This window comes from Clostridium sp. C105KSO13 (genome assembly GCF_001517425.1).
GTDB lineage: Bacteria > Bacillota > Clostridia > Lachnospirales > Lachnospiraceae > Muricomes.
The window spans coordinates 1-57,671 of record NZ_FBWL01000153.1 but is presented as its reverse complement, the minus strand read 5'-3'; the positions used below and the strand labels follow the sequence as shown (position 1 = coordinate 57,671).

54 protein-coding genes and 1 pseudogene (1 of these 55 running past the window's edge) are annotated in these 57,671 nt (G+C 43.8%); 31 read left to right on the top strand and 24 right to left on the bottom strand.

Features of this window, described 5'->3' with window-relative positions:
* From BN3456_RS04445 to BN3456_RS04410, 8 genes are all read left to right on the top strand, one after another.
* Positions 1–2,992, top strand: partial view of a VaFE repeat-containing surface-anchored protein gene (locus BN3456_RS04445; RefSeq protein WP_089982933.1) — the 3' portion only. 668 nt of this gene lie to the left of the window's left edge; only the last 2,992 of its 3,660 coding nucleotides appear in the window; its start codon lies off the left edge, out of view; it ends in the stop codon at positions 2,990–2,992.
* A 53-nt stretch (positions 2,993–3,045) separates the two neighbouring features.
* Positions 3,046–3,408, top strand: coding sequence for a hypothetical protein (locus BN3456_RS04440; RefSeq protein WP_089982932.1), 363 nt, complete (start codon positions 3,046–3,048; stop codon positions 3,406–3,408).
* Positions 3,409–3,462: 54 nt separating this feature from the next.
* Complete coding sequence (locus BN3456_RS04435; RefSeq protein ID WP_089982931.1) at positions 3,463–3,741, top strand: hypothetical protein; 279 nt, start codon at positions 3,463–3,465, stop codon at positions 3,739–3,741.
* Between the two features lie 156 nt (positions 3,742–3,897).
* The gene (locus BN3456_RS04430; RefSeq protein WP_089982930.1) at positions 3,898–4,308 is read left to right on the top strand and encodes a zinc-finger-containing protein; all 411 of its coding nucleotides are present in this window, start codon (positions 3,898–3,900) and stop codon (positions 4,306–4,308) included.
* Positions 4,309–4,322: 14 nt separating this feature from the next.
* Positions 4,323–4,895: a sigma-70 family RNA polymerase sigma factor gene (locus BN3456_RS04425; RefSeq protein ID WP_089982929.1), complete on the top strand. Its 573-nt coding sequence runs from the start codon at positions 4,323–4,325 to the stop codon at positions 4,893–4,895.
* Between the two features lie 17 nt (positions 4,896–4,912).
* Positions 4,913–5,599 carry a cell division protein gene (locus BN3456_RS04420; protein ID WP_089982928.1) on the top strand — a complete coding sequence of 229 codons (687 nt, stop codon included), beginning with the start codon at positions 4,913–4,915 and terminating at the stop codon, positions 5,597–5,599.
* A 12-nt stretch (positions 5,600–5,611) separates the two neighbouring features.
* Positions 5,612–6,070 (top strand): hypothetical protein, encoded by a 459-nt coding sequence (locus BN3456_RS04415; RefSeq protein WP_089982927.1) that lies wholly within the window; start codon positions 5,612–5,614, stop codon positions 6,068–6,070.
* Positions 6,071–6,242: 172 nt separating this feature from the next.
* On the top strand, positions 6,243–7,034 hold the full coding sequence (locus BN3456_RS04410) for a hypothetical protein (RefSeq protein WP_089982926.1): 792 nt from the start codon (positions 6,243–6,245) through the stop codon (positions 7,032–7,034).
* 161 nt (positions 7,035–7,195) lie between these two features.
* Here the strand turns inward: BN3456_RS04410 and BN3456_RS04405 are convergent, their stop codons facing one another.
* Entirely contained in the window at positions 7,196–8,236 is a 1,041-nt protein-coding gene (locus tag BN3456_RS04405; RefSeq protein WP_089982925.1) for a nucleotidyl transferase AbiEii/AbiGii toxin family protein, read from the bottom strand.
* Between the two features lie 33 nt (positions 8,237–8,269).
* Positions 8,270–9,004, bottom strand: coding sequence for a DUF6577 family protein (locus BN3456_RS04400; protein WP_089982924.1), 735 nt, complete (start codon positions 9,002–9,004; stop codon positions 8,270–8,272).
* A gap of 448 nt (positions 9,005–9,452) precedes the next feature.
* Between BN3456_RS04400 and BN3456_RS04395 the strand changes: the two genes are divergently transcribed.
* The 11 genes from BN3456_RS04395 (at position 9,453) to BN3456_RS04345 (ending at position 18,933) form a co-directional block, all read left to right on the top strand.
* Positions 9,453–10,103 carry a single-stranded DNA-binding protein gene (locus BN3456_RS04395; RefSeq protein WP_089982923.1) on the top strand — a complete coding sequence of 217 codons (651 nt, stop codon included), beginning with the start codon at positions 9,453–9,455 and terminating at the stop codon, positions 10,101–10,103.
* Positions 10,104–10,212: 109 nt separating this feature from the next.
* Entirely contained in the window at positions 10,213–10,989 is a 777-nt protein-coding gene (locus BN3456_RS04390; protein WP_089982922.1) for a hypothetical protein, read from the top strand.
* Between the two features lie 13 nt (positions 10,990–11,002).
* Positions 11,003–12,817 (top strand): AAA family ATPase, encoded by a 1,815-nt coding sequence (locus tag BN3456_RS04385; RefSeq protein WP_089982921.1) that lies wholly within the window; start codon positions 11,003–11,005, stop codon positions 12,815–12,817.
* A gap of 13 nt (positions 12,818–12,830) precedes the next feature.
* On the top strand, positions 12,831–13,094 hold the full coding sequence (locus BN3456_RS04380) for a helix-turn-helix domain-containing protein (RefSeq protein WP_089982920.1): 264 nt from the start codon (positions 12,831–12,833) through the stop codon (positions 13,092–13,094).
* On the top strand, positions 13,091–15,205 hold the full coding sequence (locus tag BN3456_RS04375; RefSeq protein ID WP_089982919.1) for a vWA domain-containing protein: 2,115 nt from the start codon (positions 13,091–13,093) through the stop codon (positions 15,203–15,205). The genes BN3456_RS04380 and BN3456_RS04375 overlap by 4 nt, the downstream gene beginning before the upstream one ends.
* 85 nt (positions 15,206–15,290) lie before the next feature.
* Positions 15,291–15,815 carry an AbrB/MazE/SpoVT family DNA-binding domain-containing protein gene (locus BN3456_RS04370; RefSeq protein ID WP_089982918.1) on the top strand — a complete coding sequence of 175 codons (525 nt, stop codon included), beginning with the start codon at positions 15,291–15,293 and terminating at the stop codon, positions 15,813–15,815.
* Positions 15,816–15,854: 39 nt separating this feature from the next.
* Positions 15,855–16,391, top strand: coding sequence for a sigma-70 family RNA polymerase sigma factor (locus BN3456_RS04365; protein ID WP_089982917.1), 537 nt, complete (start codon positions 15,855–15,857; stop codon positions 16,389–16,391).
* 13 nt (positions 16,392–16,404) lie between these two features.
* Positions 16,405–17,460, top strand: a complete 1,056-nt coding sequence (locus tag BN3456_RS04360) for an SAM-dependent methyltransferase (RefSeq protein ID WP_089982916.1) — start codon at positions 16,405–16,407, stop codon at positions 17,458–17,460.
* A 10-nt stretch (positions 17,461–17,470) separates the two neighbouring features.
* Positions 17,471–17,722: a hypothetical protein gene (locus BN3456_RS04355; RefSeq protein ID WP_089982915.1), complete on the top strand. Its 252-nt coding sequence runs from the start codon at positions 17,471–17,473 to the stop codon at positions 17,720–17,722.
* Entirely contained in the window at positions 17,719–18,309 is a 591-nt protein-coding gene (locus BN3456_RS04350; RefSeq protein WP_176699096.1) for a hypothetical protein, read from the top strand. Before BN3456_RS04355 ends, BN3456_RS04350 begins: the two co-directional genes overlap by 4 nt.
* 21 nt (positions 18,310–18,330) lie before the next feature.
* Positions 18,331–18,933 carry a hypothetical protein gene (locus tag BN3456_RS04345; protein ID WP_089982914.1) on the top strand — a complete coding sequence of 201 codons (603 nt, stop codon included), beginning with the start codon at positions 18,331–18,333 and terminating at the stop codon, positions 18,931–18,933.
* 76 nt (positions 18,934–19,009) lie between these two features.
* Here the strand turns inward: BN3456_RS04345 and BN3456_RS04340 are convergent, their stop codons facing one another.
* On the bottom strand, positions 19,010–19,249 hold the full coding sequence (locus tag BN3456_RS04340) for a hypothetical protein (RefSeq protein ID WP_089982913.1): 240 nt from the start codon (positions 19,247–19,249) through the stop codon (positions 19,010–19,012).
* Between the two features lie 119 nt (positions 19,250–19,368).
* Between BN3456_RS04340 and BN3456_RS04335 the strand changes: the two genes are divergently transcribed.
* From BN3456_RS04335 to BN3456_RS04320, 5 genes and pseudogenes are all read left to right on the top strand, one after another.
* Positions 19,369–19,617: a helix-turn-helix domain-containing protein gene (locus BN3456_RS04335; RefSeq protein WP_089982912.1), complete on the top strand. Its 249-nt coding sequence runs from the start codon at positions 19,369–19,371 to the stop codon at positions 19,615–19,617.
* Between the two features lie 336 nt (positions 19,618–19,953).
* A pseudogene (locus BN3456_RS16560) lies at positions 19,954–21,120 on the top strand (NAD-dependent DNA ligase LigA); the annotation flags it as partial.
* A complete protein-coding gene (locus tag BN3456_RS16555; protein ID WP_347457791.1) occupies positions 21,103–21,987 on the top strand; it encodes a BRCT domain-containing protein in 885 nt (294 codons plus the stop codon). The pseudogene BN3456_RS16560 and the gene BN3456_RS16555, both read left to right, overlap by 18 nt.
* Positions 21,988–22,074: 87 nt before the next feature.
* The gene (locus BN3456_RS04325) at positions 22,075–22,548 is read left to right on the top strand and encodes an NADAR family protein (protein ID WP_089982911.1); all 474 of its coding nucleotides are present in this window, start codon (positions 22,075–22,077) and stop codon (positions 22,546–22,548) included.
* A gap of 73 nt (positions 22,549–22,621) precedes the next feature.
* On the top strand, positions 22,622–23,356 hold the full coding sequence (locus tag BN3456_RS04320) for a YkgJ family cysteine cluster protein (protein WP_176699095.1): 735 nt from the start codon (positions 22,622–22,624) through the stop codon (positions 23,354–23,356).
* A 62-nt stretch (positions 23,357–23,418) separates the two neighbouring features.
* On the opposite strand, the gene BN3456_RS04315 is transcribed toward BN3456_RS04320, so the two are convergent.
* The 13 genes from BN3456_RS04315 to BN3456_RS04255 all read right to left on the bottom strand — a co-directional run bounded on the left by BN3456_RS04315 (position 23,419) and on the right by BN3456_RS04255 (position 40,127).
* Complete coding sequence (locus BN3456_RS04315) at positions 23,419–23,646, bottom strand: DUF5348 domain-containing protein (protein ID WP_089982909.1); 228 nt, start codon at positions 23,644–23,646, stop codon at positions 23,419–23,421.
* 53 nt (positions 23,647–23,699) lie between these two features.
* Complete coding sequence (locus BN3456_RS04310; protein ID WP_089982908.1) at positions 23,700–24,356, bottom strand: recombinase family protein; 657 nt, start codon at positions 24,354–24,356, stop codon at positions 23,700–23,702.
* 194 nt (positions 24,357–24,550) lie between these two features.
* Complete coding sequence (locus tag BN3456_RS04305; protein ID WP_176699094.1) at positions 24,551–24,802, bottom strand: winged helix-turn-helix domain-containing protein; 252 nt, start codon at positions 24,800–24,802, stop codon at positions 24,551–24,553.
* A gap of 255 nt (positions 24,803–25,057) precedes the next feature.
* Complete coding sequence (gene uxaC, locus BN3456_RS04300; RefSeq protein WP_089982906.1) at positions 25,058–26,452, bottom strand: glucuronate isomerase; 1,395 nt, start codon at positions 26,450–26,452, stop codon at positions 25,058–25,060.
* 42 nt (positions 26,453–26,494) lie between these two features.
* Positions 26,495–27,592 (bottom strand): sugar kinase, encoded by a 1,098-nt coding sequence (locus BN3456_RS04295; protein ID WP_089982905.1) that lies wholly within the window; start codon positions 27,590–27,592, stop codon positions 26,495–26,497.
* A gap of 44 nt (positions 27,593–27,636) precedes the next feature.
* The gene (locus BN3456_RS04290; RefSeq protein ID WP_089982904.1) at positions 27,637–28,275 is read right to left on the bottom strand and encodes a bifunctional 4-hydroxy-2-oxoglutarate aldolase/2-dehydro-3-deoxy-phosphogluconate aldolase; all 639 of its coding nucleotides are present in this window, start codon (positions 28,273–28,275) and stop codon (positions 27,637–27,639) included.
* Between the two features lie 18 nt (positions 28,276–28,293).
* Entirely contained in the window at positions 28,294–29,904 is a 1,611-nt protein-coding gene (locus tag BN3456_RS04285; RefSeq protein WP_089982903.1) for a mannitol dehydrogenase family protein, read from the bottom strand.
* A gap of 1 nt (position 29,905) precedes the next feature.
* Positions 29,906–30,994, bottom strand: coding sequence for a mannonate dehydratase (gene uxuA / locus BN3456_RS04280; RefSeq protein WP_089982902.1), 1,089 nt, complete (start codon positions 30,992–30,994; stop codon positions 29,906–29,908).
* Positions 30,995–31,027: 33 nt separating this feature from the next.
* The gene (locus tag BN3456_RS04275) at positions 31,028–33,568 is read right to left on the bottom strand and encodes a family 78 glycoside hydrolase catalytic domain (RefSeq protein WP_089982901.1); all 2,541 of its coding nucleotides are present in this window, start codon (positions 33,566–33,568) and stop codon (positions 31,028–31,030) included.
* Positions 33,565–35,403, bottom strand: coding sequence for a family 43 glycosylhydrolase (locus BN3456_RS04270; protein ID WP_089982900.1), 1,839 nt, complete (start codon positions 35,401–35,403; stop codon positions 33,565–33,567). The genes BN3456_RS04275 and BN3456_RS04270 overlap by 4 nt, the downstream gene beginning before the upstream one ends.
* Positions 35,404–35,441: 38 nt before the next feature.
* Positions 35,442–36,755 carry a glycoside hydrolase family 1 protein gene (locus BN3456_RS04265; RefSeq protein ID WP_089982899.1) on the bottom strand — a complete coding sequence of 438 codons (1,314 nt, stop codon included), beginning with the start codon at positions 36,753–36,755 and terminating at the stop codon, positions 35,442–35,444.
* A 49-nt stretch (positions 36,756–36,804) separates the two neighbouring features.
* Positions 36,805–37,653: a sugar phosphate isomerase/epimerase family protein gene (locus BN3456_RS04260; RefSeq protein ID WP_089982937.1), complete on the bottom strand. Its 849-nt coding sequence runs from the start codon at positions 37,651–37,653 to the stop codon at positions 36,805–36,807.
* A gap of 35 nt (positions 37,654–37,688) precedes the next feature.
* On the bottom strand, positions 37,689–40,127 hold the full coding sequence (locus BN3456_RS04255; protein ID WP_089982898.1) for a glycoside hydrolase family 2 TIM barrel-domain containing protein: 2,439 nt from the start codon (positions 40,125–40,127) through the stop codon (positions 37,689–37,691).
* 214 nt (positions 40,128–40,341) lie between these two features.
* On the opposite strand from BN3456_RS04255, the gene BN3456_RS04250 reads away from it, so the two are divergent.
* On the top strand, positions 40,342–40,569 hold the full coding sequence (locus BN3456_RS04250) for a hypothetical protein (RefSeq protein ID WP_089982897.1): 228 nt from the start codon (positions 40,342–40,344) through the stop codon (positions 40,567–40,569).
* Here the strand turns inward: BN3456_RS04250 and BN3456_RS04245 are convergent.
* Both BN3456_RS04245 and BN3456_RS04240 read right to left on the bottom strand, forming a co-directional pair.
* Entirely contained in the window at positions 40,566–43,106 is a 2,541-nt protein-coding gene (locus BN3456_RS04245; protein WP_176699093.1) for a glycoside hydrolase family 3 protein, read from the bottom strand. The genes BN3456_RS04250 and BN3456_RS04245 overlap by 4 nt on opposite strands.
* A complete protein-coding gene (locus BN3456_RS04240; RefSeq protein ID WP_089982896.1) occupies positions 43,069–44,478 on the bottom strand; it encodes an MATE family efflux transporter in 1,410 nt (469 codons plus the stop codon). Before BN3456_RS04240 ends, BN3456_RS04245 begins: the two co-directional genes overlap by 38 nt.
* 186 nt (positions 44,479–44,664) lie before the next feature.
* On the opposite strand from BN3456_RS04240, the gene BN3456_RS04235 reads away from it, so the two are divergent.
* The 4 genes from BN3456_RS04235 to BN3456_RS04220 all read left to right on the top strand — a co-directional run bounded on the left by BN3456_RS04235 (position 44,665) and on the right by BN3456_RS04220 (position 50,378).
* The gene (locus BN3456_RS04235; protein WP_089982895.1) at positions 44,665–45,876 is read left to right on the top strand and encodes a helix-turn-helix transcriptional regulator; all 1,212 of its coding nucleotides are present in this window, start codon (positions 44,665–44,667) and stop codon (positions 45,874–45,876) included.
* Positions 45,877–46,048: 172 nt separating this feature from the next.
* Positions 46,049–47,530, top strand: coding sequence for an MFS transporter (locus tag BN3456_RS04230; protein ID WP_089982894.1), 1,482 nt, complete (start codon positions 46,049–46,051; stop codon positions 47,528–47,530).
* A gap of 2 nt (positions 47,531–47,532) precedes the next feature.
* Positions 47,533–49,734 (top strand): glycoside hydrolase family 2 protein, encoded by a 2,202-nt coding sequence (locus BN3456_RS04225; RefSeq protein WP_089982893.1) that lies wholly within the window; start codon positions 47,533–47,535, stop codon positions 49,732–49,734.
* A gap of 86 nt (positions 49,735–49,820) precedes the next feature.
* A complete protein-coding gene (locus BN3456_RS04220) occupies positions 49,821–50,378 on the top strand; it encodes a TetR/AcrR family transcriptional regulator (RefSeq protein WP_089982892.1) in 558 nt (185 codons plus the stop codon).
* Between the two features lie 3 nt (positions 50,379–50,381).
* Here BN3456_RS04220 and BN3456_RS04215 read toward each other — a convergent pair whose 3' ends face one another.
* The 4 genes from BN3456_RS04215 to rhaB form a co-directional block, all read right to left on the bottom strand.
* The gene (locus BN3456_RS04215) at positions 50,382–51,200 is read right to left on the bottom strand and encodes an SDR family NAD(P)-dependent oxidoreductase (protein ID WP_242862797.1); all 819 of its coding nucleotides are present in this window, start codon (positions 51,198–51,200) and stop codon (positions 50,382–50,384) included.
* A gap of 189 nt (positions 51,201–51,389) precedes the next feature.
* Positions 51,390–52,214 carry a rhamnulose-1-phosphate aldolase gene (gene rhaD, locus BN3456_RS04210; RefSeq protein ID WP_089982891.1) on the bottom strand — a complete coding sequence of 275 codons (825 nt, stop codon included), beginning with the start codon at positions 52,212–52,214 and terminating at the stop codon, positions 51,390–51,392.
* A gap of 19 nt (positions 52,215–52,233) precedes the next feature.
* Positions 52,234–53,499: an L-rhamnose isomerase gene (locus BN3456_RS04205; RefSeq protein ID WP_089982890.1), complete on the bottom strand. Its 1,266-nt coding sequence runs from the start codon at positions 53,497–53,499 to the stop codon at positions 52,234–52,236.
* Entirely contained in the window at positions 53,477–54,922 is a 1,446-nt protein-coding gene (rhaB, locus tag BN3456_RS04200) for a rhamnulokinase (RefSeq protein WP_089982889.1), read from the bottom strand. Before rhaB ends, BN3456_RS04205 begins: the two co-directional genes overlap by 23 nt.
* 141 nt (positions 54,923–55,063) lie before the next feature.
* Here rhaB and BN3456_RS04195 point away from each other — a divergent pair, with 141 nt between their 5' ends.
* Positions 55,064–56,041 (top strand): AraC family transcriptional regulator, encoded by a 978-nt coding sequence (locus BN3456_RS04195; protein ID WP_089982888.1) that lies wholly within the window; start codon positions 55,064–55,066, stop codon positions 56,039–56,041.
* Positions 56,042–56,189: 148 nt separating this feature from the next.
* On the opposite strand, the gene BN3456_RS04190 is transcribed toward BN3456_RS04195, so the two are convergent.
* Positions 56,190–56,378 (bottom strand): helix-turn-helix domain-containing protein, encoded by a 189-nt coding sequence (locus tag BN3456_RS04190; RefSeq protein ID WP_089982887.1) that lies wholly within the window; start codon positions 56,376–56,378, stop codon positions 56,190–56,192.
* A complete protein-coding gene (locus BN3456_RS04185; RefSeq protein WP_089982886.1) occupies positions 56,368–56,820 on the bottom strand; it encodes a sigma-70 family RNA polymerase sigma factor in 453 nt (150 codons plus the stop codon). Before BN3456_RS04185 ends, BN3456_RS04190 begins: the two co-directional genes overlap by 11 nt.
* A gap of 407 nt (positions 56,821–57,227) precedes the next feature.
* Here BN3456_RS04185 and BN3456_RS04180 point away from each other — a divergent pair, with 407 nt between their 5' ends.
* Positions 57,228–57,557 carry a helix-turn-helix transcriptional regulator gene (locus tag BN3456_RS04180; RefSeq protein ID WP_176699092.1) on the top strand — a complete coding sequence of 110 codons (330 nt, stop codon included), beginning with the start codon at positions 57,228–57,230 and terminating at the stop codon, positions 57,555–57,557.
* Positions 57,558–57,671 lie beyond the last annotated feature (114 nt).

Here is a 57,671-nt window from a genome sequence, read left to right as displayed (position 1 = left end):
CATCTATCATGGCAACAAGCTGATTGAAACTCTGACCACCAATCAGAAGGGACATGCAAAATCCGGTGACCTGGAAGCTGATATTCCATATACGATCCGGGAGATAAAAGCAAGCCCCGGGTTTATTTTGGATGTGAATAGTTACGACATCACTGTTAAAAGCGATGTTACCAATACCTTGAAGGTAAAAGAACTCCCGCAGAACAACCCGTTGGATCTTGTACTGCAAAAGCTCGATAAAGAAACCGGAACGAATGCACCCCAAGGCAGTGCTGCTTTAAAGGACGCAGAATTTACGGTCAAGTTCTATGCAAGCCAGTCAGATACTGACCCCGGCGCTTCCGGCGAGAAGCCTCTTCGTACCTGGATATTTAAGACAGATACTGCCGGAGAAATCCATTTTACAAACAATTATCTTGTGTCCGGTGATGCGCTCTATTTTACCTCGGGCGGCAAGACCCCATGTCTTCCGTTAGGAACCGTGACCCTTCAGGAAAGTAAAGCACCGGTCGGCTATTTTCCATCGGAAACTGTCTTTATCCAGAAAATCACAGGTGACGGCAAGAATGAAACCGTATCCGTTTACAATGCCCCCAATGTGGAAGAACAGATTTACCGGGGCGGTGTCAAAGTCCAGAAACGTGATTTGGAAACAGGGGAAGCGAAACCACAAGGCGACGCTTCTTTAAAGGACGCAGAGTTTACCATTACTACACTGAATGAGAACCCAGTGCTTGTAGATGGAACCTCCTATTCCAAAGACCAGGTTGTCATGACTCTGAAGACAGATGCTTCCGGAATCGCTTCTACCGCAAAGGATGCCCTGCCCTATGGCCGCTATCGCATTGATGAGATTACCCCGCCGGAAGGCTACCTGCATTCCGGAAAACTTTCCGTTGAATTTGATATTGTGGAGGACGGGAAAATTGTTGATTTAACCGCAAAGGAAGATTCCATCCTGAATCAGGTTATCCGCGGTGACCTGGAATTTGTTAAAGTCTCCGACGGTGACTTAAACCGTCTGGCCAATGTTCCTTTTGCCATCACATCAAAGACAACCGGTGAGAGCCATGTCCTTGTAACGGATAAAAACGGCTATGCCAGCACCTCTGCCGCGTGGAATAAGCATACCGCAAATACTAACCGCGGGGAAACATCAAAAGACGGCATCTGGTTTGGCAGTTCTGAGCCGGATGACAGCAAAGGAGCCCTCATCTACGACACCTATACGATTGAAGAACAGCGCTGTGAAACCAACGAAGGCATGAATCTGCTGAAGTTTGATGCTACCGTATACAAGGATTCTGTAACCATTGATCTGGGCACCCTGACCAATGACCGGATTGTTCTCGCAACTACCGCTCTTGACAAAGACACCGATTCTCATTTCAGCCAGCCAAAGGAAAAAGTGACCCTGGTGGACACGGTAGAATACGAAGGGCTGAAAAAAGGGCAGGAATACCGGCTCATAGGCACGCTCATGGACAAGGAAACCGGAAAGGCCATTGAGATAGATGGCAAGCCGGTAACTGCGGAAACTACTTTTACACCGAAAAAATCCACAGGAAAAACGGAGGTGATTTTTACATTTGATGCTACTTCCTTCGCAGGAAAGACCGTTGTTGTCTTTGAAGAACTCTATCAGGAGGGCGTAAAGCTTGCAGTTCATACGGATATCAACGACGAAGACCAGACCATCTTCTTCCCGGTGATTAAAACCATGGCCAAGGATTTTGATACAGGCATGAACCTTTCCAATGCAGATAAAGAAGTCACACTGATTGACACGGTTTCCTTTACGAATTTAATGCCAGACAAGGAATATCAGTTATCCGGAAGCCTCATGGATCAAGAATCAGGTGAACCAATTACACTTGATGACAAACCGGTTACTGCACAGACTACCTTCACCCCGGAAGAATCTTCCGGTACGGTCGATGTGACATTTACGTTTGACGCAGCTTCCCTGAAGGGGAAAACAACGGTAATATTTGAGTCCCTGTCCTATGAAGGAAAAGAAATCGCAGTACATGCGGACCTTGCAGATGAGGGGCAGACAATCCAATTCCCTAAGATAAAGACCACAGCTTCCGATTCCGCAACCGGCAGCCATACATCCGCACCGGATAAGGAAGTGACACTGATTGATACGGTTACTTATGAAAATCTGATTCCGGGAAAGGAATACCGTCTGTCTGGAACCCTGATGGATAAGGAAACAAAGAAGGCCCTTGAAATTGATGGTAAACCGATAACTTCCGAAATCACCTTCACTCCTGAAGAACCTTCTGGCACCGTGGAGCTGTCTTTTACATTCGATGGCAGTAATCTGCTGGGAAAGACTATCGTTGTTTTTGAATCTGTGTCACTGGAAGGAAAAGAGGTCGCTATTCACGCTGACCTTGAGGATAAAGAACAGAGCATTTATTTCCCGGAAATCAGCACCTCCGCTAAGGATGGCAAAGATGGAGATCAGGAAATTCTGGCTGAAACTAACGTCACCATCATCGATACCGTAACATACAAGAACCTGACGCCGGATAGCAAGTACAAAGTCTCAGGTACGCTGATGGATAAAGAAACTGGCAAGGAACTGATTATCAATGGAACGCCGGTAACCGCTGAGACAGAATTTACTGCTAAGGAATCCAATGGCACAGTCGAAGTCAAATTCACCTTTGACGGAAGCACTCTGGACGGCCATGCAGTCGTCGTATTTGAAAAGCTTTATGATGTCACCGGAGAAAAAGAAGTACTCATCGCAGTTCACGAGGATATCACAGATGAAGGACAGACCGTCAAATTCACAAAGATCCCTGAAAAGGAGACCCCGCCGGAGAAACCTTCTACCTCCGCCCCTGTAAAAACCGGAGATGAGACCAATCTCCTTCTGTATGCCGGGTTAGCGGTAGCGGCTTTGCTCCTTGCTTCTGGTCTTGGTCTTTTCATCCGGAAAAAACACCGTGCAGCGAAGAAACATGATAACCCGTAAACCATAATTTTTTGCAGGCAGCGCTCATGCTGCCTGCTATTTAGGTGATGAATATGGAAACAACACACTGCAGCGCGGATGCCAAACACATCCGCCGCTTTCTAAATACCTGTGACGGCAACTGGCATTCCTGTATCTATGTCAGTTGTACGTTCTGCCAAACCCCAGGGCTTTGTAAGGAGCGTGATTTCCTGTTCCTTCCAGATGAAGAGGGAATTCCAAGCATCCTCCCCATATCCGATGCGAAGTTCCTATTCTCCCGGATTCCTGAACCCATGGAATGCTTAAGCGTCCTCACCGTTGCTCAGTTTCTCTCCATGTATCAGCAGTTTTTTAAGCAGCGGCAATTTTCCTCAAATGGTTGCCCTTGTATGTCTCTGCTGCATGCTCAGGAAGAGGCCTGCTATGACTGGTAAGGTTGCACTTTCCTTCTCCTTTACGTACAGAATAGAAAAAGGAGGTGTCAGACCATGAAGTATGCAGCTACAATCCTTCAGATGCTTGACGGAATTTTCACCAATTTAATATGCATCCCCATACTCTTTATTCTGTACTGCAAGTTTTCTCCGTTCAAGAAGCGAGGAAAAAAGTGGAAACTCGTTTACCGGATCTGTCTCGGATTAGTGATGCTTTATCTCATCCGCTGCTTCTTTGCCGGTTTTATCTTTACGGAGATAAATTATCCTCGCTTTACAGACAGCCCGTTCCTGCCGGTTTACGAAGCCCTGTTCTATCCGAACCATGGGTAATCTGGCAAATTCTGGTATTTGGTCCGAATCTGGGAGCAGTTTCGGCACCGGTTGTATAGGAATTCATCACCCGCTTCTCTAAAATATAAGTATACGATACGTATGTTTGTAAGCAAAAGGCAATACGCATTGCATACCAAAAGCGAGGTGACACATATGAAAAAGCAAACTATATACTGTCCGTATTGTGGCAGCAAAGCTGTGTTAAGGGACGCCTCCTTCATCTATGGGTCTAAATCCAGTGGCGGACTGGTCTATGTATGCAGCCATTACCCCACATGTGATTCATATGTGGGTGTCCATCCCGGAACGACTACTCCGAAGGGTACTTTGGCCAACAAAGAACTGCGCCGGAAACGGATTGAGGCCCATCGGATGTTTGACCAAATCTGGAAACTGGGAATACGGTCAAGGTCCGGCGCTTACCGCTGGATGGCACACGTCTTCCGTCTGGAAAGCCAGCAGGCTCACATCGGGCAACTGGATGACTCCGGATGCAGCCAACTGATTTTGGAAGCCGCCAAGATGCTGCACAAGCATCAGGCACACCAACAGGCAGTGGGGTGAAAGGAGGGTGCCTTATGATGACGGATGAACAGCGCCACCTTGTGGAACAATACCTGTATCTGGCTCCCCGGATGGTGTCCGCCCTTACCAGAACCTGCCCCGGTCGGGCTTATCAGGAGCTGGATGACTTAGAACAAATCGGATATCTTGCACTATGCAGGGCCGCAATGTCCTATGACGGGACACGCTCATTTAAAACCTATGCCCAGGTGGTAATCAAACATGCCATTTTTGATCACTGGCGGCACATGAGCTACCAAAAGGAACGGTTCTGCTCTCTGGATGCCATGTCCAGTTCAGACCGGCTCACATATGAGCAGTTGTCCGCTGAGGAATCCGCTGATACGGCCACACCCGAGCAGGATACCATGCACCGCATGGCTGAGGACTATTTAAAACTACTGGAGACCCAGAGCTGCGATATGATTCAGAAAGGAATCGCATCCCTGTGCCTGCAAGGAAAGGGATATACAAGCTCTGACCTTGCCAAGCTCTATGGCGTTCCATCAAACCGGGTCCGTGCCTGGCAGAGCAAAGCCAGGAAACTGCTTCGGCAAGACAAGGAACTTTATGCCCTGCTAACATAATTTGAGGAGGAACCACTATGTTGACGCTATATACTGCAATCGGATATTTGAAATTCAAAAAAGGTGCAAACGGAAACTCCGTTCCTATGGTGATAAATCGCGAACAGGAATATGGGTTATCTGAACATGAGCTGCTTCTGTGGAGCTGCCTGGCTTTCCAGATCCACCAGTTCCACGAACTGGAGACTGAATATGAAACCAGGAGAAAACGTGCCGGATTAACGGAAGCACTGCCGCTTTCCCACTACTTAAACCGTCTGCTCCTTCGCAGGCTTATCGCCAAAGGCGACGGCTTGACCGGAGTAGATGCGCTGTACCGGCTTTTAGGTGAATTGTACATCACTCCCGTACACAATCCTTTTTCGGCACGACTTTTCACCTGTATCCAACTATATACAGAGGGAAAAATCACGCGGAAGGATTTCGGCAAGTATCTGAAGAAAGAAAGGCAGAATGCGATTGAAAAAACAATCCTGAAGCTGGCACAGGCGGTTCCTCTTTCCACAGCTGAACTAGTTACCTGCGTGGATCAGGGAAAGGAAGTCCATTCATCAAAAGATGTCATGGACACCCTATATCATACCCCGGATGTCACCTGCCAGACACTGGCTGATGATGCGCAGCTCCATCATGTGCAGTATCCGGTCTTGCAGGCCATCGGGAACCTATATCTGAATAAACAAATCTCATTCCAGAGACTCTAAGAAAGGAGACTTATGCCAAAACCGTTATTTACAAAGCTGGTTGCCCAAGGGGCAATCGGCTTTTTTTGTGTACTGATTGGGTGCATCTATAGTATCCACACGCACGACAGAATCTTCCTGATGTTAAGCCTGCTTATCGGCCTGTGCAGCATCATCCGGTTCTTCAGCCTATATCGAATGATTCGCCGTGGGCATTTCATCACCATAGAAGGAAAGTGCCAGAAGCGGGAACCCTCCATGTTCAAGAAGAATCAGCAGATTCTATTGCTGACGGAGGATGGACAGGAATTCCGTTTTTCACTGGATAAAAGTGTTAAGATTCTGCAAGGGCATCATTACCGACTGTATTTTCAATCCGATAAATCGAATGGTAAAGACCAAGCTGAGAATCTCTCAAATGCACTTCAGGATTTTCTGGGGTTTGAGGAGCTTACTTCCGTTGACTCAAAGAAACCTACCAGGATTCCATAATTGAGTACAGTCATTCTTACATATATATCTTGATGTGCTCCATGATTCTTATTTATTTTGCAAAGACTATTTCGATTGAACATCCTGTCAAATTGAATTATACTATGAATAAGTGAAAGCGGAAAATCGAAATTTATTTTTGAATAAGAAATAATACGAAGGAGATACAGATATGGATTCAAATACTATTTTAAGTAATATATTACAAGAAGAAGTGCAATACTTTTATAATTGTATACGAGATTATGATAAAAAACGAATTATAGACATTGCTATGGTTGACGATGTTTATGCAAAAGTATTTGAATATGATATGTGTGATGTGCAGAAAGAAGCGGTAATGAAGGCTGGTACTGCACTCAATAATTCAAACGGAACAGTGATTTTTGCGCCATCAAGAGATAAAACAACACTAGTAGTTTTATCTAAGAAGGTATTGCCTCAAAAAGATCCTGACGAAGTACATGGAACTGTATTACATGAGCTGACTCATGCACATGATTATTACGATTATGCAGATTATTTGCAAATCAGTGATTATAATGCACTTTTTGATTCGCAATACTATAACGCATTTTTCTTTTGGACAGAGTTTCATGCTCGGCGAATCGGTTACAAGAGATTTATAGAATATAAATTTAGAAAAGGGTGGAAACAGTTTAAAAAACACAGATATGAGTTCCTTGAAGGAATTAAGGCGAGCTTTTCGATTTATAGCAGCAAAGGACGATTATATGATCTTATGCAAGCTGCTGGTAGATACTATACATTTATAGAGTTGTGTTCATCACATACAGAAAATTTTAAAGGAGATGTCTTAGATGGTAATGTTGAATCGGATTTGATTAATATATTAAATGAAGTATACCGCTTCTTGACTGAGAACAGTGAGTTTAAACAGTTTGTAAATAATATTGCAATATTTGACGAGTTATTGCAAAAAATAGACTCCAGCAGTATTTGAGGTTAGATAAAATAGTCTGATTCTAGCTTTGTACCAGTTAGAAGCGTACTCCACCAGATGTACAGCAAACCCCAGTGAATTTCTGCAATAGGTACAGGAATTCGCTGGGTTATATGCGAACTATAGGCTTTTCTTATTATTTTCAAATAGCTCTGCAATGTCTATGCATCTAAGAGCCGTACCGCTTCGACCAAATAGCCATATGCTTCTAATTTCTGCTTTCTTATGTAGGCAAGCTTTTTGTATTTTGTCTTTGCGATACTTGCATCTATATATGCTTCTGGATGTTCGATTCTCTGGTATTCCTGTCCTGTCAGTAAGCAGGCCGCCAAATACATGACCTTACATGCATGATGCGCTGCTATCTCCCCACTGTATTTTGCCCCGAGAACATGACTGTCCAGAGAACGAATCCCTTTTATGTACAACGGATATTCTTCCGACTGCAATGCCCCTTTTCCAATAATACAAGCAGCGCTGCTGATTGTATCATTAAGCACCTCTTCCCATGTACTGGATATTCCTCTGTAAGCAGTCTCTTCTTTCACTGCCTTACAATATGTCTGGAATGTATTTTCCTGATTTGTCATGACGTCAGTAAGCATTGCAACATCATAAAGCTGTTTCATAATCTCCAATTCTTTATTGATGCCAAAATGGATTCCCGTTGTATGGGGTGCAAAAGCAGTCAGTTTATCCCCCAAGATGCAGTCTGCTGTCGGTACAGTAACCAGTACTTTTTCGTTTTCAACTATAAGAAGTTCATTTTTTATTTCTGTCTGTATGGTCTGTATATATGGACTTTTGGCAAATACTACATCCAGAAGAATATAAAATTCTCCCCTCTGGATTGGTGAGTCATATATAAATTTGAAATGTCTTTTCTCAATACGATTTTTTCCAATTCTTGTCTGCTCCTCATATCTGCGAAACGGAAATATCTTTGACGCTTCCGCTATATAGAATTCGATATCTGTCCCCGGCTCAACAAGAATATCTATATCTGTCGAAAGCCTTTTGGGCTGTTCCGTTAACAGCATCAGGCAGGTTCCTCCCTTAAATATGAAAGGCATACCTACCTTTGCAATCGCCTCCAATAATCCAAAAGCATACATCACCCGTTCCAACAAACTGGGATCTTTTCTATTATTTTCGCGTAATCGCATGATGTGTTCCAACGTATAATTTTCTTTTGATAGCATATGTTTTCCCCTTTTGTAATTTTCTCTATCATATCAGACAGATAGTCTGATACCAGTATTCTCCTTTATATAATTTCGTATATCATCTTCCACATGTCTCCTTCTTGCATACCGGAATAGTTTTGTCTCATCAATGACGTATTTTTCAAACATATCTTCACAGATTGCTTTGTATTCATAGCGCTCTATCAGGTTTCCTGTCAATTTGGAAGTAAAAAGGTCTACCAACAGTTTTTCCAGTGGGCTGGAATGTGCTTCCTCCGGTCTTGGGGCTTCTGAAACCAGTCTTTGCACGACCACAGTATCCTCTGCCCCTCTGTGCCTGTAAAATTGTTCCTCTGTTGGCATAAAAAGCGTATAAGGGTAACGCATATGAAGCAGGTCAAATACCGACTCTTCCAACATATTTTCCACATCCACAAAAATAATGTTCTTTGCAATCTGATGATTCACGAACTCATTTAGTTGTATCAATTCCCACATCTGAAAGACTACCAACGGATAATTCTCTTCGATGTGCCTCTCAATCTCATAATATTCCCGACTATGCTGGTAAGTATAATGTATCTTCCTTTTCCCCTCCTCTATACGGATGTATTTTCCTTTTCCAACTGTCATGATTTTATTTTCATTTTTTAATTTCCCTAACAGCCAGTTAATCGAGCACTCCGTATAATCAGGATTCAACTGGCGGACAACCTCTCGGAACAACTGCTTCCCAAACACCTCTCCCACAGGAATCTTATTGATTGCTGTTTTCATATCCATTTAATCACCTTCTTTATCAAACCGGCACTTTTTTATTTTTTTGCCAAACTTCTAATAACAGTATATCTCATTTTATGGATAAAATCAACGCAATTATAAAATCGGCACTTTTTTTAATTATTGCCGATTTTATAGTTTATTTTGTTTCTCAAAACCTTTGCACACCCTTTATCATAATTCCTCTTTCATCCACGCATCGTGCCAAGTAAACTATATGTAGTGTGTTTTTATTTGACTATAACCATATCTTGTGGTAATATAATATTGTATTTGAGTTTTTGTGCAATTCCCGAACCGGGAGTCTGGACCATTCATCCAGGATGCACATGCTGTTTAAGTTGGAAATTAGTGTCATTATGATAGCCGTATTATGCGGTTTCGTAATGGCACTTTTTTTATTTATCACTATTTATCATGTTTCAGCCCAAAGAGGCAGAAAGGAGTTTTTATGTCAGCAATTGTTCATGTGTTTGGAAGACCAACTCAAGAACCAGCTATGCAGAAAGCACAGAATTCGGGGACCGAGTACTGTAATCTAAGCATAGCAACCAGCCAGAGAGGCCAGAATGGAGACGAGCCCCTGTACTTTGAATGTCATTTCAATAAGTTCTTAGCACAGCGTCTTGTCAAAGCCAAGGTAACTACCAAGAGTTGCCTGCATGTATATGGAGACTTAGAACTTCACCCCTTCATTCACCAGAATGGGGCAAATGCAGGAAAACCAGGTATCAACGCAAAATTAAATGTCAAGGACTGGCAGTTCCTGCCTTCCAGCAGACCGGAGAATGCTTCGGGTGCAAATGGCGGGTATGCCCAGAACGGGAATGCCCAGCAGTACAATCAAGGAGGCGCAGCTCCACAGGGTGGCGGTTACCCGAATCAGGGAATGCCAAACGGCGGCTATTCCGGCGCACCAAATGGCGGTTATCCCAATATGCCTGCAGCAAATATGGGCGCAGGGGTACCGGCACAGCCAGGTTACCAGACCCCAAACCAGGCGCCGCCAAACTATAATGGTATGCCCGCCGGAAATGGTTATGGGAACAACGGATTTACCAATGTTCCGGAAAATCAGGCAGGCCAGCTTCCATTTTCCTAATACCCAAGCACCATATGTACTTAAGTAAAAACTTACCGTTGAGGAATTGCATCCTATCAAATATTTGATTATGCAATTCCTCTTTTTTGTTTCAGAAAGGATGGATCAAATGAATATGCAAAAGAATGGCATGAAATTTTTAAGATTTATCGTGGCTTTGCTGTTTGTAGCAGCACTTTTTCTTCCGAAAAGCACGAACCGATATCTGATTGCTGCAATCGCTGCCATCGGGATTATCGTAACCGTATGGATGTTCCTTCTCCCTCTACTCTCCCGCCTGCCAAAGGTGTGGAAGCGGCGGAAGATAACACCTTGCTCTGGCTCTGACGAAGCAGAGCCTGTGACCGACATGGAAACCCTGCTCTGGAGGCAGATCAGTTACCAGATTACCGGGAAACTGAAATCTGCTTATCCGGAAGCCACCTGGGACTTCTCAAAGCGTCCAAGTGTAGACCGGCTACTGGCAGGAAAACCCCTGCGAATACGGACAACCGACACAAAGGATTACAATTTTGCCGAAGTACGGATGGACCAGTTTGGTAATCTTGTCATCCAGATGATGACCATCGAAGCCTTAAAAGGCAGGGCAGCAAAAACAGGGGAATCACAGACACCACAGGTGGATCCCGAATCCTGGTATACCTTAATCGGACGTCCGCTCTTAACCAATCTGGTAGGCGAACTGCAGGCCAGAGGACATCAGAAGCTGTATATCAATGAAAAAGGGGAAATTTATATCCAGAACGGAAATACTCAGGAAGTCAAAGGAACCTTTGAACACTTTCCTCCCAGAAATTACTGGGCAGCGCTTAGCGATATCTTTATCCATGACGAACTGGATGTCAAGGAAACCGAACAGGCGCTGGAATTATCCTGGAATTCATAAGGAGGAAATGGATATGGCCAACTATAAATTAGTAGATAACTGGACATTCCGCAGAAAGCTGCCGGAGCCATTTGAGGATTACACCGATGATCCGGTCTTTAAGGATGTCTATTCCAAGTATTGCAACCAGCCACAGAAGAAATCCACCCTCCACGCGTCAACACTGAGGGCACTGCTTGCCTATATGGAACTCGAAGCACCGTCCGGTGCCAAAACGCCGGAGGAACTCGGTGCCATCGGCAGCCAGAACAACAACTTCACCATTGCAGAATATCCCAGTAAGACCGGGGAACTACATGTGGTGGTTTATAACCGGATGAATGGTAAATTTACTGCCGGACGCTATACCATGCCGCCGGATGTAGACAGTACCCCTGAAAAGTATGTGTTGAAAGAGAACGAGAACAGCGGCGCAGCACTTCTGTTTACGCTGCTCCCTATCGCAATGGCGGATGATGAATTTAATGAGTATTACCAGAAATTAAAGGAATACCGGGATGATGGATTTACAGACACGGAAGAGGCCGCAAAAACAGCCGCTGTACTCTGTGACAATCTGTACCGGCGGATCCGGTATGGGGACAGCCTCCCTGTAGGCGGAATCAAGACAGATCTCCCTGCAAACGGCGTAATCCCTGTACTAAAGCCCTTTAATATCCAAAAAGGTATTTATGCGCCAACCAACGTCATCCATGGTGACCTGCAGGTGGTTAAGCCTGGGGCTGCATTGAAAAAAGCAGCCGTCACCATTGCATCTGAAGATTTTGTCAGCAAATACATCCTGTCTGATACCCGGACATTAACTCCAGAAGAAGAACTCACGGTCCCGCCGCTTCCCCCCTGGTATGTAATTCCAGAGGAGATTAAGCGTATCTGTGAACATGCAAAATTGACAACCGCTTCCGTGCAGCCGATGCGAAACTTCCTCCTGCGTGGTCCCTCCGGGACAGGCAAGACGGAAGGTTCCAAAGCCATTGCTGCCGGATTACACCTTCCCTACCGGTGCATCACCTGCTCTGCAAACACGGAGATTTTCGACCTGCTGGGGCAGATTTTACCGGATGTGGACGGAAAAATGACACAGCTGCGGCATACATATCCTACATTCCAGGACATTGCATTGGATCCCTCTACTGCTTATCAGAAACTTACCGGCATTTATGAGGAAACTGTCTCTGAAGATGACGTATACCAGAAGCTGATTGATGTGATTGCTGCGGAAATGCATACACATTATGCCAACGAAACCTCGCGGCAGAACTTCAAATATGTGGATACACCCCTGGTGGAAGCCATCCGAAACGGATACGTGATAGAAATCCAGGAACCCACCGTCATTGCAAACCCGGGCGTGCTTGTAGGTCTGAATTCTTTGCTGGACCGGTGTAACAGCGTGTTTCTTCCCAATGGGGAAATCGTAACGCGTCATCCAGATACTATGATTGTGGTGACGACCAACAATGATTATGCAGGCTGCAAGCAGATGAACCAGTCTGTCATCTCCAGAATGAACCTTGTCATTGATTTGGAAGAACCGGATGAGGAGACCCTGATAGAACGGGTGCTTGGTGTTACCGGATGTTCAGATAAGGCAACGGTACGAACTATGGCACGGATTGTCAAATCCATCTCCAGTTACTGTAAGGAGAATCTGATTACCGATGGGTGCTGTGGAGTCCGGGAACTTACTTCCTGGGTCCAATCGTTTATGATTTGCGGTGATATCCACGAAGCTGCACGCTATACCATCCTCTCCTCGGTTTCCGCTGACCCGGACAGCCGCAGTGAGGTGGAAGGAAGCTGTCTGGATACCGTACTCGCCGCCTGATGGAGGTATTTGTATGTGCCACTACCGAATTACGGAGGCGGACATGTGCCAAACGCTTGCAGGCAACCTTCGTTACCTGCGTAAATCCCGCAGTAAACGGATTTCCCAGAAGGCGCTGGCGCGAATCCTAAACCTCCCCGCGAAAACAATTCTAAATTACGAATCCGGTCACACTTCCCCTTCCGCCTATGCGGTTTTTATGCTTGCAGGCTATTTTGAATGTACGGTAGAGGAATTACTGACCAAACACTTATATGAAAGGACAAATAATCCATGAAAAGCAACCAGCAGACATTAAAACGAATGATCCGGGAGCAGGAAGCGTCTATTACAGATGAAGAACTTTTTATGTCTTCAGCATTTCAAAGATACCAGACTGCCTTAGCAAAGTCAGCAACCGGCCGTTACCGCAACGGGCTGCAGGTGATTATGGACTGGGAACCTTCCGAACATGCACATGTTGCATATACCGATAATTACAAGATTCACAGCAATGCTGCGAATTCAATCACCCAAAGCTTCCCGTCGCGTTATCTGCGTGCCCAGAGCCTGACCGGCCTGACCGGGCATGAGGTGGGGCATCTGTTATACACAGACTTCACTTCTCTTGGGTTGTACCTGAATAATATGGCGCATGGGGTATTCTATCCCGACATGCCATCCCTTGCACAAGTACAGTACCAGAAAAACATCGAGGAAATTACGGAAGCCGTAGAAAGTAAGGATAAGGCTACTTGTCTGACTCTTTCCCACTGCGCATCCACAATCAGCAACATCGTGGAGGATATCTACATCGAAGCGCGTATGTGTGAGGCTTTCCCGGGTATCTTTAAGCAGGGAATCCAGCTGAATAATTTAAGGTTTTCTGAACAGATTCCGTCTATCCAGGAACAACTCGACGAGAATTACAATGATTTTTCTATTGTGGCGAACCTTATCATTGCCTATTGCAAAGCCGGAACGATCAATAACATCTCCGGCTACAGAGGTCCGTATCTGGACTATTTAGAGGAATGTATCCCTTATCTGGAAGACTCCCTGTATTCCGATGACATCAAGGACCGTTTCCATGCAACCAACCATGTACTGGTGATTCTTTGGCAGTACTTAAAACCTCTCATTGAAAAAACGAAGGAAGAGTTGGAACGAGCGAGTGAAACACAAGCAGGAGAATCTCTGGCTGAAACATTGGAAAAAGAAATCAAAGGAGGTCTGCCCCTTCCAACCGGAAAAGGCGGAAACCTGCCCACCAATGCAAAGAAAGGGAAATGCGATGCCGGCCAGACCGCGCCTATGGATGCAAAGACGCCTGACACCCGGCAAGAGGACTTAAACGAAGCTTCAGAAGTCCTGCGGGAAGAGGGCGGACGGATTGCCCTGGCAAAGACGACGACTATTTTAGATGAGAATAATCCGGGAATTACTTTCAATTCCCAGTATGCCGGATCAGGGTATGAAAATGCCGCAAAGGATTTGTTTGACATCCTAAATGGTATTGCCACTGAAAAAGCAGAGACACAATACCAACAGGAGCTGACGGAAGAATTGCAAAAGGCTGCGGATGACATTCACTATGGGAACGCTCATCAGGGCATCCATGTCACCGTCAACCGGATGCCAAGTGTATCCAATGAAATGATTTCCCAATACCAGTCCGTAGCGCCGGCACTCTTACGTGCTTCCAGGCGTCTTCAGAGTTCCCTTCTTCCCTTATTGCAAGATGAGGCAAACGGAGGAAAGCAGAAGAATCTTCTGATGGGGAAACGACTGGACATGCATACACTGCACCGGGAAGATGGTACGATTTTTACAAGAACGCGCCTGCCATCGGATGAACAGAAATTAGCGGTCGGGCTTTTAGTCGATGAGAGCGGCTCCATGGGTTGGAGTGACCGCATCACACATGCAAGGAAGACCGCCATCGTGCTCTACGATTTTTGCAGGCGCTTACAGATTCCTATCACCATCTACGGCCATTCTACCGGGCACCGTGGTGTAGAACTATATTCTTATGCAGAATTTGATTCCGTAGACACAGAGGATTGTTACCGCCTTATGGATATGAGTGCCAGAGGCGGAAACCGGGACGGCGCTGCCCTGCGTTTTGTAGCAGAGCATTTGGAAAAACGTCCGGAGAAGAAGAAACTACTGATCATCATTTCTGATGGACAGCCGGCAGACTGTGGTTATTCCGGGACAGAAGCGGAAGCAGACCTGCGTGGAATAAAAAAGGAATATGAAAAGAAAGGTGTCATTACCTTCGCTGCCGCGATTGGGGAAGACAAAGAGCAGATTAAGCGTATCTATCAAGATGGATTTCTGGATATTACGAATCTGGAGAATTTGCCCAAGAACATGACCCTATTGGTCAAGCAGCATCTGGTATGACCGCATAGTAAATGGACTTACACAAAATGGAAGGAAAGAGGCAGAAAACTGCTTCTTTTCTTTCTTCAGACAGAAAGGAGCTTTTATGAAAATTGCAATGATACGAAACATAGACCCACAGGGACGAATCGTAATACCCGCTGAAATCCGGCGGACTATGGACCTCGCTGATGGCGAACCAATTGAAATAGAAACCAATGGCGCAGATATCCTTCTTCGGAAGTACAACGCATATGTCTCTAAGGATGAACAGATTCAGAAATTCCTCGGCATCTTATACAGTGTTATACGCTGCAGCGCCATGGTCTGCACACCGGAAAAGGTCATTGCCACAAAAGGGATTTTCATCCCGGAAGGCAGTCTTATATCTCCGGAACTGCATGAGTATCTTCAGCGGGATGAGGAGTTCTTATTCTCCTCAGAGCAAACCTTAGATGCACTTGAGAATCTGAAAGAACCGGTATCTGCCATCTTCCCCATAAAAACGGGGACACATCAAAGTCCGACTCTGGCGCTGGTCTTATTTTGCAGACGCAAAGAACCATTGTCTGATATGGATCTCGGCAGCGCCAGATTGGTCGCAGCCACGTTGGCACACCATTTGCCCTAGAAAATGCAAACAAAAGTACAAAATAAAGGAGAATGACTCATGAAAAAATTACATACATTGACCACCGAGCAACGCCATTTTGCTGACCTTCATCACAATCTGGTGTACAGCTTCTTAAATGAAAATAAATTAGAGGAATCCGAGTTCTATGACGTAGCCGTTTTTGGCTATTTGCTTGCTGTACAGGAATACCTGGAACGTCCGGAATTGGCACGTCTTAAGTTCAGCACCATCGCCTGGACCCGGATGAAGAACTGTGTTGCCGGTGAATTTCAGTATCGGAACCGCCAAAAGCGCAGAGCTATTTTTGAGGATTATAATGAGGAGGTTTCTTCCATGACGCTGGATGACCTGCTTCCGAACCGAATGGATGCCATAGCTGAGACTCTGGATAACCAGGAACAGCTCCTACGGCTTTTGTGCCATCTGACACCAAAGGAGAAGGAGGCAGTCTATCTCAAAGCAGATGGCTATACCTACCGTGAAATTGGGGAACTCTGTTGCATCACCGTCTACGGTGTTGGCAGTCGCTTCTCCCGGCTTCGCAGAAGGCTCCGGGAACTTTCCCTGATATAAGGAGGCGCATGATATGGATGAACTCGCACTCAGACGTGCAGCACAGATTCTAGAAGCAGAATTTGGTCCGGACTGGCAAACCATTGCAGGAATGCTGGGGACAGAAGGACTTCGGAAACGTGTCGGCAAAGAACTGACCTCATTCATGGCCTACCCGGAACGCGGCACAGGCGGCAATAACCAATGGCGGGGCAACTGCTCTCCAGAGGTGATAGCTGCCGTACTGCGGTATGTTCTGGACTGTAAGAGCTACGAGGGGAAAGATACCAGTCAGTTCACGTTTTTGGACCCTATGTCCGGATCCGGAACTGCCAAAGCCGCTGCGGACCGGCACCATGTCCGGTCACTCCTTTACGATTTGAATCCAGCGCCGGCTGTAGGCAAAGGAAACTGGAATGCCCTGAAAGATGATGTGGAGGATTCTGCGGATTTGATTTTTTTCCATCCGCCTTACCATGATATCATCAAATACAGCGGAAACATGTGGGGTTCTCCACACCCGGATGATTTATCCCTATGTGAAAACTACCAGGAGTTTCTGGAGAAACTAAATTTCTGTATCCGGAAATTCTTCCTGGCACTGCGGAAAGACGGCAGGCTTGCCATCCTTGTGGGAGACATCCGCAGCAATGGGCATTTTTACAGTATGCAGCATGACCTTATGCGGATGGGTGACTTTGAATCCTTTCTTGTCAAAGCCCAGTTCAACTGCGCCTCGGACAACCGCAGATACAAAAAGCCATTCATCCCTGTTGTCACGGAATACATGCTGATGCTGAAAAAAGCAGATGCGCTTATGATTCCATTCAGCTGCAGGCAGGAAGGCTGGTTCTCTGTAAAGGATACAGACATCACGGCTCTTACCTGGCATCACCTCATCCGTATGACTATGGAAAGCATCGGCGGCTCCGCAGCACTAAGCGATCTGTATGAATTATTGAAAGACCACCCAAAGGCAGCCAAAAACCCTCATTATCAGGAACGGATTCGTGCCACACTATACGAACACAGAGAACAATACCTCTGTGTATCCCGGGGCTGTTTCCGCCTGAATTACGAGGTAGCATAGGAGGTAGTTTATGAAGAACAATAATAAAATCTGTAAACTCAATGATACCAAGAAGCAAATAGCATTAACCGGCACACTTGCCCTTCCACTCCGTGTAGGGGAACGGGCATTGATTTCCTATCAGAACCAGAGCATCATAACTTCATCTGTCAAACAAATTTTGGAGGTTTCAGACCATGGCGTCATTTTTGAAACCCGCAACACACTGTATGACCTTAGATTCATTTGGATGCCAATAGAAACCGGGGTGTTATGCGCTTGAGTATGACAATCTATGAACTGGGAGGCAGCTTAGAAGAGCTGCTTTCCACTTTAAAAAGAAACCGGGAAGGTGTGGGAGTCCAGACTCTGAAGACTAAGTATCAGCATCCCTACAGGGCACTGTTGAATCAGATTGAACAAACGGCCAGTTCCTTCGTCAGTTCAGTCGCACTCAGAGGACTGGTTCTCAATCCCGATGTCCCCCTGCAGGAACAGCTTGACGTAATCACCAAAACCATTGATGATTCCGGTCTGCTAATTGAAATGGGCCGGGATATCTCCAGACACTATGATGTAAGCCGACTGCATTCGCTGGCTTTGAAAATGCGTAAACAAATAGAACTGGCACTTTGGCCATACATCAACCTGAAGACTTGCCTTGTAGCAGATCTGTCTGACCTGGAAAAGGAGCCTGTCATCTATAATACGCTAACAGAAGAGATTTACGAGCATAATACATGGGTGACACACCCCCTGAGCTTGCAAGGGAAACTGCTGGTGTATCTGAAGCCAAATGCTGAAGATGAAACTGCCGGCTCTACACCGGAAAAGGAAAGGAAAAATTATGACATTACAAGAACGAACTAAAAAATTGGAGGTGGATGGATAATGGCAAATATCTGCTGCGATGACATTTACTTTTACACAGAATCCAACACGGAAGGACTTCAAAATCTCTGGGATGACCTGGAGGCTTGCATTATTATGAGTATAAAGCCGGATGACTCCTGGATAGGTAATTTATTCAACTACAAAGGCATTTCCACATCTGATATCTGCCTGCGGGGCAATGTCACTTATATGGAGCGGGACAAAGAAGGTATTCTTCTTGATTTATCCACTGCCTGGTCGCCGCTTTACGATGCATATCAAGCCATAGCAGCCCACTACGGTGTGTCCTTTGTATGCAAGAGCATTGAGCCTGGTGAAGAAATTTATTATAATACCGACACTACCGGAACCTTTTTCCCGGAAAAGTACATCATCTCCATCTACGATGAGGATGCTGTGACACCTTCCGGCGACAAAGTATCCAACGTATTGGAGGATTGGGACCTTTTCGAATCAGAGCAGGAACTTTTGGATAAATTTCGTAATCTGGGATATGCCGCCAACTCTTTCACTGAGCTGGAGGCGCTTCTGGATGATGAGGAAATCACTGTCCACACATTTGAAAATCCCTGGGCCCCTGAAGATGACTTGGAGCTTTAAAAATGACTTTGGACCGTCCGTGTTGGGCGGTCCTTTTTATAGTGATAATCACTTACTCTGTATTCATTACCAGTTTTTAGCCAAAAGGGTCTATTCCGGAATCAACATGAGTGGCAAGATATGTAATCAGCTCTTCCGGCGTTGGAATCTCATCTTCGCAGGGGATTTTTTTCCAACGCGCTTGGATATCAGGGTCTTGGTTACATAGCCCTGCAAGCATAGCCATGTTCATCTGTGACCGTATGTATTCCACGGTTTTTCCCTCTTTCATGGCAATTGTCCTTATCGCACGTTCTGCGTCAACTTTCTTTTTCATCTGCATAACCACCTATCCTAAAAATATTTATTTGACACATAGTGAATGTCAATACAGGTCTGATTTTAACATATACTTTCCTATATGACAATCAGTAGATGTCAATTTAGGAGGGCAATATGTATAAAAATAAAGCGATCGATGGATCAAACAATCTATGTGGACGGAAGATAAAACAGTTTCGGGAACGTATGCCCTTAAAACCTTCACAAAAGCAGTTTTCAGATATGCTGCAAATTGCAGGACTTGATGTGGATAAAAACGCCATACAGCGGATTGAGAGCGGTAAAAGATTTGTAACAGATATTGAGTTAAAAACAATCGCAAGAGTGCTGAATGTAAGCTACAGCGATTTATTAGATGAATAGAGAAGAACCGGACAGCGCAGCCAACGAATAATTGCTGCCATCAGCTCTGCATGGAGGTCATCACACAACAATATATAGCATTTTTATATTGAATCACACTACATATTGTGTTGTGTTAAAGTTGTATCAATTGTTTTGTGTTAATCCAACAGGATTTTACATGTTGTTTAGGTTTGTATAAAGTCAGTGGAATTTTTCTGCCCGTGGCAGTCCACTGACTTTTTTTATTTTGCATAATTGCAGCAATAAGAGAATGAATACTTCTGTGTCCATTCTCTTTTTTTGCGCCTGAACACAGGAAAGGAGGAGTGGCGAAATTCCAAGGAAGAACACAAAATGCAATGTTTCTGCAAGAAAGGAAAAATTTATATGAATGAACTAATTGAAAAAAACAAAGAGCTTGTACGTGTCCTAAACCATCATCGAAACGCATATTACAATTTGAATGCACCAAGCATCTCAGATAGGGAGTATGACTGTCTGTTCGACCAGTTGAAAAGGTTGGAGGAACAAAGCGGAATGATACTCTCTGATTCTCCCACACAGACTGTCGGCTATATTCCTATCAGTGAACTGAAAAAAGTAGAACTTGCAACGCCCTTATTGTCTCTTGATAAGACAAAGCAGGCACAAGAATTGTTTTCTTTCATAGGAAGCCGCGATGTGCTGCTTATGTTGAAGCTGGATGGTCTGACTGTGGAACTGGACTACGAGGGCGGCAAACTGATACGTGCCTGCACAAGAGGAGACGGAGTAATTGGAGAAGAAATCACTCATAATATACCCGCCTTTACAAATGTGCCCCTGACCATTCCTTATCAAAAACGGTTACGCATATCTGGCGAAGCGCTGATTTGCAAGGATGATTTTGAACGGCTGAAGCTTAGCCTTGTAGACAGCAATGGATAACCTTATCGGAATTCACGAAATCTATCATCTGGTTCGGTGCGATGCCTGAATCCGGGAACCTGTTCCAAGCGGCAGGTTCGCTTTTTGGCATTCAAAGTATTGGAAGGCTTAGATGAAAATCCAAGCTACGAAGATTCCAAAAGATACCGTCTGTATCAATTATGTAAGCAAGGTTTTCAAATATGCCCTTATATATTTAAGGATAATGCGGACTATACCTTGGAAGAACTGAAACATGATATTGACCAGCTTCAGGAACATGCAGAGCAAAGCCACCTTCCCATTGACGGGATTGTTGTATCCTATGACAGCATTTCCTATTCGGAAAGCTGCGGGCGCACTGGACGTTTTTACAAAGACGGACTGGCGTATAAGTTCGAGGACGAAACCTTTGAAAGCGTATTACGCGAAATCGAATGGACGCCGTCGCGTACCGGAGAGATAGCTCCTGTTGCCATCTTTGATACCGTAGAGATTGACGGATGTGAAGTATCAAGAGCCACGCTGCACAACCTGACCTTCATTAAAGATTTGGAATTAGTGCCGGGATGCCGCATTTTAGTGTCAAAGCGCAACATGATTATCCCACACATAGAAGATAATCTGGATCGGGGTTCTTATCAGGATTTTACCCCGCCCACCTGTCCCTGCTGTGGTGCAAAGACGCGGGTTTACTCCCGCGCTTCCAGCGATGGGCGTTTGATTGAAACACTGCACTGCGACAATCCGGACTGTGAGAGCCAGCTGCTACGACGCTTCGTGCATTTTGTAAGCAAAAAGGCCATGGATATCCGGGGACTGTCTTCTTCAACACTGGAGAAGTTTCTGGCAAACGGTTGGGTAACGTCTTTTCAAGATCTGTACCATCTGGAGCGACATAAGGAAGATATCTTAAAGCTGGATGGATTTGGCGAGGCCTCTTACCAGAACCTGCAAAATTCCATCTATGAGAGCCGGAAGACAACCTTTGTCCGTTACCTTGTAGCCATGGATATTCCGCTCATCGGGCGCACGATCAGCAGCCTGTTAGACACTGTATTTAATGGCAGTCTGGAGGACTTTGAAACTGCCGCCCTAAGTGGTTATGATTTTACAGCCATTGAAGGTATTGGGCCGGTCTTCAGCAACCATATACACAGCTGGTTTGCTGATGAAGAGAACCTTCGGTTATTCAGGACACTACAGACAGAAATGACATTTGAAGAAAGAAAGGAAAACACGATTATGAAAGAAAACATTTTTACAGGACGTACCATCGTAGCAACAGGCAAATTGGAGCATTTCACAAGAGATGAAATCAACACAAAGATTCTGGAACTGGGGGCAAAGCCTGGCAGTTCTGTGTCGAAGAAAACAGATTTCCTGATTGCCGGCGAAAAAGCGGGAAGCAAGCTTGCTAAGGCACAAACTCTCGGCATCCGCATTCTCTCAGAAGCGGAATTCCTGGAAATGATTGCTTAGGTGATATGTACTACAAAATGATAAGGATTCGTAGGGAGCGGCTTTTATATGCCGCTTCCTTTACAAATAACTGAAGGAGGTATCATTATGCTTTATACAAATACCGTAAAGTTCTATACTTATTCACAAATTGCTGAGTTCCGGGGGAATTATGCATTCCTCAGCAACTTCTATCATGCTCCAATCATCTATCGGGGACATAAATATGCGAACAATGAAGCCGCATTTCAGGCACAGAAAACAGTATTCGTAAGAGAACAGCAGCAATTTTATATGCCGCGCCTTACGGAGCCGGCTCTTGCCAAAAGACTTGGGCGAAGCGTCACTCTGCGCCCGGATTGGAATCAAGTAAAAATACCGATTATGTATGAAGTCTGCTTTGCCAAATTCCTACAGCATCCTGAACTGATGCAGGCATTGCTGGCAACAGGCGATACCTTGTTGATAGAAGGAAATACTTGGGGCGACCGTTTCTGGGGCTGCGTAGATGGCTTTGGTGAAAACCATCTGGGCAATATACTTATGGACATCCGCGGTAAATTAAACGCGGAATTAAGATGATTCTCTAAGAAGGCGGCATATGGCCTTCCGGATATCTCAAAATCGAAAAATCAAAAATGAATGGAGGACAACCATGAATCGTTTAGAAGAATACATGGATTTAAAAATTGGAATAGACACACCTTTTCGGTTTCACTGTACCCAATGCGGGGACTGTTGCATCAATCGGGATGATATTATTTTGACTGCAAAGGATTTATTTTTTATCGCGCAAAAATTAGGCAATACCCCTTATGAAACAGCCGCACAGAACGGTGAAGTTTATATCGGCAATACATCTCGGATTCCTATTATCAGACTTGCGCCGAAAGGACTGCTCCGGCATTGCCCTTTCTTGAAGGATAACAAATGCGCTGTTCACGATGTTAAGCCGACAGTATGCGCCACGTTTCCGATTGGACGAATGATAGAGCTGTCACCGGGTAAGTGCGGCGATGCTGCTTCCGAAGGCAGCCGGATTGAATATGTTTTTGTGAATCCCAGTTGCGGTGATCATTCAGAAACCCATACAGTCCGTGAATGGCTGGGACGTTTTGGCATGGACTTAGAAGATCCTTTCTTTATCACATGGTATGAGACAATCTCTGAATTGAGCATGCTTTTGCGAAAAGCTGAAGAATGCACTGACACAGAACGTATGGAGAAGTTAAGAGCAACCGTGTTTTATTACCTGTATCTCGATTATGATGTGACTCAGGATTTTTATGTGCAATTCCAATCGAATACCACTGTATTTATGAATGTCTTGAAGATGTATCTTCAGGAAGCAGATACAGACAAACTTTCCTGCAAAACTACATCTAAATAGTGAAACAGAGCCATCTTTTTGTGGATGGCTCTGTTTGTGTTACATTCCTCCATTACTGCCTCCTATATTCTGACCTGCAATCCGCTAAGAGCAACATTTGACAGACCTACCAGATACCAGTCTTTCGGGTACCTTAATTCGATACGGACCGGAATCCATTTTTCTTCTACTTTTACTTCAAAGCACTCTCCGCAGCAGAGTCCGCCATAGTACTCTTCTAATCCAAAACGAATATCATACCGTTTACTTGCCGTGTCAAAAATTAAGATGCCGTTTCTTGTTTCTCTCATCAAATTCCTCCTCCTTGCAAGATCTATTCCTTCTATAAAGAGTAATAGGCACATTATTGTTCCGATTGAAAATCTTCTGCATGTTCCTTGAGATACTGTGTGCGGTAGCGATAAAAGGTGGCAGACGACATCCCTAATTCTTTGCGTAGCGCTGTGGGCGTAAGCGTTCCTGCCACGACTCGTTCAAATGCCTGGGCAAAAGCCGCCTTATCCATGATATGTGGGCGTCCGTAGTCATCCCATTCTCCACGCAGCTTTTTTGCTTCAATGCCTTCCCTTTGCCGTTTTTCTTTTTTCTCTATTTCCGTCTCAGCAAATACGGCATAGACCTCAATCAGAAGGTTATTGATCGTTTCCATTATTAGAGCTGCCAATTTATTGTCCCAGTTGGAAAAATCCATGAGCGTCGTTGGAATTTCCAATATCATCACCCGCACCTTCCGGTCGCGGTAATATTCCAGCTCCTTTAATATCTGCCGCTTATTTCGCCCCAGCCGATCCAGCTCCGTAATGATTAATACATCTCCCGGCTGTATTCTTTTTTTCAGAAACTGATATTCTGGTCGGTCAAACTTCTTTCCGGTAAGCTGGTCTGTAAATATATCCAGAAGATTTATTTGGTTTTCCTCGCAGAATTTACTGATTTCCAATAGTCCCCGATCCAGGTGCTGCTCCTTTGTACTTGTCCTGTGGTATCCATAAACTGGCATGGTCAAATTCCCTTTCCTCTCCCAAAATGTATACACTTTTTTTGAGATATCTCAAAAATAGAAATGTGTACTTTTTGAGAGCAAAAAGCATATCGTTTATAGTAGCTTTAAAAAGTACACTTTTTGAGAGATATCCTTTTACTATTTCTGTACGTACCATGCCAAAAAAGTGCAACAAAAACTCCCAGAGAATGTTACTTCCCTGAGAGCGCTTCAAACTTATATCCAACACCGCGAACCGTATGAATATATCTTGGATGTCGCGGATCCGGCTCCATCTTCTTACGCAGGCTTCGGATAAGGCAGTAGATAAGATTGTCAATGTCCACGGCAAGTTCATCCTGATAGAGATGCTGAAACAGCTGTGTCTTCGTAAATACCTGTCCAGGCTGCTGTGCCAGATAGAGCAGTATATCAAATTCTGAACAAGAAAGTGAAATTTCCATATCATTTCGTAACACTTGCCGATGATGTGTTAGGATAACTAAACCATGAAAAAATAAGACTGGCGTAGTTTTAGCGGGAATCATAGTAATCTTCTTTTGCATCTAATCATAATCTTTCCAAAACTCTTCTACAGCCTGTTCGTCCCCCTCCTTATTGACTAGATAACTTATGCCATACCATCATCCGGAACAGTAGGCGAAGGTTCGGAACAATACAGACCTTATTTTCTCCTCGTAATTCAAAACCTTTTTAATTTAAAATCCAAAATAACATTTTGCATTTTTGTACGCAATTCCCGCCACAATCATCTCCAACATCTTTTCATCCTGTGGATACTCGCCATTTTCTACCCAGCCGCCAATCAGATCGCACATAATCCTGCGGAAGTATTCGTGTCTGGTATAAGATAAAAAGCTGCGGGAGTCTGTAAGCATTCCGATAAAGTTACCAAGCAACCCCTGATTGGCCAAAGACACCATCTGCTGAATCATCCCTGCCTTATTGTCGTTGAACCACCATGCAGAGCCCTGCTGGATTTTGCCAATCGCTGTGGCATCTTGAAAGCAGCCGATTACTGTGCCGATTACTGCATTGTCGTTTGGATTAAGCGAATATAATATTGTTTTTGGCAATGCGTCCTGCTCTGCCAATAGATTTAGATATTTTCCCATCTCAATGGCTGGGGCGTAGTTGTTAATGGCATCAATACCTGCATCTGGCCCAAGCTTCTGAAAGATTTTATGATTTAAATCTCTCTGCACTCCATAATGCAGCTGCATTACCCAGTTTTTCTCAGCATATGCTTTTCCCATCTCTATTAGAAATGCCGTCTTGTACTGCCTAATCTCACATCCTGTCAGTGACTCTCCACGCATGATTTTTTCGAATATACAGTCAATCTGCCACCGCGTGGCCGGCTCATACATGACATACTCCAGCCCATGATCCGATATACAGCATCCTGCGCTGTCAAAAAAGTCCATACGTTTTTTTAGTGCTTGAATTAAACTTTCAAAACTTTGAATCTTAATTCCACTTGTCTCTTCCAGCTTTTTCAGATAAAGTGCAAAATCATTTTTCTCAATATTCATGGCTTTATCAGGTCTCCATGTCGGGAGTACCTTTGCAGAAAATCCTTCTTCACTTAATTTTCTATGCCATTCTAAGGAATCTACAGGGTCATCCGTTGTACAGATAATTTCAACGTCTGACATCTCGATCATCTTGCGTGCTGTCAGGCCATTTTGAAGTTTTTCATTACACAGATTCCATACGTCTTCTGCAGTATCGCCACATAGGTATCCTTCATAGCCGAAATATTTTTTTAGCTCCATATGACTCCAGTGATATAGTGGATTTCCAATTGCTTTCTCCAAGGTTTCTGCCCATTTCTGGAATTTCTCCCGGTCAGATGCGTTACCTGTTATGTATTTTTCTTCCACACCATTGGAACGCATCTGACGCCACTTGTAGTGATCTCCTCCCAGCCATACCTGCGTAATGTTATTATATTTAACATCTTCATAGATTTCTCTTGGATTTAGATGACAATGATAATCTATAATCGGTTCTTTCTCCGCATAGTCATGGTACAGATGCTGTGCTGTTTCTGTTGTCAATAAAAACTCGTTATCCATGAATTTTTTCATATCTGCCTTCTTTCTTTTGAAAGTGTTTGTACACGAATAGAATTACCTTTGTACCCGTGCACCGGCACCACCCATGACTGCTTCTACTTCTCTTTTACTTGCCATAGTCGTATCGCCTGGTGTAGTCATTGCAAGAGCGCCGTGAGCCGCACCATAATTTACTGCAAGTTCTGCGTCCCCAGTTGTGATAAGTCCATAAATCAATCCCGAAGCGAAAGAGTCTCCGCCCCCTACTCGATCCATAATTTCTAACCCCTTATAATCCTTTGCCTTGTATATTTCTCCTCCTGCCCAGCAAAGAGCGCTCCAATCATTTACGGTAGCGGTCTTCACTTCACGAAGCGTAGTTGCCACTGCTATAAAATTCGGGTAAGTTTTCACTGCTTCGTTAATCATCTTTTTATAGCCGTCGATATTCAGTTCTTTAAGGTCCGCATCATTCCCTTCAACCTCAAATCCCAGACACGCCGTAAAATCTTCTTCATTGCCTATCATAACATCAACGTATTCTGCAATTTCTTTATTCACTTCCTGTGCTTTTTCCAAACCTCCGATAGCACTCCACATGGATGGACGGTAATTCAAGTCATATGATACAATCGTACCATATTTTTTGGCAGTTTTTATCGCTTCAAGAACAGTTTCGCATGCTTGTTCAGATAATGCTGCATAGATACCTCCTGTATGCAGCCAGCGGACACCAAGCGTCCCAAAGATATACTCAAAATCGAAATCTTTTGATGTCGCTTTGGAAATTGCAGTATTTGCCCGGTCAGAGCACCCTACTGCTCCACGTATTCCAAAACCTCTTTCTGTAAAATTAATTCCATTTCTGCACAGCCTTCCGATTCCATCTGACTGCATCCAGTGTATTAAAGATGTATCCACACCCCCTTGTAAAATGAAATCTTCCATGAGTCTGCCCACTTCATTTTCTGCAAATGCTGTTATAACCGCTGTTTTCATTCCAAAGCATCTGCGAAGGCCACGAACAACATTGTATTCTCCGCCGCCCTCCCATGCCCGAAAATTTCTTGCAGTCCGGATACGTCCTTCGCCTGGGTCTAATCGAAGCATAACTTCACCTAAAGAAACGGCGTCAAATGCACATTCCTCTTGGGGTCTTATTTGTAATTTCATGTCAACTTACCATCTCCTTATTTTGTTATTGCGAGTATATCCCATCATCCGCGGATTTCTTTTACAATATCAGCAGCTTGCCGTGTCAATTCCCTGATTTTTTCAAAATCATGGTTTTTAATTAAATTACTTTTTACCATCCAGCTTCCGCCACAGGCAAGGATTCTGTCATACGCCAGATATTCCCGTACATTTTCCGCATTGATTCCACCTGTCGGCATGAATTTTATCCCTGTATATGGAGCTGCTATTGCCTTGATCATCTTCAGTCCCCCAAGCTGCTCCGCCGGGAAAAATTTCACTACATCCAATCCATTTTCTATTGCTGCTTCTATCTCACTTGGCGTAGCAGTTCCTGGTGTTATGGCGATTTTTTTATCTATACAATATTTTACTATTTTGGGATTTAATCCCGGACTGACAATAAATTCAGCTCCGGCGCTTACAGCCCGTTCCACTTGCTCGGTTGTCAGAACTGTGCCTGCACCAATCAGCATATCTGGATATTTCTTACGCATAATACGAATACTTTCTTCTGCTGCCTCTGTCCGGAACGTAACCTCCGCGCATGGCAAACCTCCTTCACATAAAGCATCTGCCAGACTCTCTGCATCCTTGGAATCATCCAATACAACCACCGGTATAATACCGATTTTTTCAATTCGTTTTAAAATCTGATTCATATCCTTCCCCTTCGTTTTTTATATGGTGTATTTTTTCAATGTTGCACGTACAGCGCCTGTTCCGGCAGTTAATTCTTTAAAATACCGGCAAATCTTGTCCGCCATGCCCAATTCATACAAATCCACCCCAAAGATTTCCTGCTTTTCTAATATCGGGCGGAGTACTGCTTCCCCGTCAAATTCCTGCCCCAGCCTGATCTCTGATAAATACGGGCAAAGTGTTTCTGATAACGGATCCGGGCTTAACTCAAAGGCTGTCCCATTGTCATCCACCGCCATAAGATAGCGAAGCCATCCGGCGAAGACCAGCGGTATCATTTTTAAATCATTAATATCTTTCCCGGTCATCTGATAGTTCTTAATTGTTTCGCCAAAACGGATTGCTAATTTCTGTGAGGTATCGGTAGCAATACGCTGCGGCGTATCCGGCATAAAGGGATTCGGAATTCGTATATTTAACACCGTATCAATAAATTCTTTCGGATTAAGTATGCCCGGATTGATTACAACCGGAAGTCCTTCTTTGTATCCGATGATTTCCACCATCTTCTTTAACTCGGGGTCTTTCATCTCCTCTGATATCTTGGTGTATCCAAGCAGACACCCATAAACAGCCAGCGCCGTATGAAGAGGATTCAGACAAGTACATACTTTCATGCGTTCTACTTTATCTACTGTTTCTCTGTCTGTGAACATGACGCCGCCTTCGTCAAGCCTTGGCCTGCCATTTGGAAACAGGTCTTCAATGACGAGATACTCGCACTCCTCTGCATTTACAAATGGAGCAGCGTAAGTGTTCTTCGAGGTGATGACAGGTTCTAATCCTTCCAGACCATCCTCCCGAAGGATTTTCTCAACAGATGCGTCCGGTCTTGGTGTAATCTTATCAATCATGCTCCAGGGGAACGCCACTTTATCTTTGTTCTGAATATAGTCTGCAAATTCGCTCTCTACCAGTCCATTTACTGCCCACTGCTCCGCAAAGGCATTGACTGCTGCATACAGCTTGTCGCCATTATGGGAGCAGTTATCCGTACTTACCATTGCAATCGGCTTTTTCCCGGCAAGGTATCTTGTATATAAAAGGGATGCCACTTTTCCGATATAGCTTACCGGTTTCTCCGGTCCAGTCTTATAGTCACTTGCAACACCGGAAAGCACTTCTCCTTTGCCATCAACCAGACTATATCCTTTCTCGGTAATTGTAAATGTGGCAAGCTTCAAAGAATCCTTCTTGAAAATCTCTCTTAATCTTCCAAATTCTTCTGCGTTGTCTGAATCCAGAATACAAGATTCTGCAATACTTCCCACAACTGTTTTCTCAATACTTCCATCTGCCTTTAATGTTACAAGAATAGAATACTCTGCATGCGGGCGGTACATTTTTTCTACGATTTCGTAATCAAATCCTTCCGCCACGATAATTCCTGTATTCATCACCCCACGGTTCAAAAGGTTTTGCGCAATATTTGCCTGAAAAGCACGGAAGATATTCCCTGCACCAAAATGTATCCACTCTGGATTTTCTTTCGTTTTTTGAATCATCGCTTCTCTGTCATATGCCGGAAGCCGATACCCCTTTGATTGCCATTCTTCTCTATTTTCCATTATATTTTTATCTAATCTCATCTCACGCACCCTGCCTTCCAAGACGTTCTTCTGACTTCTCGATTGCTTCCCACAGACCATTCAGGTATGTTGCCCCAAGTGCACGGTCATAGAGTCCATAGCCCGGCATTGCGACTTCATCCCATATCATGCGTCCGTGATCAGGGCGTATGGGCCCGTCAAATCCAGTCTCATATAAGGCCCGCATAATCTCATACATATCAAAGGTACCGTCAGAAGAAAGATGCGCTGCTTCTTCAAAGTTTGTCGGTGAATGGAATTTTAAATTTCTCACATGTGCAAAATGGATTCTTCCTTTTAGGGAACGAATCATATCCGGAAGATTATTTTCTAAATTCGTTCCGTATGAACCAGAACAGAATGTCACTCCGTTGTGGGGATTATCCACCATTTTCATCATTCGTAAAATGTTTGCTTTATTAATAATGATACGAGGAAGTCCAAATACGCTCCATGCAGGGTCATCCGGATGAATGGCCATATTGATATCATACTGGTCGCAAACCGGCATGATTTTCTCAAGAAAATATTTTAAATTCTCAAAAAGCTTCTCATCATCAATGTCCTTGTACATATCAAACAAGTCTTTTACTTTCGCCATTCGTTCCGGCTCCCAGCCCGGCATAATTGTTCCATTCATATCGCCCGCGATAGAATCAAACATCTTTGTCGGATCCAATGCATCAACAGCTTCCTGCGTATATGCAAGTACAGTTGACCCATCTTCGCGTTCTCTTGCCAGTTCTGTACGTGTCCAGTCAAACACCGGCATAAAATTGTAACATACCAGGTGAATATCCTCTTTTCCAAGATTTTCTAATGTCTGAATGTAATTGTCTATATAGCGGTCTCTGTCTGCCGCGCCCGTCTTAATTGCATCGTGGATATTGACGCTTTCGATCCCTGATATATGAAGACCTGCTGCCTCTACTTCATCAATCATTGCTCGAATTCTTTCTCTGCTCCAGACCTCTCCCGGCTCCGTATCATATAAGGTAGTGATTACTCCCGTCACCCCCGGAATCTGACGGATTTGCTTTAATGTGACTGTGTCAAATTCTGCTCCGTACCATCTCAGTGTCATCTCCATATCTTATTTTCTCCTCGCGATTTCTTTTATTTTTTAAATTGACAGTGTATGATTTCCGGCACAAAGAATCTCTGTTTTTCCGTTTGGCAAAACTACTCTGGCCTCTGTATTTGGCGGAATCCGAATATGGAAAATCAGTGTCTCTCCTTCGTATCTCCAGCCGCTTGCAATCTCTCCTACCGGTGATTGATAAGATGCTTTTGCATACTGCATCAGTTTGTGCGGCATTGGATGAATGGTAATTTTATTTTCTTCCAGATGAATTCCGCACACACCCTGAAACAGCCAGCCACAGATGGCTCCATAAGAATAGTGATTCAAAGAAGCCTTCGGTTTGCCGCTTTCGTCAATTCCATCCCATCTTTCCCAGATGGTCGTTGCCTCTTTTTTTACTGCATACAGCCAGCTTGGCATCGTATCCTGCAACAGTAGTTTGTATGCGGTTTCGAGATATCCATACTCCGCCAATATGGGGCAGAGCAAGGGGGTAGACAAAAATCCCGTGTTCAGATGATATCCGTTATGGACAACCAACTGATTCAGCTCTGCTGCCGCCTGTTCTTTCTCCTCTTCACTCAATAAATCAAATGCGATGGCCCGCACATACTCTGCCTGCCTATCCGAATGGATTTTTCCGTCCTCTGTGGCAATATGCTTGAATGCTCTCTTTGCATTTGCTGCAATTTCGCGGTAATTTTCTGCATCCTCTTTTTTCCCGATTATCTCAGCTATTTCAGAAAGAAGTTTTCCTGAATATGCAAAATAAGCCGTTGCAACTTTCCCCTGCGGGGTGCGCATAGCCATGGTGCTCTCCACATCCGGCTCACACCATTCCCCATAGTCTACACCTGTCTCAATAGTATAGTTTCTGTGCGGATTCTTTTTTAACCGTTTAACCGGATTCAGCGGCTTCTGTTTTGCCCGGCTCTCCAGAAACCGATACCACTTCTGCATCATGTCATAATTTTCTTCCAATATGCGGATATCTCCTGTCCGTTTATACATCATATAAGGAACAATAATGGAGGCATCTCCCCAGCCCACAGAACCTGCCAGCATCCTGGAAAAGAAACTTGGTCTGTTGTTTTTCGGCGCAATATTGGAGACTTTTCCGTCCTCATACTGATTCAGCCGGCATTCCCCAAGCCATCTGCGAATCACCGGATAGCAGTCCGCAAGGAATAACCCGGTCTCTGCAAATACTCCCATATCTCCCGTCCACGCTGCCCGCTCTCTCGTGGGGCAGTCTGTTGGCACATCGCAGAAGTTGGATTTCTGACTCCAGATACTGTTCTGCACCAGTTGATTTACAGCCGCATCCGAACACTCAAAGGTACCCGTCTGCTCCATATCCGAATAAACTGCGATAGAAGTAAAACTGGCGTCTATCAAATCTATCTCTGTCTCAACTTTGGCATACCGAAAGCCCCAGATTGTAAAGCGGGACTTATAATGATTCCTACCCTCTTTGCAAATGCATGTTACTTTCTGCTCTGTTCCGCCTTCTTTATGCCGCTTGCGGTCCTGAAAGTTCTCTGCTGTAAAGTTGCCGTTTTCATCCAGCGTCTCCCCGTGTGTCAGGACGATTTTCGCTCCTTTGTGAGCCTGAACCGTAAATTCCACATATCCGGCCAGATTCTGTCCGTAATCAATAATCGTTTCTCCGTTTGGCGTCTGTATAATCTTCCCTTCGAATCTCTCCTGTTCTACAATGGGAAGGCTGTTAGAACATACAAAATTTTTCACACCGAATGTTTCTGTTTTCACCGGATGAAATTCCGTTAAATCTTCCATCCGCGCATCATAAGTCTCTCCCTGCTGCATATCGTTTTCCCGGAGAGGACCCTTCTGTGAGGCCAGCCAGTTCTCATCTGAAATACAGATAACCTCACCATCGGCCTCCAGCTGAAAGTAAAGTGCAATGTCCTCCCCGTATAGATTTCGGTCGCCATCCACACCGGAACAGCTTCGATACCAGCCATCCCCGAGGATTACCATAACCTCATTCTTTCCTTCTTTTAAAAGCCCTGTCACATCGTATGTCTGATAGGGCAGCGATTTATCATAGGAGCTTGTTCCCGGTGCAAGGACAAAGTTTCCCACCCTTTCTCCATTTATATATGCCTCATAAAGACCATGGCAGGTAATATAAAGTCTTGCATCAGACACTTTGCCTGCTTCAAAGGATGTTTTTAAATAACTCGCCGGTTTATGAACGGCCGGATCACACTCTAATTCCGGATTAATCCATTTTGCATGAAAATCAGCTTCCTCAAGAAGTCCCATCTCAAACATCGCCGGTTCGCTCCACGCGCCTGCCTCATCGTTTTCATCCCAGAGACGCACCTTCCATATGACATTTTGCCTGCTTTTCAAAACAGCTCCATATGTGGCGTGCATCTGGTTCGTACACACTTTTCCGCTTTTCCACACAGAGACTCCGCCGCTTGACGCCTCAACTTCATATGCGCTTTGTTTTTGTCCATCCGCACATATCCATGACAGATGTGGTTCTGTAATGTCTATGCCCATAGGATTTTTCATGTGCTCCGTCTTCAAATTAACTGCTTTCATAATCTGATAACCTTTCCTTTTGTGATTCCGTTTTCATTGTATGCGTCAACGCGGATAAAGTAATTCCGACCCTTTACCAGCGCCCCGATTCGCTTGTTTATCCTGGCATCACATCCCGTTTCCACGTCCCTGACACTGCGGTATATCTGGTAACTGTGATAGAGTTTCTCTTTCTCATGACCCCAGCAAATGTTATAACCAATGGCATCTCTCACCCCCTCGACAACCACCAGCAAATCCAGTTCATCCTCGCTTCTGCTCACCTCAAACACAGGCACATCCGGTTTTTCTCCCGTCCCAATTCCAAAGATACGAAGGCCGGAAATACAGGGCTCCACTCCATATGGAATCTCAATGACAGTAAGCCGCACATAACGAACCTGCAGGCCATTTTCACGCACGATAAAATCATGGGGCAAGTCTGTCTCAACCTTTGATTTGTCTTCTATTACGAAATACTCTTTTCCATCCAGTGAACCCTCCAGTTTCCATCTGGTCCGCAGATTTCTTTCCTCGATGTACCGGGGCTGTGTGGCAGTGCCTTTGATCTCTCCCGGTGATGAAATGGGAAGGTCATCATCTGCAAAGTTAATCTGCACTGCTCTCACATCCATCACCTTTTCCAAATCAACTTCTATCCATTCCCCGGGTTTAGAGCCTGCGGCTCTCCACCAGTTTTGTGCGTCTTCATTTACTGCTTTGTCTGCCCCCTTTCCTTCTGCTGTGGAAGATGCTCTGGCTGGTTTTGCATAACTCAGAAGATACCATTTTGGTTCGCTCCATGGGTCCATCTTTCCTTCCTCTACTGCTATGGGCCAGTCTCCATAATTCTGATTACAGAACAGTTCACCGTCTTTGTCAAATCCAGACGGCCAGATTCCCACCCGGCGTTCAAACTGATGGTTCACGCTGATTCTCATTGTGGAAGTGTGCCACAGATTTTCTTCTTTATCCCACATGGTGGAGCCGTGACCTGCTCCCGGCATAAATCCACCCGGATGATAGGAAAATGGATTGTTTGCTGCCAGCACGAATGGGCCAAGGGGTGAATCAGACACATATACACCGTCAGCGTAAGTATTATACTCGGTTCCCGGACATGCATACTGAAGATAATATCTTCCCTCATACTTATCCATCCACGGTCCTTCAATAAAAGGCATTCTTGTAAACATCCCTCTGATCTGCGGTGCATACACTTTCGGAAGCTGTTCCTCTGTCATATTACTTTGTTTCAGGAATCCCTGAAACATCATCTCCACCTCTTCCTCACTGCGGGGAAACTCACAATGGTCAATCCCCATCCGCTCATATCCTCTCTCATAGGGATTCCCCTCTATTACAACTTTCCTCTCAGTCTTTGGAAGCATAGTCTCAGATTCCAGCTCCACGCCCCATACCGGGGTAACATTGGAACAGCCCCAGTAAAAATAGATTTTTCCGTCTTCATCAAAAAACAAATTAGGATCCCAAAAATCAAAACTCCCCTGAATCTCCTCATAGGGTCCCCTGATAATATCTTTGGTCCGGTAATAATTGCAGATTTCTCCCTTTCTTGATGCGCTGAAATACACATAGTCTCCGCATACTCTTACATCAGGCGCATAATCATAAAGAGGAAGATTCTCTGGAAGGGCATATGATTCCCAGTTCACCATATCTTCCGACATCCAGACGCTCAGATTCATGGATGCAAAAATGTAATATTTCCCTTTAAACTGAATCATGGATGGATCGGCTGCCTCCCGGTCGATTTGAAGCCTCCCCTGAGAGCGCGGATCCATATTAAATTGATAACGGTATGGTACATTAATTGGATTACAATAATATTTCATATGTGGCTTCCTTTCTATGTAAAATTAGTCTCTTTTGCTTATAACAGACTCCCCAAATATTTCAGACTTGGTTTTGCAGTTCTCTTCTGCGTAGTTCTGTCAACGGCAATCAGACCAAAGGTCATGGAATACCCTTTCTGCCACTCAAAGTTATCCATCAGTGACCAGTACATATATCCGGTTACCGGAATACCGTCTGCGATACAATTCGCCACGCCGTCTGTGGCCTTATTAATAAAATCCACACGCACGGTATCATCATCGACTGCAATACCGTTTTCCGTTACCATAATCGGCATCTTCAATTCTTTGTAAACTCTACGGATACACGCTTCCAATGCCTGGGGATAGATTTCGTAGTCCATCTGTGTCAGTTTTGCATTCTCCGGCGTGGCACAAATTCCATTCTCATCGATGATGGAACGTGTATAGTTCTGAAGTCCAAAGAAATCATCTTCTTTTATGTAAGGCAGATAGTGTAAAAACTCTTCGTTCCATTCCTCTTCCGCCCGTTTTTCACCGCCCTCTTTCGCCTGGATATCATGAAGGGAAAGTGTGACTCCCACCTGAAGTTCAGGATGAATCTCCTTGATTGCTTTTTTTGCGGCCTGATGGGCTTTCATTACTAGAATATCACCTTCCGGGGTTCTGCCGCTTACAAATACCTGTGGTGTTGCTGTACCGAATACTTCCGTATTTTCCTGTGCCTGTTTCTGCATGTTTTCCATCATCTTCTGCATATTCAGGCCAACCTGCACGGTTCCTTCTGTACTCTTAGCCGCCTCTTCGCCGGCGCTTGATGCTGCCCCCTGCTGCATCTTCGCCATCATCTGTGCTTGATACCTTGCAGAAATGGCCGCAATCTGGAGCCCCATATTTGCTTCATTGATTGTACATACATAATGCATATAGGAACCCAATTTTTCTACCACATATTTACAGTAATTTGCAAATAATCCGATTGTCTCTTCATTTTCCCAGCCGCCCTCATCAATCAGCCATTTTGGCGAAGTGAAATGCAGTAACGTAACAACCGGCTCAATTCCATGATTCTTACAGCATTCCAATACTTTACGGTAATGTTCGACCTCATTCTCGTCAAATTCACCTTTTCTGGGCTCAATTCTTGCCCATTCAATAGAAAAACGATATGCATTCAGTCCTGCTTCTGCCATCATTTTAATATCTTCTTCATAGCGGTTATAATGATCCACTGCATCCAGTGAGGGTTCTGCAAAAGAAGTATATTTCATATGCTCCATTGTCCAGTAGTCACTGTTCTTATTGTTTCCTTCCACCTGATGTGCGGCAGTTGCGGCCCCCATTAAAAATCCATTTCCAAATTTACCCATAATCCGTCTCCTTTTTCTACTGATAAATTAATTGCTGTCTTTTATGCTGTTACATATATTTTTTTAAAAATTCTGCGCTAAGCTGCAGTGATTTCACCGGTGATTTCTCCGCCCAGTTCTTATGGCTTTCAAGGATGACTGCATCCACGTCCACATCCAATGCCTGTTTTATCAACTCTTCCAGATTCATATTCCCGTATCCCAGTTCCATACTGTCGGATTTGAGAATCGGTGTCATGGACGGCCCGCTTACCTTTGTTCCCCGGTCATTAATATGATAGAGCTTCATCCGCCCTCCCAGTTTTTTCATAAGAGTGATTGCCGATACTCCCGCTTCCGTGGGCCAGTAAGAATCCAGCTCAAAGTTCACATATTTCGGATTTGTCTCTTCTATTATCATATCGTATGCTGTTTTCCCCGGTGCCACTTTTCGGAATTCGCAGTTGTGGTTATGGTATAAAAGCTGTATTCCTGAATTCTTAAGTAGTTCCCCGGAATGATTCAAATCCTCTGTCAGTTTCCCAACTGCCGCTTTGTCCGAATAATCAAAACGATACATTCCTGTAATCACAATTTTGTCTGTTCCAAATTTTTCTGCTTCTGCAATGACCGTCTCCGGTTCTCTCTGAATCGTGCCCAAATCTTCATGAATGCTTACGCAGCAAAGACCAGCCTCATCAAGTAATTTCTTCCAGTCAAAGCGTCCGCCTTTTCCAACCGGCATTCCGCCCGCTTTGGTCATGATTCTGACAAGGAATGAAGTGGGGCGTATCATAAACCCATTCAATTCAATTCCATCATAACCTGCCGCCTTTATTTGTTTTAATGTCTCCAGCGCCTGTGCCTCATTTTTCGTGACTGTTCCAAGCATAATCTGCTGAACTGCTTTTTTTGCCATACGATTCCATCCTCTTTCTTTCAGATACATTCTGCCTATACTGCCCGAATCATAACTCTGGCTTCCTCTCCACCATCGGTTGTGAGTATAACCGTTATACTTCCTTCACCTGTTGCACGGATTGCCGCCAGTAATCTGCCTTCATAAGTGGCAGCCACCCTGTCGAAAAAGTTTTCCTCACTGCTTGGCGCTGCACTGCCGAAACCTGCTATCTCCCCAGGCCCTTCTATAGATATATGTACCTGCTGGCTTCCGTCCGGGTTCAGATTGCCTTCCTTGTCCCGGATGGAAACCTCTACAAAGCTAATATCACTTCCATCTGCCGGAAGTTCGGTGCAGTCGGCCTCTGCCGTAAGGATTCTGCCGTTTGCAGTGACAATACTGTCTGATTCTGCTTCTCTGCCGCTGTTATATGTGATTACCCTAATCTCTCCGGGCTCATAAACTGCCTCAAATGTAACTACTGCTTTTTTCTCTTCCCCAACCTTTTTGCGTGCAATAAGTTTCCCGTTTACATATAATGCCGCCTCTTCTGCCAGTGTATATACCTCTACTGTCACAGGCTGCTGTTCATATCCTTCCCAAGTCCAGCTCCGTATAGAATCTGTCATACTCCACTGGGAAAGATTACGCTTCTCACCGTGGTGTTTTGGCGGACAAACTGCAATATATGGCTTTGTTCTCAATCCCCAGATAATCTCTCTCCAATAAGACGTAGGTCTGCGGATTCCAATCAGGTTGATATCACCGCAATAGGCTGCACGATAAGGGTAGGGAGCATACATCATTTTCCCCCCTGCTTCACCATAAGAAACACCGCCTATTCCATTCTCTCCCAGATAATCCCATGCTGCCCAGCCAAAATCTCCGATGACATAGGGCAGTTTTTCTACAAGCTCCCAGTTTGTATCCAAATCTCCCGGGTTCGTCTCCGAACCCACAATGATGCGGTTGGGACACAACTCACCGTCCATTTCATAACGGCCTGCGGCGTAATTATATCCCACAATGTCTACCTGAGCAGCCGCTTCTGCAATCACCTGCCCAATCTGAGGACTTTTGATAATCATCTTCATCATCTGGCTGTAGTCATTCATCATGGTATTAATCTCGCCGCCGGTCTCTGGCTGACTGCCCTGTGACTGTCCTGCCATCTGCATCAGCATATCCATTCCACTTAAAAGCAGGTTCATACAGTTTATGACATAACGGGTATCATCCATGGAACGAATCTTATCCGCCAGCTTCTTACCAAATTGGGCATTGAACTTATTCCCCGTTTCCGGAATCTCATTTCCAATGGAATACATGATGACAGACGGATGGTTATAATCTTTATTTACCAGACTGGTCAAATCCTGCTCCCACCATTCTGTAATATGAACGCCGTAATCAAAGGTTACTTTTGTGGATGTCCAGCTGTCGGTATATTCATCTATCACATATATGCCATAGCGGTCACAGGCATCCAGAAGCCTTTTACTGATTGGATTATGGGCGCTCCGGATTGCATTGTATCCCGCCGCCTTCAACGCAGCTATCCGCCTTTCTGCTGCATGCCTGAATTCTTTTGAACCAAGGATTCCATTATCGTGGTGAATGCATCCGCCTCGAAGTTTTATTTTTTTTCCGTTGATGCGCAGACCATGCTTTGGATCCAGCTGCATCGTACGTATACCAAAAGTTCCCTCTTCTTCATCCAGCACTTGTTCATTTTCTTTTAAATATGCATGATACCTGTAAAGTACGGGATTCGTATCGTCCCATAATTGGGGGTTCTCCAGATATAATCTTTGCTGATAGCTCTTACGGCTTTGTTCCGTAACAGTAATGGGCATACTGGCTGTTGCTGCCCTGTTCCCGCCGGCATCAATAATGTCAACACAATACTGTATTTCTCTCACACCGCATCCATGGTATTCAATATCTGCCTGTACCCGGATTACTGCCAGTTCCTCGTCCGCCTGTACCGTTGCAAGACGCATCCCCTCCGGCGCAAAATGCATCTTATCCGCAACCATTAAGTTCACATCCCGATAGATTCCACCGCCGGTGTACCATCTTGCACTTGGAATCCCATTGCGCACCAGAACCTTGATGACATTCTCCGCTCCAAAGCGAATATAATTTGTGATATTTAAAAAGAAATCGGTATATCCATAAGGACATTTCCCTGCATACGCTTCATTTACATAGACAAAAGCATTGCAGTACACGCCTTCGAACTCAATAAAAATATCTTTCTCCTTCTCTGATTCATCGAAAAAAACGGATTTCTTATATATATAATTATCCTCATGAAAAAAACCGTTACCCGGTCCATTTGGTTCTTCAGGGTTTCTCTCCATCTCAATAGATGCATCATGGGGAAGATTCACTGTTTTCAGCGTTGTGTGTTCCCCTGTCACTCTGCTGAGACTTCCGCCATCTCCCACCTCAAAGCTCCATGTTTCATTCAAACTCTGTTTTTTCATAATCCGGCAACCTCCTGTGCGTTGACTTCCTTCATTGTTTGTACTAGTATAAAATAAATTTCTTTTTAATGCGTGTCCATTTTCGTTAATATGTTTTTTATTTCGTGTTTTTAAAAATCATGCGGAAAATTTATACTTTTTCCCGAATAGTTTATTGTCCAGCGTCTGCCCCGTATGTTATGATATGAAAATCAAACGAAAGGCGGAATTTTCTATGCAGTTAAAAGAGCATTGTAATCTTGAAGATTTCTTAAAAAAAACAAAAGAATGTAACTCCAAAGTCACTTTTGAAACTTCGGAAGGAGATATACTGGCGATGCAAAGCACCTTATGCCAGTTTATCTTCGTCTCCCTCAGGCATCAGCCAGCGCTCCTCTATGGCGGTAAGATACAGTGTGAAGATGAAAATGACTATGAAGTACTGAAGGAGTTCTTACATTAGCTGCGGCTCCTTAATATAGCCTGCAGAACTTGTCCGGCTGCTATCTGAAGTTCTGATTTTGTCAGGGTTCCCTCCTCCTTTGAGTGCAGCGCGTTCATGATATCCTCTCTGTCACTTTCTGCTCCCGGCATTGTAAGTGCATTTCCTGCCTTAACACATCCCGATGCTGATGCCCTGTCATATTTGTTCTTTCTACTGTTCGTCATTTGATGCATATCTTTGCTCGTAACATACCAGTCTGTCATTACAAGTCCTTCATACTTCCATTCATCACGCAGTACATGCGTCAGCAGGTCTTTGCTGCTGCAAGTGTGCTCGCCATTAACTAGATTGTATGAACTCATCACCGCGTATGGTGGACATTTCTTTATAGCCACCTCAAATGCTTTCAGATAAATTTCTCTCAGCGCACGTTCACTGACAACACTATTTGAGGCATATCGATTTGTCTCCTGATTATTACATACAAAATGCTTAATTGTTGTTCCACATCCCGGATGCTTCTGAACTCCTTCTATTACTCCGGCTCCAATGCATCCACTGAGAAACGGGTCTTCCGAATAATATTCAAAATTGCGTCCGCACAAGGGGGAGCGCATAATATTCACCGCCGGCGCCAGCCATAGGTTAACCCCAAACAACTCCATCTCTTCTCCTACCATATCTCCATACTGTCTGCACACCTCTGTATTCCAGCTCTGCGCAAGTGCTGTCCCAATTGGGATTGCAATACAGTATTGATAGTACGTCGGAGCTTCTTTTTCCTCCGTTGTTACTTTAGGCATCAATGCCGCCATCGCTTTCATTTCCTCCGGCTCCATAAAATCCATATATCCGGTAAAAGAATTATTTTTACTTATGACTTTATTTTCAAGCACCTGATATGCTGTACTCAGCCGGATACCTGCCGGGCCATCAGCCATCGTCATGGTATCAACCCCCAGATGCTGCAGCCGCTTGGTTGTCTCGCCTGCTGCACCTGCAATAGAGAAGGATGCATTTCCGATTATGGACATGCCATTAGCCGCCGGCTCGTATGCCCCCAGACATAAATAGACCAATTCTTCTTCACTTAATCCGGCGACAAATTCCTCTATTCTTTTCCTGCCAGTCACAACATCTTCCCAACTGCAGCTCTCCCCTTTTGCAAGTTCCTGCGGTTCTGAGGAATAAGAAACCTTTTTCAGCTCCATCTTTTCGGAAGAAATCACAACTCTGGGTATATTTTCACTTATTTTCTCCTCCGATACACAGGCAGCCTCCCTGTCTCTGTCATATTCCGATTCATCGCCCGGACAGATGTTTTTCACCCGAAGCGTCATGATCTCATCATCCAGACTGATGATTCCGCATACTTCTGTGTCCCTTGAACTGCTGCCAACGCGGATTACATACTCTCCCGCCTCCAGTTTATATGCCGCAGACTTTGTATCATACGAAGCCATGTCTATCGTCGGAAATGTGATAGTCAGCTCCTGTTCTTCCTGCGGTTTTAACTCTTTTGTCTTCGCAAAACCTGCCAATTCCTGATATGCTTTCCCCAGCTTTCCCTGTGGGGCACAATAATAGACCTGGACTACTTCTTTTCCAACATAATTTCCTACATTTTTCACTGCAACGGTGACGGAAACCTGCTTCTCATCTGCTGTGAAATTCTTCGTCTCTATTCGAAATGTTGTATATCCCAGACCATATCCAAAGGCATACACAGGCTCCACACCCTCTGTATCAAAAAAGCGATATCCAACATAAATCCCTTCTCTATAACAAGTGGCGTCCATTTCGCCAAATCCGTCCGTGGAAGGATAATCTGTGACCGGCGCCCATGTCATGGTCAATTTACCGGACGGGTAGCTTTTCCCCAGCAGCAAATCAGCCAGCACATCTCCGGTAACGGTTCCCAACTGCCCCAGCAGCAATACATTTTTCACATCTGCTATCTCGGAAAGGTCCACCATACCGCCAACATTTAAAACCAAGACGAAATGCGCATACCTTTCATTCAGAATCTCTATGTCTCTCTTTTCCGTCTCTGTTAATTTGACATCTCCCCGCTCATTCTTTCTGTCTGCCCCTTCACCGGAATTCCTTGCCAGAACATAAATCGCGGTATCTCCCTCTGCTGTGAGCGGAAGTTCATACTCCGGTTCTTCCATCACTTTACCCATGGAATATATCAATGGACTCGCCCCTATTTCCTTTGCTCTGTCCTTAATCTCCTGTATAAACTTTGTTCTTGCATCTGCCATTATCTGATCATAGCCATCCAGCCATGATTTGGAGGTAATTGCAAATCCGGCATTCTCCAATCCTTCTTCCACCGTCACAAAATGTCGGACATTCACATCACCTGAGCCGGTTCCGCCCTTTATCGTCCTCCTTACCCCGCTCCCAAATGCGGCTATTTTTCCTGTTTTTGTAAGCGGCAGCGTACCGTCACTTTTTAACAGCACCACGCATTCTGCGGCCATCTCTCGTGACTGTTTTATGTGTTCTTCTTCAAATTTCTGCTTTTCCTGTGTCTGGATTCTTCTCATAATTTTTCTCCTCACGTTTTATTATAGTTGTTTTTAATACTTTGTATTGTCTGTACATTACCGCGACTGCAGCAGCCGTCGCTATGCCGTCTGCCAAAGGATGTGCCAATGCAATCCCCAGAAATCCCATTAGATGATTCATGAGAAATAAAAACGGAATTAACAGCAATCCTTGTCTGAGCAGGGAAATGACGGTTGCTGCCACTGCGTTCCCCGCAGCCTGCAGAAAATTTGTTCCAAGATAATAAAATCCAATGACCGGGCTTGCCAGGACAAGATAAATTACCAACTGTTTTCCCATCCCGGCCGCAGCAGCGTCCTTTAAAAACATCCCTATCAATGTATTTCTCGCCAGAATACATCCGGCTGCCGCCACAAATCCAATAATGACCGTCAAAATGCTCAAATCCTTTAACACTTCTTTCAGCCTTGATACATTGCGTGCACCGTAATTATAAGCCAGCATGGGCTGCACTCCCATACAGATTCCCATCTGAATCATGGATATAATCATGGTTGTTTTTCCGGCTGCCGCCATGGATGCAACAGCGTTGGTTCCATATAAAACCAGAAGATTATTGGAAAAAGTTGCTGCAAATCCACTCAAAATACTGGAGATTCCATTTGGCATACCCACCGCGATAATGTGCAGTAAGGATTTTGGTTTACGAATTGCATACAACGGTTTCAGACTTAGGGTCTGTCCTTTTTTCAGTATGTAAATCACATAATAGATGGTGCTGACGGCATTTCCAAGAAGTGTCGCAACAGCAGCTCCCTTTACTCCCCATCCAAGAGCCAGTATAAAGATGGGGTCTAATATGATATTGAGTATGGTGCCGGTCATATTTCCGATTAAGCCTTCTTTGATTGCGCCGTCCGCCCTTAGTAAAGATGCAAGTGTCGTAGACAGAAGCATCATCGGTGCACCAAACGCAAGAATCTGCATGTAATTTTTTGCATATACAAAAATCTCCGCATTGGCTCCAAGCAGTCCCAGAACTGAATTGGATGCAGCCAGCATTACAATCGTACAAATACCCCCTAATATGGCTGCTGCATAAAAGCATAAGCTGGCATATGTTTTAGCATCCTCGATTTCTCCTGCTCCTGCCGCTTTCGCGATTACAGAGCATCCGCCGATTCCAAGCATTGTGGCCGCCGCTGTTGCCAGAGAGAACACCGGACTTACAATAGATATTGCAGCAACCTGTGCGGTATCTCCCAACTGTCCGATAAAGAACATATCCGCCATATTGTAAAAAAACATCACCAGAATGGTAATACAAGACGGTATTGCCATAGAGAAAATGGCTGTCCACACCGGTTTGTTTTGAAATAATTCCTGACTCTTCAATGTTTTGTCGTTCATGCTGGCTCCTCTTTATTGTCTTCGTTTTATGATATATATTCTATTTGAAAACATTTTAAAATGCGTTCAAAAATTCAATAAAGTGTGTTATAATTACAGTAAATAATCTTTTCCAGTGATTTTTTAACATTTTAGCGAATTTTAAAACCACAGCATAAAACTGTTCATCGACAGAGGAGGGCTTCTATGAACACACCTGATAAAATATCATTTTTTATGGAATTAATTAATTGCAGCTATGACCTGTACATATGGTCCTATGATAAGGATATGAATATGGTACATACAAATTGGACTGAAAGTATCTTTTCCGGTAATTTCCTGTCATACACAGGTCTTTCTAAATTAGTGGAGGAACATATTGCTTCGGGCAAAAAGACGCCCCTCATTTTGGAAGCCACCGGGAATCTGTTATGGATTGCAGGATTTGTTTACAATGGCTCTCTTTTGGAAAATTTTTATTTAATTGGCCCAATCTACAGTGGCCGCGATTCACAGATGCTTCTTCGCAAGCATCTGGACGAGTATGACCTGACTGTAAAACTCCGTTCCATGGTTTTTAAGTTATTTGAGCGTATCCCAACCGTCCCAACCAATATTATCAATCAGTATGCGGTCATGCTGCACTACTGTTTAACGAATGCGAAGATATCTACCAATGACATAACATATCAAAGCATTGTTCCTGCAACGCAGAAAAAGGATTCCCCCGCCTCTTCTTTTGAACATGCAGGCATCTGGTATGCGGAAGAGCGGCTGTTTAAGATGATAGCTGACGGTGATCCAAACTACAAAGAAGCTCTGGCAAAGTCTGCCTCCTTAAGTTCCGGTATGAAAACCGATTCAAGGGATTCTTTGCGCCGTCATAAAAATAATACCCTTGTATTGCTGACGCTCTGCTCAAGAGCCTGCATCCGGGGCGGTCTTGCGCCCTCAATCTCCTATGACCTGAACGATTTCTACGCATCCAAAATAGAAGAATGTAACTCTATGTCTGAAATGCAGAAACTAAACGAGTCCATGCTCGCGGATTATGTATACCGTGTACGGAAATCAAAAGAAGAATCGCAAACTTCCGCACCTATACGAAACGCATGCGCCTATATCAAATCTCATATAACAGAATCCCTGTCAATTGCCGTCCTTGCCAAACAAAGCGGATACTCCGAGTATTATTTTTCTCACAAATTCAAACAAGAGACGGGCACAAGCATTAACGATTACATATTGAAGGAAAAAATCGATCAGGCAAAATTGCTTTTGTCGGGAACGACGGAAAATATCCAGACCATTAGCGACAACCTTTCTTTTAGCAACCGGAGTTACTTTTATACCTGTTTTCAAAAACTTGTGGGTATGTCTCCAAGTGAATACCGTTCACAAAATCACAGAATATAATTGTTCTGTTTTTCTTTATGATGTTTTGTTTTTTTATATTTCCCTCTATTCTCACGAATTTTTGTACATTTTTATGAATTACTATACCACCTGTAAATAAAACTTCCGATATAGTGATTTCATTAACTGCTTTATGCAAATATACACAAAGAAAACGGAGGATTTATTTATCATGGCAAAAAAACAAAAGCTCACGCAGAGCGAAATCGATGGTGTACAATATCGCCGCGCAAAACTTTGGCAGATTATCCTGATTGCATGTAACGCCTTTGTCGGGATGGGCGTCTACTCGCTTATCGGACTGGCAAGTTACAGCGCCAGTCTTGGATTCGGCGTTGCCACAGCAGTCGTAGGCGTTGTTCTCACCTGGACGCGGATTTTGGACGGTATTACGGATCCAATTCTTGCATTTATTTATGACAGAGTAAATACACGATTTGGGAAAATCCGTATCCTGCTCGTCACAGGTTTTATCATCGAGGCTCTGGCTCTCATGGCAATGTTCGTCTGGGGACCTGGAAAAGGTCTTGGCATTATTGGCTTTACTTTATTCTACATAATCTATGTTATTGGTTATACAATCGCCAACATGACAGCGATGACTATTAGTCCGCTGATCAGTAATGACCCGAAACAGCGCCCGACTATCAGCGTATGGTCCACAGCATTAAACTATGTCATTCCCATGGTTCTCAGTATTGTATTAAATACTGTCCTTCTCCCCAGATTCGGCGGAGACTACAATCTGGAATTCCTGGGCGCTGCCTGCAAGGTATGTCTGCTTATCGCTGCAATCGGTGTTCTTCTTGTATGTATCGGTGTATCAGAATATGATAAGCCGGAAAACTTCCGCGGAGTGGCAGCTAAGAAAGAAAAGCTAAAGGTCAAAGATATGGCTGAGATTCTAAAACATAACCGTCCTCTGCAGTGCTACGTCATCTCTGCCGCATCTGACAAGATTGCACAGCAGACAACATCCCAGGCAGTTATCGTGACCATGATGAATGGTATACTGATAGGCAACATGGGACTTGCAACGATTCTCAGTGTTATCGGCATGCTGCCCTCTATTCTCTTTGCGATTGCAGGTGCAAAATATGCAGGAAAATTCGGAAGCCAAAGTACAATTATAACCTGGAGTCGTATCTGTATCGTTATCAGTGTGGTCATGTGGGGATTTTTAATCGTGATTGATCCGAAAAAAATCGCAAGTGCCGGTATCTGTATGATTCTTTATGTTGTTTTGACCTTGGCGAAAAACGGCGCCAATATGTGCGTAACCACCGCGGGTTCCGCTTTTATGGCAGATATCATCGACTATGAGCAGGACCGCAGCGGCCGTTATGTTCCGGCAGTGGTTACGGGCATATACAGTTTTATCGATAAAATTGTATCCTCTTTCTCCGCTTTGATTGCCACAGGCGCTGTTGCATTGATTGGCTATACTTCTACGATGCCCCAGCCAACAGATGCTTCTACCCCGGCTATTTTCTGGACTACAACGATTATTATGTTCGGTCTTCCAATTCTTGGCTGGATTTGTACTCTGGCAGCCATGCATTTCTGTCATTTAAGCAAGGAAGATATGGTAGAAGTTCAGAGACGTATCGAAGAAAAGAAAAATGCAGTACCGGCAGAAAGTGAGGCAGAATAATCATGGCCAGACAAATAACACATCTGAAAGACGATTGGACTTTTGTAAAATCGGCAAATGATGCACTTGCCGCCGCTTCTATTCCCGGAGATACAATAGCGCTTCCTCATACCTGGAATGCCGTTGACGGCCAGGATGGAGGAAACGACTACCATAGAGGCACCTGCTATTATGTAAAAAAATTACGCAAACCTGAATTAAGCGCAGGTGAACAGGTTTATCTGGAGTTTTTAGGCGCTGCCATGATTGCTGATATCTATGTAAACGGTCAATTGCTTGCACATCACGAGGGAGGATATTCCACCTTTCGTGTGAATATCACGGATGTTTTATCAGAGGAAAACACCGTGGTTGCCGCACTGAATAACGAAGACAACACCACCTGTTACCCACAGAAAGCAGATTTTACCTTTTATGGCGGACTTTACCGCATGGTAAACCTGATCGTTGTTCCGACAGTACATTTTGAATTAGACTACTGGGGTACGCCGGGAATTAAGGTGACTCCACAAGTCGATTTGGATAATCACAGGGCTGTTGTTACTGCTGAAGCATGGGTTTCAGCCGAGGCTCCGGTAACATTCACTGTGGCTGGCCAGACACAAACGGTATCCTCCGCTTGGAAGCATGCACAGGCGGTATTTGTAATTGAGAATGTGCATTTATGGGACGGATTAAATGACCCATATCTTTACACTGCCGAAGCTTCTTTAGAAAGTGGCGATAAAGTTCATACACGCTTTGGATGCCGTGAGTTTCATATAGACCCGCAGGAAGGATTTTTCTTAAACGGACGCTCCTATCCCCTGCGCGGTGTTTCCCGCCATCAGGATTTTAAAGATGCCGGGAATGCCCTTACAATGGAGCATCACAAAAAAGACATGGATATCATTCTGGAGCTGGGAGCAACGACTCTGCGGCTTGCCCATTACCAGCATACACAGGAATTTTATGACCTCTGTGATGAGAACGGGTTGATTCTCTGGGCTGAAATTCCCTACATTACTAAGCACATGGCAGATGCCCGGGCAAATACTTTGTCACAGATGAAAGAATTGGTGATACAAAATTATAACCACCCTTCTATCGTAACCTGGGGCTTGTCCAACGAGATTACAGCTGCAAGCCCTGTAAATGACGATTTATTGGAAAATCACAAACTGTTAAATGACTTATGCCATAAACTTGATTCTACCCGTCCTACTACCATGGCTAATGTATTTATGCTGGAAACAGACAGCCCCATCCTAGGGATTCCGGATATCAACAGTTATAACTTATATTTTGGCTGGTATTTAGGCGAATTGGAACAAAATGATGAATTCTTTGATGAGTATCACGAGAAATATCCAGACAGGGTAATCGGCTTTTCTGAATATGGCGCAGATGCAAACCCGCAGTATCAATCCAGCGCCCCTGAAAAGGGAGATTACACAGAAAGTTATCAGGCTGTATATCATGAGCACATGCTTCAGATGATTGAGAAACGCCCTTATCTGTGGGCAACCCACGTGTGGAATCTCTTCGATTTCGCAGCCGATGGGCGCGACGAGGGCGGCAAACATGGGGAAAACCAGAAAGGTCTTGTTACCATAGACAGAAAGGTGAAAAAAGATGCCTTCTATCTGTACAAAGCCGCATGGAATAAGACAGAAAACTTTGTTCACATATGTGGCAGCCGCTACGTGGACCGGACCGAAGATACAACGGAGATTAAAGTATATTCAAACCAGCCGGAGGTCACTCTTTTTGTAGATGGAACCGAATTTGCCACTGTTTCCGGCAAAACCATCTTTAACTTTCAAGTGCCTATTACAGGAAATCATACCATCAAAGCGACTGCTGATTCCTGTGAAGACAGTATCCATATCCGAAAAGTTGCAGAAGCGAATCCCGACTACATGTTTGTCCAACGTGCTCCTGTCACAAACTGGTTTGACGCAGATGACCTTGATCCCGACTGCTTTTCCATCAATGACCGACTGGCAGATATCCGTGAAAATCCCCAGGCAGGCGCAATCATCGACCGGATGATGGCACAGGGCGCTTCCGAGCGCGGCGATGTTGCCGATGCTGTAAAAGATAACCCGGCGCTCCAGAGAATGATGGGACGCATGACGTTAATCAATCTCCTGAAACAAGGCGGCGCCGATGATGAAAGCATCAAACAGCTCAACCGAGTTTTGCAAGGAATAAAAAAATAGCAGATATTATAAAAACTCCCGTCAAAGCATCAAGTAAATGTGAATATATTTGATACTTTGATGGGATTTTTTGGAGGAGAAAACGAATGAAAACGGATGCCCGCTCCCGATACACGATACATATCATCCAGAGTGTATTTTTAGATTTATTAAAAGAAAAACCAATCAGCAAAATCACTGTTAAGGAAATCTGTGAAAAGGCAGATATTAACCGTGGAACTTTCTATAAGCACTATGAAGATATCTATGATCTTATGAAAAAGCTGGAAGAGGCCGCTTTGAACCAACTGGAATTATTGTTACTGGATTCTATGAAGAAAGGAAATGTTCCTGTACTTATTACATTGCTGACCTCCCTCCTGAGTTATCAGGACCTGATTGAATCACTTGCGACAAATTCTTTGAATAAAGATTTTCTTAGCAAACTGGCTGAATGCTGTTCTCAGTATGCTATTTCGCATCTTCCTTCCGATGATGCAAACTATATCAATAATCCAAACAAACAATATGCATATAGTTATCTGGCAGGCGGTACAACGATGTTAATCGAACACTGGCTGAAAACAGGTGCTAAAGAAGCACCTGCAGTCATTGCCGAAAAAATAGACTTTTTGAATAAACTTATATTATCTGCAAAACTATAATTATCATTCCAGAATTTCAGGATGTTTCCACTGCGAAACATTTTTACTGCCGGCTGAAAGCGCTCCGTCAACAGGAATGGCGGCACCGGTAATATAACGTGCCATATCGCTTGCCAAAAACAGTGCAAGATATGCACACTCCTCCGGTTCTCCCATCCGGCCTGAAGGGCAGTCCTTCGCAAAGAACGCCATTGCCTGTTCCGGCGCGTCTCCAAATATACTTGTTTTGGTGTATCCCGGACAAATTGCATTTACAGTGATATGATACGGTGCATAATCAAGTGCTGCCACTTTTGTCATTCCCACTACACCAAATTTCGTGGCCGTATACAGAGACTGACCCCGCTGCGGCATTATTCCTGCAATAGAAGCAACATTAATCAAGAATCCCCTGTCACTGTGAGAGCGAAGAATCGCCTCTGCCGCATATTTCATCCCTGCAAATACTCCTCTGCTGTTCAGGTCAAAGATATTCTCATAATCTTCTACCTCATATTCATGTAACGGGGTACCACCCTGACCAATTCCCGCATTATTTACAATACCATCTAATCTCCTATAGTGAGATACTGTCGTAGCGACGAGGTTTTCCATCTGTTTTGCATCGCTGCAGTCTGTCTGTACAAAAATGGCTTCGCCGCCATTTTCACAGATTTTGTCTGCTACTGCCTGTCCTTGCTTCTCATTTCTTGCTGCACATACCACCTTCATTCCGTTGGCTCCGTAAATCTCGGCGATAGATTTTCCAATTCCCCGGCTTGCGCCTGTTACAATTGCAACTTTTCCTTTTACTGATTCAAACGTAGTTGTCATCGTATTCATTTCTTCTCCTCACTCTGTCGTAATGATTGTTTCTTGTCTCCATCATCATTATATGGTGGGGCGAAAAATATCTCAATCATCAAAATATCAGCATATGTTATATAATCAACACATGGTGATATTTTGGTGAATAAAATACGGTATCACTCCCCTTTCTTACAGGAAGCAACACCGTATCTGATTTCGTTTCTAATCATAAAGAAATCTTTCTGGAAGTGAAACATGAAAGTCCTTGGCAAGACTTCTAAAATTTTGAGATGTAATGGTCTGCAGTTTGTCTGCTCTTATGGATAACATCTTTACAAGAATCTCTGCTGATTTTTCCACCGTATGCATTAATCCAAAGGTCAGATCAAAATCTTCCCCGGAACAGAACATGCCATGATGTGCCCAGATTACAACGTCATACTGTCTCATCAGCTTGCTTGTAGCCACTGCAATGTCTCGACCACCCGGAACCATCCAAGGCACAACCCCGATACCTGCGGGGAATACGACCGGACATTCCGTTGCCATTTCCCAAAGTTCTCTTGTAAATACTTCATCCTTAAGAGGTAGTACAAACGTAAGTACAATAGTATTCGTTGTGTGCGCATGATAAATTACCCTGTGTGTGCCACCGGATACCTCTTTTTTTATCTCATGATTCATCAAATGACTGGGCAGCTCGCTTGTGGGTCTTCCCCCATTTTCCAATCCCCAGAGAATACGATAATGTTCTCCCTTCTCATCAACTTCAATAATGCAAATGCTGTCTTTGGGTTCAAGAATAACATTACGGAAATATTTCCCGCTTCCTGTCACCATGAAATATTCATTTGCCACCCCCGGAACCTTTGTTCCAATTTCAATCCATTCTCCTGTGTAAGAAAATTCATCCTTTAAAGACAAGATTTCTTCATTTTTGATACGGTAAGACAAATTTCCTCCGTTTCTTTCATGCCATCCTTGTTCCCATCCGTCATTGCACATACGAATGAAACTCTGCACAAATTTTGCATCTAATACCTGCATCTCTGATTCTCCTCTTCTACTACTTTCTTTCTAAAAGAACTTTTTGTTCATATTTCACTATTTCGTCAAACCAGGTTCCGTCTGTCTGCACTCCACATTCTTCGCAATATCGATCCCAAACGCTTCCAAATGGTAGTGTTTTTACTTCCTCCTGCCTCACCATAAGCTCTGTCATACGGTTTTCATCCTGAAGTTTTTTAAACTTTTTGTTGGGAATCAACAATGCAAACAACAAGGCCTTCTGAAAATTCCGAAATCCAACTGCCCATGCAGAAATTCTATTAATACTCGCATCAAAATAATCCAATGCCAGTTTAATTCTTCCATCCAGACCACCACATTTCACAATCTCTTTTGCAATTTCCCTTGTTTCATCATCAAATAGAACCACATGGTCGGAATCCCACCGAATCGGACGGGTCACATGAAGTGCGATTTCCGGAAAAAATGTCAACAGGGCAGGAATCTTATCCGATACCATTTCTGTAGGATGGTAATGTCCGTTATCCATAAGCGGAATGCATTTATCTTTATTCATAGCGGCATAACATAGTGCAAATTCTGCACTTCCTGATGTATAGGCCTCTACTCCGATTCCGAAAACCTTAGATTCAACACATGGTTTTACAAGATTAAAATCATATTTTTCGGAAAGAATCTGGTCTATGGAATCCTTATATCGCATTCTCGGCCCCATACGGTCAGCAGGGATATCCTTAAATCCATCCCCCGTCCAGATATTCATGATACAGGGATATCCTGTTTGCTCGGCAAAATATTGAGAAATCCGAACACATGCCTTTCCATGTTCAACCCAAAATTTTCTTATTTCCTCATCCGGACTTGAAAGTGTCAGTCCATCTTTCACCTTTTCATGGGAAAAGAAGGTGGGATTAAAGTCCAAACCCATTCCCCGCTCCTTTGCAAAGTCCACCCATTTTCGAAAATGTTTCGGTTCCAATTTATTGCGATCTGCAAATTCCCCATCTTCAAAGATTGCATAGCACGCATGTACATTAATCTTCTTCTTTCCGGGCATTAGGCTGAGAGCTTTGTCTATATCTGCCAAAAGCTCTTCCGGTGTTCTTGCCTTCCCCGGGTAATTTCCTGTCGTCTGGATTCCTCCGGTCAGCGGACCTTCATGATCAAAACCGGTCACATCGTCTCCCTGCCAGCAGTGCAGGGAAACCGGAATCTCTTTCAATTTCTTTATCGCAGCGTCCGTGTCTACCCCTATTTCTGCATAATTTTTTTTAGCTGATTCATATCTTTCCTGGGTCATCATATGAATGAACTCCTTTCTTTGAATAAAATTTTTTTAGTGCAAAAGATTTTGCAATTGTTTTTCTTGCTTCTTGAATATCCACAAATATTCTGTTCTCCAACATTTGCGCTACAATATTCCCCAATGCCGTTGCTTCTGCAGGTCCGGCAATCACTGTCTTTCCCGTATGGTCGGCGGTCAGCTGATTAAGATAGTCCGCATTTGCACCTCCGCCAATCACATATAGAGTTTCAAATCTCTCTCCGGTAAGTTCCTCGATTTCTTCCGCCGTCTTTCCATAACATACTGCCAGACTCTGATAAACTACTGCGGCAAGTTCTCCCAGATCGTGCGGAACTTGCTGTCCCGTCCTGCGGCAATACTCCTTTACTGCTTCTGTCATATTCTTTGGTGCCAGAAATTCTGCCGCATCGACATTTACTCTGGATGGAAAGGTCTTTTTATCTTCCGCCATACTGCAGATTTGGGCAAAGGAATAGCAATCCTGATATTCGTGTCGAATGGACTGAATCATCCAAAGACCCATGATATTTTTCAGGAAACGATAACGATATTCATAACCGCCTTCGCTGGTAAAATTTAACTTCCTGCTTTGCTCGCTGCACATTGCTTCCTTTCGTTCACATCCCATCAACGACCATGTGCCGGAACTGATATACATTGCTCTTTCTTCCTGACAAGGTAGCGCTAACACGGCCGAACCAGTGTCATGAGTTGCCGGTAACACAACACGACATGTAAATCCAACTTTTTCTGCAATTTTTGTTTTCAACATTCCTAAAACTGTTCCTGGCTTTCTGATGCTTTGGAATATCCTTTCCGGATACTCAAGCTTCCGGATTATCTCCCAATTCCATTCTTTCGTAATTGGGTTTATAAGCTGTGTCGTAGTTGCATTGGTATATTCATTTGCCAGTTCTCCGGTCAACATATAATGGAAATAGTCCGGAATCATCAGGAAACTTTCCGCTTGTTCTAACACTTCCGGTTGTTTTTCTTTCAGCGCCATCAATTGATAGATTGTGTTAAACTTTTGTTTTTGTATTCCTGTCCTTTGGTATAACTCCACCTCAGATATCCTCTGATAGACCAGCTGATCCATCTTATCGGTACGAGTGTCCCGGTACGCTACAGCTTCTCCTATACGTTCTCCTTTTTTATTTAGGAGTATAAAATCCACTCCCCATGTATCGATTCCCATACTCTCTGGCTGAAATCCTGCTTCTTTACAAGCGGCCATTCCATTTATAATTTCTTCAAACAGCTTATCGACATCCCAGTATAAAAAAGCGTCCTTATTTTCATGTTTCATTCCATTTTCAAAACGGTACACTTCCTGTAGTCTAAGCTTGCCGTCCCTCAAAAAGCCAATGATATGTCTCCCGCTTGAAGCCCCGATATCTATGGCAAGAAAGCATTTCATATTCTCAACTCCTCTCCAGTTCTTATATCCATACTATCATTTATATCTTATATTTTTTAGGACGTATCAAACTAAAAATCAGGACGTTATTTGCAGATCTATGATATAATAACTAAAAGCAGGTGAAAGGGGAAAGACAAAATGAATCAGGAACTGCTCCAACAATTAAGAGTTATTACAGATGAAGAACAAAAAATACTGATAGGAAAAGATAGCGTTCAGAAAAGTCTTTATACATCAGAAGATCGGTTTATCGTTGACAGTAATAAGCTTTTAAAAAAAGGAAAACTCATCGAGATACGCCCCCATACCCGCTTTATACATTTTCCAAGGCATCGGCATAACTATGTAGAAATGGTGTATATGTGCAAGGGGCAGACACGGCATATTATCAATGGTTCGAAAGAGTTGCCGCTAAAGACCGGAGATTTACTTTTTATGAACCAGAACGCTTATCATGAGATTTTTCCTGCTTCTGAACATGATATTGCTGTTAATTTTATTATTTTGCCTGAATTTTTTCAGTATGTGATGAAATTCATGGATAACCAAAATATTTTATTTGAGTTTTTGATATCCACACTTTCTTCCTCCAGCAATGATTGTGATTATTTATATTTTAGAACTGAAAACATTTTACCTATACAAAATTTACTGGAGAATATGATTTGGACAATTATAAACAAAGATACATACCAAAATACCATAAACCAAGTCACCATGGGACTCTTGTTTCTCAATTTATTGGAATATGCAGATGTGTTGTATCAAAATACTACTGAAACTTATGAACAGAAGATTATATTTTCTTCATTAAAATATGTAAGAAGCAACTACAAAACCGGAACTCTCGAAGAACTATCTTCTACTCTCAATTTGCCAACCTATACTTTAAGCCGTCTCTTAAAAAAATATACCGGTTTTAATTTTAAAGAATTACTTATCCGGCAGAAAATGGAACAGGCTGCTTATCTTCTTTCAAAAACATCCTTATCCACTGAATCTATCCTTCATTCGATAGGTTATGAAAATAGCAGTTTTTTTCATATTAAGTTTAGGGAAATTTATGGGAAAACTCCAAAAGAATTTCGCAAGGAACAAGCTTTCACTTCTTTTTAGGAAATGGCAAGCCGTCGGGTACCATCTAAACTCCTTATTTGTACTCCGTTCCAACAATAAAAGTAATAACAATCTGAGTACAAATTAAATAAAAAATTACGAATTAATCAGGGGACAGCTATGAGTCAGCTATCCCCACTTGTAAATCTTACTTTCTTTCCCTGTAGTACTGTATGCATTTCAGGGTTTCAACCACCAGTTCCTGAAATAGGTCTTCATCGAATCTGCCATTCACCAAAGCGCTTTTAATCAGCAAAGGGCGATACATCTCCACGATCTGATTAATAGCCGTCTCATCACCTTGCTGCGCACGGTATAAAATCTCTTCAAAATTCATCCCTTTTTTCTCCCATCACTTTACGTATTTTACGGATTGCATAGTAATATATTCCCTTTGCACGATCCACAGAAAGGTTGTTCATCCGGCTCATTTCCTCAAATGACCTTTCTTCAAACACATGTTGATAGATGAAACGCAGTTCCTCTTCCCGAAGTATCATCATTGCTTTTACAAGGCGCTGGTCTGTCATTTCTTCCCATCTGGGGAATGTCCCATCCGCTTCCTTCATCAACATTGTTTCCTTTGCCTGCATTTCAATAAGTTCATCAAAGGATATGCCTGAATCAAGCAAATTCATATCTTCAACCGCATGTTCTGCTTCGCTTTGCTTGATTTTTTTATCCAGATAGCTCCTTCTTCTTCCACGGATGAATTCCAATAGGTATGCCGTGAAGTGATTCTGTACTTTTGACCCTGTATATGTATTTTTTTCGCTCATTTTATCCTCCAGTATTTCAAATTTTCCGGTGTCTGAAATACTGTGATGGAGGTGAGCGGCAACAAGTTATAACAGGATTTGCTATTTTTCGACAAAAAAGAAAGCCGAACCAGTTTTGAACCAGTTCGACTAAACCAATTAATAATATTTCTTTATTACATATATGAGGTATAGGTAACGCATATAACGCATATTGTTTAGGGCACTTTATCCTTAAAATGAAAAAGATTTTTTTAACAGGTTTGTCATTTGCCCAATCCTTTTTTTCCTAATCAAGTACTGGCCCTCATCATTTCTGTTATAGTAAAAAAAGAACATGTATTATCTTACATATCATCACGCGCCTTAACACATTTCACTTAATGCAAATCTAAGGTAAAATATAGGCATTAAGTGAGGTGATACGAATGATAGCCAAAAAACTTCTGGGCGATATAGTCAAAACTGAACGGCAGCGCCGAAACCTATCCCAAAACGCATTAGCGGAGCAGGCTAAGATATCCCTGCGGACGGTCTGCGATATTGAAAATTACAAAGGAAATCCCCAATTTGATACTTTATGTGCCCTTGCCACCTTCTTGAATATCTCCATTGATGCGATTATCAAGGAGGAGCCTCTGGATGATGATGCCACAATGCATCAGATTATGTCAGAACTCAGTCAATGCTCTCCTGAATCAAAACACGTAGCATTATGTACGCTGCGCGGGCTATTGTCCGCTTTGGTAGTGTCATAAATTTTGTGTCTTTGGTAATAAATGGTTCCAATCTGGTAAGAATTAAATATGAATATTCTTATCAGAGAGGAGCCTATTATTATGGCTATTGCAAAGGAGCAATTAAGACAAATT

What these genes read in the sequence shown, in the direction of transcription:
- BN3456_RS04440 (WP_089982932.1), top strand. Translation starts at nt 3,046, where the DNA reads ATGGAAACAACACACTGCAGCGCGGATGCCAAACACATCCGCCGCTTT.
- BN3456_RS04435 (WP_089982931.1), top strand. Translation starts at nt 3,463, where the DNA reads ATGAAGTATGCAGCTACAATCCTTCAGATGCTTGACGGAATTTTCACC.
- BN3456_RS04430 (WP_089982930.1), top strand. Translation starts at nt 3,898, where the DNA reads ATGAAAAAGCAAACTATATACTGTCCGTATTGTGGCAGCAAAGCTGTG.
- BN3456_RS04425 (WP_089982929.1), top strand. Translation starts at nt 4,323, where the DNA reads ATGATGACGGATGAACAGCGCCACCTTGTGGAACAATACCTGTATCTG.
- BN3456_RS04420 (WP_089982928.1), top strand. Translation starts at nt 4,913, where the DNA reads ATGTTGACGCTATATACTGCAATCGGATATTTGAAATTCAAAAAAGGT.
- BN3456_RS04415 (WP_089982927.1), top strand. Translation starts at nt 5,612, where the DNA reads ATGCCAAAACCGTTATTTACAAAGCTGGTTGCCCAAGGGGCAATCGGC.
- BN3456_RS04410 (WP_089982926.1), top strand. Translation starts at nt 6,243, where the DNA reads ATGGATTCAAATACTATTTTAAGTAATATATTACAAGAAGAAGTGCAA.
- BN3456_RS04405 (WP_089982925.1), bottom strand. Translation starts at nt 8,236, where the DNA reads ATGCTATCAAAAGAAAATTATACGTTGGAACACATCATGCGATTACGC.
- BN3456_RS04400 (WP_089982924.1), bottom strand. Translation starts at nt 9,004, where the DNA reads ATGGATATGAAAACAGCAATCAATAAGATTCCTGTGGGAGAGGTGTTT.
- BN3456_RS04395 (WP_089982923.1), top strand. Translation starts at nt 9,453, where the DNA reads ATGTCAGCAATTGTTCATGTGTTTGGAAGACCAACTCAAGAACCAGCT.
- BN3456_RS04390 (WP_089982922.1), top strand. Translation starts at nt 10,213, where the DNA reads ATGAATATGCAAAAGAATGGCATGAAATTTTTAAGATTTATCGTGGCT.
- BN3456_RS04385 (WP_089982921.1), top strand. Translation starts at nt 11,003, where the DNA reads ATGGCCAACTATAAATTAGTAGATAACTGGACATTCCGCAGAAAGCTG.
- BN3456_RS04380 (WP_089982920.1), top strand. Translation starts at nt 12,831, where the DNA reads ATGTGCCACTACCGAATTACGGAGGCGGACATGTGCCAAACGCTTGCA.
- BN3456_RS04375 (WP_089982919.1), top strand. Translation starts at nt 13,091, where the DNA reads ATGAAAAGCAACCAGCAGACATTAAAACGAATGATCCGGGAGCAGGAA.
- BN3456_RS04370 (WP_089982918.1), top strand. Translation starts at nt 15,291, where the DNA reads ATGAAAATTGCAATGATACGAAACATAGACCCACAGGGACGAATCGTA.
- BN3456_RS04365 (WP_089982917.1), top strand. Translation starts at nt 15,855, where the DNA reads ATGAAAAAATTACATACATTGACCACCGAGCAACGCCATTTTGCTGAC.
- BN3456_RS04360 (WP_089982916.1), top strand. Translation starts at nt 16,405, where the DNA reads ATGGATGAACTCGCACTCAGACGTGCAGCACAGATTCTAGAAGCAGAA.
- BN3456_RS04355 (WP_089982915.1), top strand. Translation starts at nt 17,471, where the DNA reads ATGAAGAACAATAATAAAATCTGTAAACTCAATGATACCAAGAAGCAA.
- BN3456_RS04345 (WP_089982914.1), top strand. Translation starts at nt 18,331, where the DNA reads ATGGCAAATATCTGCTGCGATGACATTTACTTTTACACAGAATCCAAC.
- BN3456_RS04340 (WP_089982913.1), bottom strand. Translation starts at nt 19,249, where the DNA reads ATGAAAAAGAAAGTTGACGCAGAACGTGCGATAAGGACAATTGCCATG.
- BN3456_RS04335 (WP_089982912.1), top strand. Translation starts at nt 19,369, where the DNA reads ATGTATAAAAATAAAGCGATCGATGGATCAAACAATCTATGTGGACGG.
- BN3456_RS16555 (WP_347457791.1), top strand. Translation starts at nt 21,103, where the DNA reads ATGATTATCCCACACATAGAAGATAATCTGGATCGGGGTTCTTATCAG.
- BN3456_RS04325 (WP_089982911.1), top strand. Translation starts at nt 22,075, where the DNA reads ATGCTTTATACAAATACCGTAAAGTTCTATACTTATTCACAAATTGCT.
- BN3456_RS04320 (WP_176699095.1), top strand. Translation starts at nt 22,622, where the DNA reads ATGAATCGTTTAGAAGAATACATGGATTTAAAAATTGGAATAGACACA.
- BN3456_RS04315 (WP_089982909.1), bottom strand. Translation starts at nt 23,646, where the DNA reads ATGAGAGAAACAAGAAACGGCATCTTAATTTTTGACACGGCAAGTAAA.
- BN3456_RS04310 (WP_089982908.1), bottom strand. Translation starts at nt 24,356, where the DNA reads ATGCCAGTTTATGGATACCACAGGACAAGTACAAAGGAGCAGCACCTG.
- BN3456_RS04305 (WP_176699094.1), bottom strand. Translation starts at nt 24,802, where the DNA reads ATGGAAATTTCACTTTCTTGTTCAGAATTTGATATACTGCTCTATCTG.
- uxaC (WP_089982906.1), bottom strand. Translation starts at nt 26,452, where the DNA reads ATGAAAAAATTCATGGATAACGAGTTTTTATTGACAACAGAAACAGCA.
- BN3456_RS04295 (WP_089982905.1), bottom strand. Translation starts at nt 27,592, where the DNA reads ATGAAATTACAAATAAGACCCCAAGAGGAATGTGCATTTGACGCCGTT.
- BN3456_RS04290 (WP_089982904.1), bottom strand. Translation starts at nt 28,275, where the DNA reads ATGAATCAGATTTTAAAACGAATTGAAAAAATCGGTATTATACCGGTG.
- BN3456_RS04285 (WP_089982903.1), bottom strand. Translation starts at nt 29,904, where the DNA reads ATGAGATTAGATAAAAATATAATGGAAAATAGAGAAGAATGGCAATCA.
- uxuA (WP_089982902.1), bottom strand. Translation starts at nt 30,994, where the DNA reads ATGGAGATGACACTGAGATGGTACGGAGCAGAATTTGACACAGTCACA.
- BN3456_RS04275 (WP_089982901.1), bottom strand. Translation starts at nt 33,568, where the DNA reads ATGAAAGCAGTTAATTTGAAGACGGAGCACATGAAAAATCCTATGGGC.
- BN3456_RS04270 (WP_089982900.1), bottom strand. Translation starts at nt 35,403, where the DNA reads ATGAAATATTATTGTAATCCAATTAATGTACCATACCGTTATCAATTT.
- BN3456_RS04265 (WP_089982899.1), bottom strand. Translation starts at nt 36,755, where the DNA reads ATGGGTAAATTTGGAAATGGATTTTTAATGGGGGCCGCAACTGCCGCA.
- BN3456_RS04260 (WP_089982937.1), bottom strand. Translation starts at nt 37,653, where the DNA reads ATGGCAAAAAAAGCAGTTCAGCAGATTATGCTTGGAACAGTCACGAAA.
- BN3456_RS04255 (WP_089982898.1), bottom strand. Translation starts at nt 40,127, where the DNA reads ATGAAAAAACAGAGTTTGAATGAAACATGGAGCTTTGAGGTGGGAGAT.
- BN3456_RS04250 (WP_089982897.1), top strand. Translation starts at nt 40,342, where the DNA reads ATGCAGTTAAAAGAGCATTGTAATCTTGAAGATTTCTTAAAAAAAACA.
- BN3456_RS04245 (WP_176699093.1), bottom strand. Translation starts at nt 43,106, where the DNA reads ATGAGAAGAATCCAGACACAGGAAAAGCAGAAATTTGAAGAAGAACAC.
- BN3456_RS04240 (WP_089982896.1), bottom strand. Translation starts at nt 44,478, where the DNA reads ATGAACGACAAAACATTGAAGAGTCAGGAATTATTTCAAAACAAACCG.
- BN3456_RS04235 (WP_089982895.1), top strand. Translation starts at nt 44,665, where the DNA reads ATGAACACACCTGATAAAATATCATTTTTTATGGAATTAATTAATTGC.
- BN3456_RS04230 (WP_089982894.1), top strand. Translation starts at nt 46,049, where the DNA reads ATGGCAAAAAAACAAAAGCTCACGCAGAGCGAAATCGATGGTGTACAA.
- BN3456_RS04225 (WP_089982893.1), top strand. Translation starts at nt 47,533, where the DNA reads ATGGCCAGACAAATAACACATCTGAAAGACGATTGGACTTTTGTAAAA.
- BN3456_RS04220 (WP_089982892.1), top strand. Translation starts at nt 49,821, where the DNA reads ATGAAAACGGATGCCCGCTCCCGATACACGATACATATCATCCAGAGT.
- BN3456_RS04215 (WP_242862797.1), bottom strand. Translation starts at nt 51,200, where the DNA reads ATGAATACGATGACAACTACGTTTGAATCAGTAAAAGGAAAAGTTGCA.
- rhaD (WP_089982891.1), bottom strand. Translation starts at nt 52,214, where the DNA reads ATGCAGGTATTAGATGCAAAATTTGTGCAGAGTTTCATTCGTATGTGC.
- BN3456_RS04205 (WP_089982890.1), bottom strand. Translation starts at nt 53,499, where the DNA reads ATGATGACCCAGGAAAGATATGAATCAGCTAAAAAAAATTATGCAGAA.
- rhaB (WP_089982889.1), bottom strand. Translation starts at nt 54,922, where the DNA reads ATGAAATGCTTTCTTGCCATAGATATCGGGGCTTCAAGCGGGAGACAT.
- BN3456_RS04195 (WP_089982888.1), top strand. Translation starts at nt 55,064, where the DNA reads ATGAATCAGGAACTGCTCCAACAATTAAGAGTTATTACAGATGAAGAA.
- BN3456_RS04190 (WP_089982887.1), bottom strand. Translation starts at nt 56,378, where the DNA reads ATGAATTTTGAAGAGATTTTATACCGTGCGCAGCAAGGTGATGAGACG.
- BN3456_RS04185 (WP_089982886.1), bottom strand. Translation starts at nt 56,820, where the DNA reads ATGAGCGAAAAAAATACATATACAGGGTCAAAAGTACAGAATCACTTC.
- BN3456_RS04180 (WP_176699092.1), top strand. Translation starts at nt 57,228, where the DNA reads ATGATAGCCAAAAAACTTCTGGGCGATATAGTCAAAACTGAACGGCAG.